Origin of the sequence: Azohydromonas caseinilytica (assembly GCF_012927045.1) — a bacterium.
GTDB lineage: Bacteria > Pseudomonadota > Gammaproteobacteria > Burkholderiales > Burkholderiaceae_C > Azohydromonas > Azohydromonas caseinilytica.
The window spans coordinates 1-57,212 of record NZ_JABBFW010000012.1 but is presented as its reverse complement, the minus strand read 5'-3'; the positions used below and the strand labels follow the sequence as shown (position 1 = coordinate 57,212).

Below are 57,212 nucleotides of genomic sequence, written 5' to 3'. Positions count from 1 at the left end.
GCCAAGGCGGCCGTGCTGCACCTGGTGTCGTCGCTGGCCGTCGAGTGGGCACCCAAGGTGCGCGTCGTGGCCGTGAGCCCGGGACTGGTACGCACCGAGCAGTCGCACCTGCACTACGGCGACGACGCCGGCATCGCCGCCGTCGCCGCAACGATTCCTGCCGGCCGCATGGCCGAGCCTGCCGACGTGGCCGAGGCCTGCCTGTGGGTGGCCTCGCACCGCGCGGGTTACCTCAGCGGGAGCAACTTGCTGCTGCATGGAGGCGGCGAGCAGCCGGCCTTCCTGGCGGCATCCAACGCAAAGGAGAAGACGGGTGGCTGATCCCGATTGGATGAAGGACGTCCGCGCCCTCGTGGGCAAGGAGTACGGCCGTGTCTACGGCTGGGACCCGGTGAACGTGCCCATGGCACGCCAGTGGGCCGAGATCGTGGGCATCACCAACCCGCGCTACGCCGCCGGCGAGGTGGTGCCCCCCGCCATGCTCCAGGTCTGGTGCATGGAAGGCCCCACGCTCAACAACTACCCGCCGGGCTCGACCACCGAGAACCCCTACGAGGCCTTGAAGCTCATCGAGGCCCAGGGCTACCCGTCGGTGGTGGCGGTGAACTCGGAGCTGGAGTTCGAGCGCTACCTCAGGCCCGGCGAGAAGGTGTTCTACACCACGCGGCTGGACGCGATCGGCGAGGAGAAGACCACCGCGCTGGGCACGGGCTTCTTCGTCACGCTGCGCATGACCTTCTACTCGCAGCAGGCCCAGGGCGACGAGCGCGTGGGCGAGCTGCTGTTCCGGGTCTTCAAGTTCCGGCCGGCTCAACCGGCAGCCAAGCCCGCCGTGCAGGACGCGGCGCCGCCCAAGATCAAGCGCCCGGCGCCGGGCATCAGCGACGACACCCGCTTCTTCTGGGACGGCGCGCGGCAGGGCCGGCTGCTGATCCAGCGCTGCAAGGGCTGCGGCACGCTGCGCCATCCGCCCGGGCCGACCTGCCCTCAGTGCCATTCCTTCGACTGGGACACCGTGCAGTCCAGCGGACGCGGCACCGTGTACTCCTTCGTCGTGATGCACTACCCCGAGGTGCCGCCCTTCGAGCACCCGAACCCCGTCGGCCTGATCGAGCTGGAGGAGGGGACGCGGTTGATCGCGCAACTCGTGGGCGTCAAGCCCGCGGACGTGCACATCGGCCAGGCGGTGCAGGTCGAGTTCAACCGCTTCGAGGTCGGCGCACCCGAGGGCAGCGACGACATCGTGCTGCCGCAGTTCCGGCCGGTGGCCGGCTGAGGGCGAGGGGCTCACCATGGATTTCTCGCTCAACGACGACCAGCGCGCCTTTGCCGAGTCGGCGCGCACCCTCTTCGAGGACCATTGCGGCGATGCGCAGCTGCGCGCGCACGACACCTCGGGCGACAGCCACCTGCGTGCCTTGTGGCCCGCCTGCATCGACCTTGGCCTGCACGGTGTGCTGGTGCCCGAGGAGCATGGCGGGCTGGGCCTGGGCATGACCGAGCTCATGGGCGTGCTGGAGGCGCAGGGCCGTGCGCTGGCGCTGGTGCCGCTGTGGCAGCACCAGCTGGCCGCGGCGGCGGTGGCGCGTTTCGGCGCGCCGGCGCTGGTGCCGCAGGTGCTGGCGCCGGCCATGGACGGCAGCGCCATGCTCACCCTGTCTCCGGGCGCACTCTCGGTCCCGCGCGGTGCGGGCCTGGCGCTGTCGCGCAGCGGCACGCACGGATGGCGGCTCGACGGCGAGGTCAACGCGGTGCCGCTGGGCGCCGACGCGCGCTTCGCGCTGCTGGGCGCCGACTGCGACGGACAGCCGCGGCTCGTGCTGCTGGACCTCTCGGCACCGGGCGTGCAGCGCCGCAGCGGCCTGAGCCAGCACCACCTGGGCGTCGCGGACCTGCGGCTCGACGGCGTGGCGCTGCCCGACGACGCGGTGCTGCAGGCCGCCGCCCATGGCTGGGTCGAGCCCCGGGCCATCGCCTGCCTGGCGGCGCTGCAGCTGGGCGTGTCGGCCGAGCAGGCGCGGCGCACCGTGCAGTACGTCAGCGAGCGGCAGCAGTTCGGCCGCGCCATCGGCACCTTCCAGCTCGTGGCCGGCCAGATGGCCGACGTCCACATCGGCATCGAGACCCTGCGCAGCACGCTGTGGCAGCTGGTGTACCGGCTCGATGCCGGCCTGGGCACGCTGCCGCAGGCGCTGGCCGTGCGCGCGCAGGCCTGCGAGCTGGCGCACTTGGCCGGCCACAAGTGCCAGCACCTGCACGGCGGCATGGGCGTGGACGTGACCTACCCGATCCACCGCTTCCTCTACTGGAGCCGCGCGCTGTCCGCCGAGATCGGCGGCCGTGACGCGCACCTGCAGCGCCTGGGCGACTGGCTCGCCGAAAACGATCGGCTGGGCTGGAAATACGACCTTCCGGAAGACACCACCACATGAACACCCGTGCCTTCGACAGCGTGAAGCTCGGCGACGAACTGCCGCCGGTTTCGATTCCCATCACCGTGGCGCTGGTGACCGGCGGCGCCATCGCCACGCGCGACTTCTTCCCCGGCCACCACGACCTGCACGCCGCGCGCGAGCTGGGCTCGCCGCACATCTTCATGAACATCCTCACCACCAACGGGCTGGTGGAGGCCTTCGTGGAGAACTGGGCCGGGCCGGACTGCCGCCTGGCCAGCCTCAAGATCAAGCTCGGGGCGCCCAACTACCCCGGCGACACGATGAAGTTCAGCGGCGCGATCACCGACCGGCGGGAAGAGGACCGCAGCGTCGAGGTCACGCTCAAGGGCACCAACGCCATGGGCCCGCACGTCACCGGCACCGTGAGGGTCCTCCTGCCATGAGCACCAGCGACATCAGCATCTCCGGCCGCGCCGCCATCGCCGGCCTGGGCGCCACCGAATTCAGCAAGAACTCCGGCCGCACCGAGCTGCGCCTGGCGATGGAGGCCACGCTCGCCGCGCTGGCCGACGCGGGCATCGACCCGAAGGAGGTGGACGGCTTCTGCTCGTACACCATGGACAAGGTGCCCGACTACGAGATCGCGCGGCTGCTCGGGGCCACCGACGTCAAGTTCTTCTCGCAGATCCCGCACGGCGGCGGCGCGGCCTGCGCGCCGGTCATGCACGCGGCCATGGCCGTGGCCAGCGGCGTGGCCCGCACCGTGGTCGTCTACCGGGCCATGAACGAGCGCAGCTGGTACCGCTTTGGCTCGGGCAGTTACGGCTTCGGCTCGGCGCCGGTGTTCGACAACGTCAACTACGGCTGGTACATGCCCAGCGGCTTCCACACGCCGGCGGCATGGGTGGCGATGTTCGCGCGGCGCTACATGCACCGCTGGGGTGCCACCAGCGAGGACTTCGGCCGCGTCGCCGTGGCCGCGCGCGACTTCGCGGCCACCAACCCGGCGGCCTTCTTCCACGGCAAGCCGATCACGCTGGAGGACCACCAGAAGAGCCGCTGGATCGCCGAGCCGCTGCACCTGCTCGACTGCTGCCAGGAGAGCGACGGCGCGGTGGCGATGGTGATCACCTCCGCCGAGCGCGCACGCGACCTCAGGCAGCCGCTGGTGCTGGTCAAGGGCGCGGCCCAGGGCATCAGCGAGGGGCAGCAGAGCATGACCTCCTTCTACCGCGACGACATCACCGGCCTGCCCGAGATGGGGCTGGTGGCGCGGCAGCTGTGGCAGCAGAGCGGGCTGCGCCCGGCCGACGTGCAGACGGCCGTGATCTACGACCACTTCACGCCCTTCGTGCTGCCGCAGCTGGAGGAGTTCGGCTTCTGCCCGCGGGGCGAAGCCAAGGACTTCGTGCGCGCGGGCCACCATGCCCGCGGCGGGCTGCTGCCGGTCAACACGCACGGGGGGCAGCTGGGCGAGGCCTACATCCACGGCATGAACGGCGTGGCCGAGGCCGTGCGCCAGGTGCGCGGAAGCGCCACCAACCAGGTCGCGGACGTGCGCAACGTGCTGGTCACGGCCGGCACCGGCGTGCCCACCAGCGGCCTGATCCTCGGGAAGGAGTGAGTGAGCATGTTCGTCGATCTCACGCCCGAGCAGCACCGGCTGCGCCTGAAGGTGCGCAGCTACTTCAACAAGCTCATGACGCCCGAGCTGCGCGCGAGGCTGCGCGGCGCCGAGGCCGGGGAGGAGTTCCGCGGCGTCATCCGCCAGATGGGACGTGATGGCTGGCTGGCCGTGGGCTGGCCCAAGGAGCACGGCGGCCAGGGCTACGCCGCCACCGAGCAGCTGATCTTCTTCGAGGAGGCCAACATCGCCGGGGCGCCGCTGCCCTTCGTCACCATCAGCACGGTGGGCCCGGCGCTGATGGAGCACGGCAGCGCGGCCCAGAAGGCCCGTTTCCTGCCGGGCATCGCCGCCGGGGAGATCGTCTTCGCCATCGCCTACTCCGAACCCGGCGCCGGCTCGGACCTGGCCGCGCTCAAGACCCAGGCGCGCCTGGAAGGCGAGCTGCCCTCGGGCCGTTTCGTGGTCAACGGCAACAAGCTCTGGACCTCGGGCGCCGAGGGCGCCGACTTCCTGTGGCTGGCCGCGCGCACCAGCACCGAGCTGCCACGCCACAAGGGCATCTCGATCCTGATCGTGGACACGCAGGCCCACGGCTTCTCGCACACGGTCATCGAGACGGTGGGCAACATGACTGCGGCCACCTACTACGACAACGTGGAGGTGCCCGCCGACAGGCTGGTGGGCGAGCTGCACGGCGGCTGGAAGCTCGTCACCGCGCAGCTCAACCACGAGCGGCTGGGGCTGGGCGCCTGGGCCGACCGGGTGTTCGGCCCGTTCCGCAAGGTGCTGCTGTGGGCCAAGGCGCGTGACGAGCAGGGCCGCCGCGCGATCGACGCGCCCTGGGTGCGGCGTGCCTTCGCCGAGTGCTACGCGCGGCTCGAAGCCATGCGCGTCACCAACTTCCGCATCGCCGCGGCCCTGGAAGCCGGCGAGATGGACGTGGCGCTGGCCTCGGCCACCAAGGTCTACGGCAGCGAGAGCGTGCTGGAGATCCTGCGCAGCCTGCAGGACATCGTCGGCTCCAGCGCGCTGGTGCGCGGCGGCAGCAGCGCCGCCTACCTCATGGGCGAGCTGGAGTACGAAATCCGCGCCGCCACCGTCAACACCTTCGGCGGCGGGACCAACGAAATCCAGCGCGAGCTGATCGCGCAATTCGGAATGGGCCTGCCGCGGCCCGTGCGCTGACCATGAGTCCATCTTCCCTGACCGATTCCGTGGTGCCGCGCGAGGTGACGCAGGCCAAGCTCGACCGCCGCAACGCGGCGGCCGCGCGGCACCGAGCCTCGCAGACCGAAGGCATTGCCGAGCGCCTGGAGGCGGCCGTGCGCGAGCACGGCCCGCGCACGGCGTTGCTCTACGGCGACGAGCGCCTGGACTACGCCGAGCTCAACCGGCGCGTCAACCGGGCCGCGCACGCGCTCCACGCGCACGGTGTGCGCCGGGGCGAGGTCGTGGCGATCTGCATCGAGAACCGGCCGGCCTTCTTCTATGCCTGGCTGGCCCTGGCCAAAATCGGGGCCGTGGCGGCCTTCCTCAACACGCATGTTGGCGGGCGGCCCCTGGCCAATGCGCTGGAAGTGACCGCCGCCACGCGCGTCATCGTGGGCGAGGAGTGCCTGGGGCTTTTCGAAGGGCTGACCGGGCTCGACCTGTGGCTGTGGGGCGACCCGGAGCGGCCGGCCCCGGCCGCGCAGAGCCGGCGCTGCACGCTGGACCTGGCCGCCTCGGTGGCGGACGCGCCCGATACCGATCCGCCGGCGCACTGGCGTGCCGGGCTCGTGGCCGAACAGCCGGCCATCTACATCTTCACGTCGGGCACCACCGGGCTGCCCAAGGCCGCGCGCATCAGCCATGCACGCTGGCTCATCACGGGCGACGTGATGGCCGTGACGATGGATGTGGAGCCGCAGGACTGCTTCTACGTCTTCCTGCCGCTCTACCACGGCGCGGCGTCGCTGTCGGCGGCCAGCACCGCCATCGCGCGGGGGGCGTCGATGCTGCTGCGGCGCAAGTTCAGCCGGCGCGAGTTCTGGAGCGACGTGCGCCGCCACGGCGTCACCACCTGCCAGTACGTGGGCGAGATCTGCCGCTTCCTGCTCAGCGAGGCGCCGCACGGTGATGACCGCGACCACTCGCTGCGCCGCATGATCGGCGCGGGCCTGGCACGCGAGATCTGGGAGCAGTGGGTGAGCCGCTTCGGGCCGATGCAGATCTACGAGGGCTGGGGCTCCACCGAGTCCAACACCAACCTCATCAACCTCGACAACCGCGTGGGCAGCTGCGGCCGGGTGCCGTTCTGGGAGAAGACCAACCTGCGCATCGTGCGCTTCGATCCGGAAACCGAGACGCACGTGCGCGGCCCGGACGGCCTCCTGCAGCTCGCCGGCGTGGACGAGCCCGGCGAGGCCATCGGCATGATCCTGGACCTGCCGGACCAGACGGCCGGCCGCTTCGAGGGTTACACCTCGGCCGAGGCCACCGAGCGCAAGATCCTGCGCGACGTCTTCCGCAAGGGCGATGCCTGGTGGGCCTCGGGCGACTTGCTGCGCTGCGACGCCGACGGCTACTGCTGGTTCGTGGACCGCATCGGTGACACCTACCGCTGGAACAGCGAGAACGTGTCCACGGCCGAGGTCACCGACCAGCTCGGCGACTTCCCGGGCATGGAGGCCCTCACGATCTACGGCGTGAAGGTGCCGGGCCACGAGGGCCGCGCCGGCATGGCGGCGGTGGTGATGCAGCCGGGCCACGAGTTCGACCCGGCCGCCTTCTGGGCCTTTGCCGCGCAGCGGCTGCCCCGCTACGCGCGGCCGCTGTTCGTGCGCCTGCCCGCCGCGGCCGACATGACGGGCAACTACAAGCTGCGCAAGGTGGACCTGCAGCGCGAGGGCTTCGATACCGTCCTGGTGAAGGACCCGCTGTACGTGCGCGACGACGCCGCGGGCCGCTACGTTCCCTTCACGCCCGACGCGCTCGCGCGCCAGCTCCATGTCTGAGGTCCAGACCCTTCCTCCTCGCCCCCGCCCCGCCGCGCCGCTGGAGTACCCGGTGGAAGCACCGGCACCGGACGGCTCGGTGGTCGAGGTGGCGCCGGGCGTCCTGTGGGCCCGCATGCCCATGCCCATGGGGCTGGACCACGTCAACGTCTACCTGCTGCGCGCGCCGCAGGGCTGGACGCTGGTGGACACCGGGCTCAACAGCGACACCACCCGCGCGCTGTGGGAGCACATCGAGCGCCACCACCTCGATGGCCTGCCGGTGCAGGCGCTGGTGTGCACGCATTGGCACTATGACCATGCGGGCCTGGCGCACTGGCTGACCGAGCGCCACGGCGTACCGCTGTACATGACGCACGGCGAGTACTACACGATGCACGCGCATGCGTCGCGGCCTCTCGAACCGCTGCCGGCGGCGCGCCAGTCGTTCTACCAGCGCTCGGGCATGCCGGCCGAACGGGTGGAACGCATGTTCGCCGGGCTGCGCCGCGATCCCTTCATGCCGCCGATGCCGGGCGCGTTCCGCCGCCTGCGCGCCGGCGGCGTCCTGGACATCGGCACGCGGCGCTGGCGCGTGGTGATCGGCGAAGGCCATTCGCCCGAGCATGCCTGCCTCTACAGCGCCGAGGACCGCATCCTGCTGGCCGGCGACCAGCTGTTGCCGCGCATCAGCTCCAACGTGCTGGTCACCGACACCGAGCCCGATGCCGATCCGCTGCAGCTGTGGTTCGAGTCGCTGGCGCGGCTGGAGCAGCTTGCTCCCGGCACGCTGGTGCTGCCCTCGCACCATGGCGTGTTCCGCGGGCTGCACGCGCGCACGCGCGAGCTGCGCGACCATCACGAGCGGCAGTTCGACCGGCTGCGCGGCCTGGTGCGCGAGCAGGGCGCCTGCACCGCGCACGAGGCGATGCTGGCGCTGTTCCCGCGCCTGCGCGGCCCGGTGGACGACATGCTCGCGCTGGGCGAGGCCACGGCCCACCTGTCGTGGCTGCGGCATGCCGGCGAGCTGGTGCGGGTGCTGGACCCCGATGGCATTTATCGTTTCGGCATGCCGGCCTGAACAAGAGCCGCAGGAGACAAGCAATGAGCGAGCTGGAAACCTTCCGTGCCCAGACACGGCAATGGCTGGAGGTCCACTGTCCGGCGTCGATGCGCACGCCCATCGTCGGCGACGAGATGGTGTGGGGCGGTTCGAGCGTCGAATTCAAGACCGAGGATCAGCGCCTGTGGTTCGAGCGCATGCGCGAGAAGCGCTGGCTCGCGCCGGACTGGCCGCGCGAGTACGGCGGCGGCGGGCTGTCGCCGCAGCAGATGCGGGTGCTGGAGTCGGAGATGCGCCGCCTGGGCTGCCGGCAGCCCCAGTACAACCTGGGCATGTGGATGCTGGCGCCCGTGCTGCTGGAGCTGGGCACGCACGAGCAGAAGAAGGAGCACCTCGTCCCGATGGCCGAGGGACGCTGCCGCTGGTGCCAGGGCTTCAGCGAGCCCAACGCCGGCTCCGACCTGGCCAGCCTGCGTACCCGCGCCGAGGTGGACGGCGACGATTTCATCGTCAACGGCGCCAAGATCTGGACCAGCTACGGTGACCGCGCCGACTGGATGTACGCGCTGGTGCGCACCGACCCCGGCGCGCGCAAGCAGCAGGGCATCAGCTTCGTGCTCATCGACATGAGGAGCCCGGGCGTCAGCGTCAAGCCCATCGAGCTCATCAGTGGAAAGTCCAGCTTCTGCGAGGTGTTCTTCGACAACGTGCGGGTTCCCCGGCGCCAGCTCGTGGGCGCGCTCAACGACGGCTGGACGGTCGCCAAGAAGCTGCTGCAGCACGAGCGCGCGGCGATGGGCAAGTTCACCGAGGGCGGGGCGCCTTCACACGACCCGCTGGCGGTGGCGCGCCCCTTCCTGTTCGACGAGCACGGCGCGCTGCGCGAGCCGGAGCTGCGCGCGCGGCTGGCCGGCGTGATGATGGACGCGCAGGCCTTCGCGCTGACGCACCGCCGCCTCACCGAGCAGGCGGTGGCTCGCCAGGACACGGGCGCGCTGGCTTCCATCATGAAGCTGGTGCAGACGGAGCAGGAAGTGGCCAAGTACGAGCTGCTGATGGCCGCCATGGGCGGCGATGCGCTCTCCTGGGACGGCGAGGGTTGCGACACCGCGGCCGTGGAGGTGACGCGCGCCTGGCTGCTGAGCAAGACCTACACCATCGCCGGCGGCAGCTCCGAAATCCAGTTGAACCTGATCGCGCGGCGTGTGCTGGGCCTGCCGGAGGGACGTTGATGAGCCTGCTGCTGAACGAAGAACAGACGATGCTGCGCGAGGCCGCGGCAAGCTTCCTGGCCGAGCGCTCGCCCGTGGCGGCGCAGCGGCGTCTGCGCGACCAGGGCCGTGCGCCGCATTTCGACGAGGCGCTGTGGCGCGAGGTGGCCGCCATGGGCTGGACGGCCGCAGCGCTGCCCGAGGAGGCCGGTGGGCTGGGTGCGGGCTGGAAAGCGCTGGGCGCGGTCTTCGAGCACAGCGGGCGCCACCTTGCCGCGCTGCCCCTGCTGTCCTCGGTGGTGCTGGGCGCCTCGCTGCTGCACGAGGCCGGCAGCGCCGCGCAGCGGGCCGCCTGGCTGCCGCGGCTGCTCGACGGCTCGGCGCGGCTGGCACTGGCCCTCGACGAGCAGCCGCGCCACGCGCCGCAGGCCATCGCCTGCCGTGCCGTGCGCGACGCCGGTGCCTGGGTCCTGGACGGCGACAAGCGCGACGTGCTCGACGGCATCGGCGCCGACGCGCTGATCGTCGTGGCCCGGCTGCCCGGCGATGAGGGCCTGGGCTTTTTCATCGTGCCGGCCGGCACGCCCGGCCTCACCGTGGCACCCCGTGCGCGCATCGACAGCCGCAACTGCGCCCAGGTGAGGCTGCGGGGAGTGCGCCTGGGTGAGGAGGCTCGCCTGTCGGCACATGCCGATGTGGCGCAGTTGCTCGACGCCGTGCTGGACCGGGCGCGTGCGTGCCTGGCGGCCGAATCGCTGGGGTTGGCCCGTGCCGCTTTCGAGATGACCGTGGAGTACCTGAAGCAGCGCGTGCAGTTCGACGTGCCCATCGGCAGCTTCCAGGCGCTGCAGCACCGCGCGGCCCGGCTGTACGTCGGGCTGGAGCTGCTGGAGAGCAGCGTGGCTGCGGCGCTGGAAGCGCTCGACGAGCGGCCGCACGGCGTTGCCCAGGCGGCCAGCCTGGCCAAGGCGAAGGCGTCGGAGCTGGGCGAGCTGGTGCTCAACGAGGCGGTGCAGATGCACGGGGGCATCGGCGTCACCGACGAGTTCGACCTCGGCCTGTATCTCAAGCGCATGCGGGTGCTGTCGCAGACCCTGGGCGACGCGGCATTCCACCGCGACCGTTGGGCCAGGCTCAACGGCTTTTGACAAGGAAGGATTCGAGATGTCCGAACTGTTGGCCCAGGTCCGCGCTTGCCAGGCGAAACTGACCGCGCCGGGTGCGCCGTTCGAGCTGCAGGAGGTGGAGTCCGGGGCAGGTCTGCTGCGTGCCTACCGCCACGCGCCGCCGCACTTGCCGGCACTGCTGGACGCCGGCCGCGCGCATGGCGCCAAGGAATTCATGGCCTACGGCGCCGACCGCTGGAGCTTCGATCGCTTCTTTGCCGCCGCCGACGCGCTGGCGGGCCGGCTGCACGCGCAGTGGAGCCTGCAGCCGGGCGAGCGCGTCGCGATCGCGATGCGCAACCGTCCCGAGTGGGCGGTGGCCTTCGTGGCGGTGGCGCTGCTGGGCGCCGTGCCGGCGCCGCTCAACAGCTTCGGCCAGCGCGAGGAACTGCTCGCCGCGCTGGACGAAATTCGCCCGCGCCTGCTGTTCGCCGACGACGAGCGGCTGCAGCGGGTCGGCGGCGGGCTGTCGGTGCTGGGATGCGAGGCCATCTCGGTCGATGCCGCACAGGACGGTGACGACGCGCATGGCTTCGCCGCGCTGGTGGAGGCCGGTGCGCCGCCGCGGCCGCAGGTGGCGCCGGCGCCCGACGACCCGGCGCTCATCCTCTTCACCTCCGGCGCCACCAGCCGGGCCAAGGGCGTGCTGTCGAGCCAGCGCGCGGTGTGCCAGGCGCTGCACAACATCGACTACATCGGCGCGCTGGCGGGCATGAGCTCGCCGCAGGCCGTGGCGGCGCTGCTGCAGCGCGGCATCGCGCCGGCCACGCTGACCGCGGTGCCGCTCTTCCACGTCAGCGGGCTGCACGCGCAGCTGCTGGCGTCGCTGCGCAACGGGCGCCGCCTCGTGTTCATGCACCGCTGGAGCCCCGAGCGGGCCATCGAGCTCATCCGCGAGGAACGCATCACGCAGTTCAACGGCGCACCGTCCATGGTGATGCAGCTGCTGGCCGACCCGCGCTTCGGCGACCCGGCCTGGACAGGCAGCCTCGGCGGCGTGGGCTTCGGCGGCGCCGGCCTGCCGCAGCGCGCGATCGACGACGTGCTGGCGCGGCTGCCGCAGTCGATGTCGGGCGTGGGCTTCGGCCTCACCGAGAGCAACGGCACCGGCGCGGCCTGCTCGGGCGCGCTGTTCGCGCAGCACCCGACGAGCGCCGGGCTGCCCACGCCGATCGTCGAAGTGCGGATCGACGACCTCGACGGCACGCCATTGCCGCCGGGCCAGCGCGGCGAGGTCTGCCTGCGTGCCGTCACGCTGATGCAGCGCTACTGGGGCGACGACGAGGCCACGGCTCGGGCGCTGCGCGACGGCTGGCTGCGTACTGGGGACGTGGGCTTTGTGGATGGCGACGGCCTGCTGCACATCGTTGACCGCCTCAAGGACCAGATCAATCGCAATGGCGAGAAGATTGCCTCCGCCGAAGTCGAGTCCTGCCTGCTGCAGCACCCGGCCGTGGCCGAGGCCGCGGTGTTCGCGTTGCCGGATGAACGCACCGGCGAAGCGGTCGCGGCCGTCGTCTCGCTGCAGCCTGGTGCGGTGCTGCAGCCGGCCGAGTTGCAGCAGCACGTCGCGTCCCGCCTGGCTGCCTACAAGGTGCCGTCGGTGCTGCACCTGCGCGACGAGCCCCTGCCACGCAACCCCGCGGGCAAACTGCTCAAGTCCACCCTCAGGCAACTCTACGGCTCGGCGTGATCGGCAGCCGGGCCGGCAGCCCTTGACGGTACGTTCGGTTTCTCAGTGATCTCCCGTAGTCCATCTGGCCGATTTGGCTGCCGGACGCGGGTGATGTGATGGCAGCACATGACAGCGGTTCGACGACGAACCGCCATGAGCTGTTGGAGGCAAACATGTCGATCACGAGGAAACTGGCCTGCATGCTCACGTTGGGCTTGTGTGCCGGATTGGCGTTGACGGGCGAAACGTGGACACGGGATGGGGAAGAGGAAGCTGCAGCTCAGGTTGCCCAATCCGGCGCCGCGCAGGCCTACGTGCCGCCCATGCAGTCCTTCTGGGTCCTGCTTGCCATGGCGAGCGCGCGATGATCGGACTTGCCCCGCTTCCAGCGGCGCAACGCCAATCAGCCCTCTCCTTGTTGCCTTTTCAGCGTGCAGGCGGCTCGCTCAGGTGCGGCGTCAGCTCCACCATGCGTTCCAGGTAGGCGAGGACCCTCTGCCGGCCAACGCAAGGGTCTGTTCCTCGATAGGTTGATCAGGCAACTCCAGCGTCAAGCCGAATCGAGCCAGCACAAGAGTCGCCATGCCCGCGTCGACGCGGGCATGGCGATTTTTGCTTGTACGGCAGGCGGTATGCGAAATGAGCGCGTAGTCCCATCGGACGATGGAAAAGTGCCTGCAGCGCCGAAGAATTTCCTCGTCGGGAGCCTTGCATGGGCATGCCGATGCGGTCTTGATTCCAGACGAGGAGACAGTGATGAAGATGAGCTTTTCCATGGCCGTGGTGGCCGCGGGGCTGCTGGCAGCGGGAAGCGCAGCTGCCAAGGTCGGTGCCGCCGAGGCCGAGCGACTGGGCAAGGACCTGACCTGCGTGGGCGCGGAGAAGGCGGGCAACAAGGACGGCACCATTCCCGAGTTCTCGGGCAAGTGGCAGGGCACGCCGCCGGGCCTGAAGTACACGCCTCATGTCGGGCAGCATCCCGTCGATCCCTATCCCGACGACAAGCCGCTCTTCTCCATCACGGCGGAAAACCTGGAGCAGTACGCCGCACAACTGTCCGAGGGACAGAAGGTCCTGTTTGCCAAGCTGCCCAAGACGTACCGCATCCCGGTCTACCCCGGCCGGCGCGATTTCCGCTATCCGGACGCGGTGTGCGAGATCGCGCGCAAGAACGCGCTGGAGGCGGAGGTCACGCACAACGGGCTGGCCGTCAAGGCCTACAAGGGGGCGCTGCCGTTCCCGATTCCCAAGAGCGGCATCGAGGCGCTCTACAACAGCCTGCTGCCCTCGCGTGCCTTCAACGAGTCGATCACGCGCGACTTCGCCAACGTGCTGCCCGGTGGTGCCATCACCTGGGGGCGCGCGACCAACAACAACCTCGACAACACCAACGACCCGGCGCAGCGCGGCAAGCCCATGGAGGGCGTGATGGCCTACAGCCGCAACGCCGTGCTGCTGCCCGAGCGCGAGAAGGGCAACGTCAACGTTTCGGCCGAGCCGCTGAACTTCGCCACCAACAAGCGCCTGGCCTGGAACTACGACCCCGGCACGCGGCGCGTGCGCCAGCTCCCGGAGTACGGCTTTGACCAGCCGCTCAACGGCACCAGCGGCAAGCTCACCATCGATGCGGACCGCCTCTTCAACGGCTCGCCCGAGCGCTACGACTGGAAGCTGGTGGGCAAGCGCGAGATGTTCATCCCGGCCAACGCCTACCGCATCCATGCCAACACGGTGAAGTACGCCGACCTCATCAAGCCCGCTCATCCCAACCCCGAGTACCTGCGCTACGAGCTGCGCCGCGTGTGGGTGGTGGAAGGCACGCTCAAGGAGGGCTTCCGCCACATGTTCGGCAAGCGCGTGCTGTTCCTCGACGAGGACACGGGGCAGGCGGTGATGTCGGACTTCTATGACGCCCGCGGCACGCTGTGGCAGCACGCGTTCATCAACTACTACTACAGCCCCGACATCAACGCATGGCACGCGGGCACGTCGTTCTACTTCGACCTGAACTCCGGCGGCTACATCGCCTACAACCTGTTCCAGGAAGCCAAGCTGGGGCCGGTGCTCAACAAGGGCAACCTCACGCCCGCGATGTTCACGCCCGAGGCCGCGCGCACCGCGGGCAACTGAACGTGCACCACGAGGGACACATTCCAATGAACAAGCACCACAAGCTCGGTGCCGTGGCCCTGGCGCTGCAGGCCCTGGCGGGTCCGGCGCTCGCAGGCGAGACCATCGACTTCGGCGACGGACTCAACCTGGACTGGCGGCTGGGCGCGACCTACACGCTGGGGCAGCGCATGAAGTCGCCCGACGCGCTGCTGGTCGGGCCGCTCAACAGCGGCGGCAACGACGGCAACAGCAACTTCGCCAAGCATGCGCTCACGGCCAACCGGCTGGCGCTGCTGCTGGACACCAAGCTGTCCAAGGGCGACAACGGCTTGGTGTTCTCGGCCAGCACCTTCTACGACGACGTCTACCACCGCAGCAACGATGCCGACCCGTCGCCGTCCAACCCCAGCCGCATCAACAAGCCCGCGCCCTTCAACGAGTTCACGCCCGCGGCGCGGCGCTACCACGGCGGCTACTCGCGCGTGCTCGACGCCTACGGCTACACCTCGTTCAACGTGGGCGAAAGCCGCGCCACGGTGCGCCTGGGCCGGCACGTGGTGTCCTGGGGCGAGGCGCTGTTCTTCCCCAGCATCTCCCTGGCGCAGGGGCCGGCCGACGGCACCAAGACCGGCATCCCGGGCACCGAGACCAAGGACCAGCTCCTGCCCGAGGACCAGATCTCCGCGACGCTGGAGATGAGCCCGCGCTGGTCGCTGCTGGGGCATGCACAGTTCAACTTCCACGAGACCATTGCTCCCGCACCGGGCTCGTTCCTCAACAGTTCCGACGGCGTGGGGCCGGGCGGTCGCTGCCTGGGTCCGTTCACCGCGATCCCCGCGGTACCGGCCGCGGGCTTTGCAGGCTTCAACGGTTGCTCCTTTGGCGTGCGCGGGGACGACATTCGCCCGGGCCGCACGGGCCAGTGGGGCATCGGCACGCGCTACCGCATCACTGACGAGACCGAGCTGGGCCTGTACTACCTGAATTACCACGACCGCACGCCGCTGCCCGAAATCAACGCCTTCACGGCCGGCACGGCCATCCCGCCCGCACTGCAGGCGGCGTTCGGCGGCATCACGCAGATCGGCAACGGCTCGTACCGCATCCGCTACTTCGACGACGTCAAGCTCATCGGCGCCACCTTCAGCACCACCTTCGGCGCCGTGGCGATGGCAGGCGAGCTCTCGCACAAGCGCGGCGCACCGGTGCTGGTCAACACGCTGGTCAACCCGGCCACGGGGGCGACCATGGCCAATCCGACGCGGGCCAACATCACGCAGCTCAACCTCAACGCCACCGCCAACCTCGGGCGCAGCGCGCTGGCGGACTCGGCACTGCTGCTGGCCGAGATCGCCGCCGTGCGGGTGGGCAGCATCGAGGCGCGCCAGGCGCCGGGCGCCGAGGCCTTTCCCGCCACTTTTGGCTTCGCCGCGCGCAACGATCCGTTCTTCCAGACCAGGAACTCGCTGGCCGCCAGCGCCACGCTGGCGCTGGGCTACCCTGGCATCTTCGAGGGCTGGGACCTGTCGGTACCCATCGCCTACTCGCACCAGCTCCGGGGCCGCAGCCTCACCGGCGGCGTGGGCGGCCAGGGCGATGCGCGCTACAGCATCGGCGCCACCTTCACGCGCCACGCCAACCTGTCGGTGGGCCTGAGCTATCTGGGCTACCTGGGCGACGCCTCGCTGGACCCGCGAACCGAGCGCAAGCTCGTCGACCGCGACCAGCTCTCGCTGGTGGTGAAGTACGCGTTCTGACGCACGCTCCAAGGTGCGACTGGAGGCCCGCCGAGTGCGGGCCTTTTTCATGCGCCCGGCGGGGCGCACTCATGTGGATCTCGCTGATACACGGACCACATGATTTTCCAGTTCCTCTTTGACTCTGAAAGAAAACCCGTTCGGGCTGAGCCTGTCGAAGGCTTCAGCCCGAACGGTGTTCTTCTGGTCTCAAAGCTTCGTCGGCTCCGCATGACGGAGCGCACCAGGGCATTGGTGTGGCACTCGATCACCGCTTGCCTGCCGCGCGCGCGGCGATGGCTTGATTCATCTCGTCGATGGACACCGCTCTTGCGGGCCGGCCGAAGGCGCCCCTGAGCGATTTCACGGAGGCGGTGGCCGCGACGATCTCGAAGCGCCCGGGCTGCACGTCCACGAACTCCACGCGGTCTCCCGCCTCCACCTGCAACGCCTGCCGCACTTGGCGGGAATGGTGACCTGGCCCCTGCTCGTGATGGGGGCAGTCGTCATGGCAAACACGGACAGTGCGGACGCCTTACTGCAAGGTAGGGCGCGGCATTGCGCTTCAAGGCCTGGAAACGACAAAGCCCGCTCCCGATGGTGCGGGAGCGGGCCCTGTGGGCGGCGTGGGGTGCGCTATGCCGCCTGCGGCTGGTGCCGGCTTGCCGTGCTGCGCCCCACCGACAGCCAGCAGGCCATGGCCGGCAGCAGGAAGATGGCTCCGAGCGCGTTCACCAGGAACATGAACGCCAGCAGGATGCCCATGTCGGCCTGGAACTTCAGCGCCGAGAAGGCCCAGGTGCCCACGCCGATGGACATCGTCACCGCGGTGAAGACCGCGGCCGTGCCGCGTTGGCGCATGGCCTCGTAGAAGGCCTCGCGCAGCGATGCGCCCCGGCCCTGGATCTCGTGCTGCATGCGCTCGAACAGGTAGATGCCGTAGTCCACGCCCACGCCCACGCCCAGGGCGATCACGGGCAGCGTGGCGACCTTGAGCCCGATGTCGAGCACCGCCATGAGCGCGTTGCACAGGATCGACACCAGCGTCAGCGGCACCAGAATGCACAGCACGGCGCGCCAGCTGCGAAAGCTCAGCCAGCACAGCAGCGCGATGGCGCCGAAAATGGCCGCCAGCATTTGCACCTCGGCCTGCTCGACGGCCTCGTTGGTGGCCGCGGCCACGCCGGCATTGCCACCGGCCAGGCGGAACCTGACATGGGGCGTGTCATTGGTCGCGATGAAGCCCTGGAGCTCGTGCACGACATGCTTGACCGTGGCGCCCTCGTGGTTCTTGAGGAACACCTGCACGTGGATGACGCCGCAACCCTCGGTGTTGAGGCCCAGATCCGGGCTGGCCGCCTTGGCGCCGGTACGCAATGCGCCCGGCGTGCGCTGCAGCGCGGCCCAGCGCGGATTGCCCTCGTTGCTGCCGGCCGCGGCCCGCTTGGCCAGCCCGGCCACGGTGCTGACCGAGCGCACGCCGTCCACGCCGCGCATGTGCAGGTCCAGCCGCTCGACGGCGTTCATCACGCTCCAGTCGAGGCAGGCCTCCTCGGAGCCGTCGGCCTCCGCATAGACGGAAAGCACGTCCATGCCGATCGCGTAGCTGTGCAGGATGCGGTCGTTGTCGAGGTTGTAGCGCGAGGTGGCGCGCAGCTCCGGGGCGCCGGCGCCGATGTCGCCGGTCTGCAGCCCTCGCGCCAGGTGCGTGCCCACGCCCAGCAGCAGCAGGGCGGCCAGCAGCGTCAGCAGCGCCGCCCGCGGCTGCGACAGCGCCGACACCGCCCACCAGAGGCCGTGCCGGGGTGCGCCGTGGTCCAACGGCTGCCCCTGGCGCAGCGCCGCGGGCTCCAGGCGCAGGTGCGACAGGATCACGGGCAGCATCACCTTGTTGGTCACGATCATCAGCAGCACCCCCAGGCAGGCCGTGACGCCGAGCTCGTGCACGATCGGGATGTCGATGAGCATGATGACCATGAAACCCAGCGCGTTGGTCAGCAGGGCCACCGTGCCGGGTATCGCGAGCTTGCGGAATGCAGCCTGCGCGGCGAACTCTGGCGGGCGCCCGGCAAGCACCTCCTGCTTCCAGGCATTGGTCATCTGCACGGCGTGCGACACGCCGATCGAGAAGATCAGGAAGGGCACCAGCACCGACATCGGATCGATGCCGTAGCCCATCAGCGGCAGCAGTCCCAGCAGCCACACCACCGGCAGCAGCGCCACCGCCAGCGCCAGCAAGGTGAGCTTGACAGAGCGGGCATAGGTCCACAGCAGCGCGGCCGTGACCGTCAGGGCGATGGCGAAGAAGGCCACCACGTTGAGCAGCCCGTCCATCACGTCGCCGACGATCTTGGCGAAGCCCACGACGCCGATCTCGATGTTGCGGCTCTCGAAGCGCGCACGGATGGCTTCAAGCTTGCGGGCCACCTCGCCGTAGTCCAGGTGCTGCCCGGTCTGGGGATCAGTCTCCAGCAGGTCCGCGCGCACCAGGGCGGATCTCAGGTCGGTGGACACCAGCGAGCCGATCTGCCCGGACTTGGCCACGTTGGAGCGCACCTGCGCCAGGCCCTTCTCGTCAGGGGTGAAGCGCGAGGGGATCACCACCTCGCCCACGAAGCCGTTCTCGGTGATCTCGATGTACTTCACGTTGGGCGTGAATAGCGAGAACACCTGCCCGCGATTGACGCCAGGGATGAAGAACACCTCGTCCGTGATGCCGCGCAGCGCGGCGAGAAACTCGGGGTTGTAGATGTCGCCCTCGCCCTTCCAGCGCACGTCGACCATCACCCGGTTGGCCCCGGAGAAGGTGGCGGCGTGCTTGAGAAAGGCCTCCATGTACGCGTGGCGCAGCGGGATGAGCTTGTTGAAGCCCGGGTCCAGGTGCACGCGCAACGCTGAGGCGCCCAGTATCAGCGTGAGGATGGCCGTGGTCAGCGCGATGGCGCGGCGCCAGGCGAGCAGCGCATGGGCGATGCGGTCGATGACGGCGTCGATGCGCCGGGAGGACGGGACTTGGCTCACCGCAGATCTCCGTTGACGGCGCGTTCGGCCGTGATGCCCAGCTTGTCGTGGGGATGCAGCCCGGCCTCGCCGGCCAGCCACAGCCGCGTACCCTGCGCCACGACGTCGGTCAGGGTGGCGGACGAGCCGATGCGCTGCAGGGCGAAACGCTGGCCCTCGTCGCTGCTGACCGCGAGCAGCCCGCCCTGGCCCACCAGCACCAGGCGGCCGTCGGCGCTGCGCGCATGGCCGAAGAAGGAAGCCGGTGCAGGCAGCTCCGCCCGGCGCCATTGCCTTGCGCCGCTGTCGCTGCGGAAGACATGGCCGCGCATGCCGTAGACCAGCCACTCCTGGCCGGGCAGCGACACGGCGTTGTAGAAGCTACCGTTGTAGAACGGGTCGAGCATCTGCCATTGCTCGCCCTGGGCGTCGCCCTGCAGCACCAGGCCGCGCTCGCCGACCACGAGCCATCGCGTGCCGTCTTCGTTGCCAACGATACCGTTGAGATGCTTGTCCTCGACGCCTGGCAGTTCCACGCGCTGCCAGCTGCGGCCCTGGTCGTCGGAGCGCAGCATGCGGCCAAAGGCGCCCACGGCCAGGATGCGGCCCGATGGCAGTTGGGCAATGCTCATCAGCGGCTCGCCCTGGGCCTCGTCGAAGTGCAGCTCGCTCCAGCTCAGGCCGCCATCGTCGCTGCGCAGAATCCAGCCTTCGTGGCCCACGGCCAGGCCATGGCGGCCATCCTTGTCGAAGCGCACCTGGGTGATGAGCGCCTGCCGTCGGGCGGACACCCGCGCCGGCAGCCAGCTGCGGCCTTCATCAACGGAGTACAGCAGCGTGCCGAGCTCGCCGCCGGCCACCATGCCGGCGCTGGAGTGCACCAGCGTGTTGAAGTGCATGCGCTGCACGGGCAGCGTCGTGGCGGCCAACGGCGGCGTGGGACGAGGAGAAAAGGCATGGCTGGCGGCCATGGCCATGACGGCGGCCATGGCAACGCCCAAGGCGGTTCGCACGGTTTGTCTCCTAAGCTTCTGGTCTCGGCGCGCAGCCGCATGCAGGGCATTCTTCGCAGCCGCCCATACGCAACATCGTCCGAAAGGAGTAGCCGCGGCGGGCCGTGCCGGGATAGTCCTGACGGACGATGGCCGCACGCGCGGTGCCACCACAATGCCGGGCAGCGGCCCCTGGGGGTCGCAGCACTTGGAGTGCACGATGGGACTCAAAGGACAGGCGGCGCTGGTGGGTGCCGCGCAATACAAGCCACAGAAATACGCCGGCGCGCCGCGCATGTTCCACCTCGAACAGGTCGCGGACCTGGGCACGCAGGCGCTGGCCGATGCGGGCCTGACGCTGCAGGACGTGGACGGCCTGGTACTGCCGGGCGCGCAGTTCCACGAGGCCGGCATGTTCGTGCCGGCGATGGCGGGCGAGTACCTGGGCGTGAAGCTCGACTATGCCGAGGTCGTCGATCTCGGCGGCGCCAGCAGCGTGGGCATGGTGTGGCGCGCCGCCGCGGCGATCGAGCTGGGAATGTGCAGCACCGTGCTGTGCGTCATCCCCGCGCGGCTGGCGCCGCAGGCGCCCGTGGACGACCATGCGGCCGAGGTCATGAAGGCCTCGCGCTTCGGCGGCCACAGCACGCGCTTTGGCGCGCCGGAGGCCGAGATGGACCTGCCCTACGGCCACATGGCGCAGAACACCGGCTACGCCATGATCGCGCAGCGCTATGCCGCGCAGTACGGCTGGGACGCGGCCGCGCTGGCCCGCGTTGCCGTGGCGCAGCGCTTCAACGCCAGCGAGAACCCGCAGGCGTTCTTCCACGGCCATCTCATCACGGTGGAGGACGTGCTGGCCTCGCGCATGGTGGCCGAGCCGCTGCGCATGCTGGAGATCGTGATGCCGATGGCCGGGGGTGCGGCCGTGGTCGTGACGCGCGAGGACATCGCGCAGCGCTGCAAGCACCGGCCGGTACGCGTCATCGGCTGCGGCGAGCACGTGCAAAGCAAGTCACCGACCTACGCGGCCGACATGCTGGCCACGCCCATCGGCCCGGCATCGCGGCGGGCGTTCGCGATGGCCGGGCTGCAGCCCTCGGACATGCACATGGCGCAGATCTACGACTGCTACACCGTCACCGTGCTGCTCACGCTGGAAGACGCGGGCTTCTGCGACAAGGGCCGAGGGATGGACTTCGTGCGCGAGCGCGATTTCACCTTCAAGGGAGACTTCCCGATGAACACCCACGGCGGGCAACTGAGCTTCGGCCAGGCCGGCAGCGCCGGGGGCATGAGCCAGGTGATCGAGGCGCTGCACCAGGTGCAGGGCCGCGCGGGGGCGCGCCAGCTCAAGCGCCACGAGCTGGCCTACGTCTCCGGCACCGGCGGCGTCATGAGCGAGCAGGGCGCGCTGATCCTGCAGGGAGCGTGAACATGGAATGGAACAAACCCTTGCCGCAGCCCACGCCGCTGTCGCAGCCTTACTGGGACGGACTGCGCCAGAGGCGGGTGCGCCTGCAACGGTGCGGAGATTGCGAGCACTGGATCTTCTTCCCGCGCGCACATTGCCCGTCCTGCGGCTCGCACAAGCTCGCGTGGCATGACGTTTCCGGGGAAGGGACGCTCTACACCTGGACGGCGGCGCGCGTGCCCACGCTGCCCGAGTTCGGCGACGAGATGCCGCAATTGCTGGCCGTGGTCGAGCTCGACGAGGGGCCGCGCATGAACACCACGCTGGTGGGCGTGCAGCCGGAAGGGCTGCAAACCGGGTTGCGCGTGCGGCCGGTGTTCGACGAGCGTCCGGGCAGCGTCACGCTGCTGCGCTACACCAGCGCCGATTCCACGCACCCGTCGGTGATCGAGGCCGGGCAGCGACCCGAGGCCGGGCCTGTCGCCAATGAGCCTGCAGCGCCCGCACGGCGCATCGATGTCAAGGACCTCGCCGGTCTGCAGGGCCTCGTGTCGGAGGCGTTCAGCGGCTGGTCCAGCGAGGTCGAGGTCACCCAGGAGCTCATCGACCGTTTCGCGGAACTCTCGGGTGACGACTACTGGATTCACACCGACCCCGTGAAGGCCCGAGCGCAGAGCCCGTTCGGCACGACCATCGCCCACGGCGCGCTGGTGCAGGTGCTCGCCAGCCGCATGCGCATACCCATGGACTGGGAGATCGTCGGCTACACGAACATGGTGAACTACGGCTCGGACCGGCTGCGCTTCCCCGCACCGGTGACCTCGGGCTCGCGCATCCATGCGCGCAGCCGCGTCAAGGCCGTGCAGCAGGTCAAGAGCGGCGTGCAGCTCACGCTGGAGATCCACACCCACATCGTCGGCCACGACCGGCCCTCGGTCATCAACGACCTGGTCGTGCTGTACATGTGAGACAAGCCTGCGCATCGGTGCAGGCCTCTGTGCCCGGTGCTCAGGTTGAGGTCGCGGCAGACTTTCGGCCCTTGCCTGGATGCCGCGCCGCCTTGGTGGCGTTGTCGGGCGCCAGTGCCGAGCGCAGGCGGTCCTGCGCCCGCGCGCTGTGGGCCAGGCTTTCGTCGAGCCGCGCGGCAAGGGTGTCGATATGGGCGCGCATCAGCGCCTCTGCCCGCACGTGGTCGCCGGTGGCCAGGGCCTCGACGATGGCGGCGTGGTCGTCGTTGCTGTCCTGCGCCTCGGTCTGAGACTGGTACAGCGCCGAAACGAGCGTGGTGCGCGCCGAAAGGTCGACCATGACGCTGGTGAGAAAGCGGTTGCCAAGGCATTCGGCCAGGCAGACGTGAAAATCCGCCAGTGCCACGCTGCGTGTGGCGGCATCACGGTGCGCGATGGCATTGCGTTCCTCGGCCACATGCTGGCGCAGGCGGCTGATGACGGCGCTCTGCAGTGGCCGGCCGGCATCACGCAGCATGCCGGGCTCGATCACGCGGCGCGCGGCATAGGTTTCGCGCGCCTCCGCGAACGACGGCTCCACGACGTACCAGCCCACGCGCGGGCGCACGGCCACGAAGCCGCGCGCCTGCAGCTGCATCAGCGCTTCGCGAACCAGCGTGCGGCTGACACCGAACAGCTGGGCCAGCTCGTGCTCCCCCAGTCGCTCGCCCGGCCGGATCTGCCGGGCCAGGATGGATTGCACGACGCGTTGGGTGATCTCGCCCTTGCCGACCATGGCAGGCACAGACATGGCGCAGACGGCGCGGAGGCTGCCGACAAGGCAAGGCCAGGCGTCAGGCCGTGGGCGCAAAGCCCGCACCCGAGCGGGCCGGACGCAACGTGGCCAGCAGCCAGTACATGCCGCCACCGATGAGCACGCCAAAGAACCAGCCATAGGTGCCCCACCAGGCCGGCAGCAGCGTCGTGAAGGTGGGCAGCAACGTGGAGAACACGGCGCCCACGCCGGTGGCGACCAGGGCGTTGATGTTCCAGCCGCCCTCGTAGCGATATCGACCGTTCTCGTCGTACAAGGCCGGCACGTCGATGTTGCCCTTGGCTACCAGGTAGTAGTCAACCAGGATCACGCCCAGCAGCGGACCCATGGTGGCACCGATGGCGTTGACGAAACGCGCCGCACCGCCCTCCCAGGGAGCAAAGGGGTAGAGCACAAGGGCAATCGCCGCAGCGATGTAGCCACCCCTCTTGAAATTGATGCGCCGGGGGAAGACGTTGCTGATGTCGAAGGCCGCGGAGACGAAGTTGGCCACCACGTTGATGCCCAGCGTGGCCACCATGAAGGTCAGCGCCGCGATGCCGGCGAGCACCCAGCTGTCGAACTTGGCCGAGATCTGCTCGGGATGCAGCAGGACTTCGCCGTAGACCTGGAAGGCCGCGATCGTCGTCACACCGGCCACCAGAGAGAAGGCGATCAGGTTGACCGGCAGACCCCAGAGGTTGCCGGTGCGCACCGCGGCCTTGTCCTTGGCATAGCGCGAGAAGTCGCAGAAGTTGAGGTACAGGGCGGCGAAGTAGGTGATCCAGGTGGCGCCCACGGCCATCAGCGCCCAGAACGAGCCCGGCTCGCCGGCGACGCCGGCATCCTTGGTCTTGTCCAGCAGCACGGCCATCGGGATGCCGTGGTCGAAACTGAAGCCGCCAGCCTTGACGACCAGCCCCACGGCCAGCACCAGCATGGCGATCCACACCGCCGGGCCGGCCCAGTCCTGGAACCTGCGCACGGTTTCCATGCCTCTTTGGATGATCAGCAGCTGCAGTGCCCAGACCAGCACGTAGCAGGCGAACTCCAGGCCGGAGTGCCCGAGGACCTGCACGTCACGGTGGAAGGCCAGCATCGAGTCGTTGCGCACCAGCAGCGCCACCAGCGCGCCAGAGGCCGCGGCCGTCTGCGCCCCGTACCAGAAACAGGCGACCACGGCGCGCACGAGAGCGGCCAGGTTGGCGCCCCAGACACCGAAGCTGGCTCGCGCCAGCACCGGATACGGCACGCCGGTCTTCTCGCCGGCGTAGCCGATGAGATTCATCAGGAAGAAGATCACCAGCGACGACAGCCCAATGGCGATCAGGAAATTGGTGAAGCTGCCGCACAGCAAGAACAGGCTTGCCGCGAGGTAGTAACCCCAAAGGCTGTGCACGTCGGAGGTCCAGACGTTGAAGATCGAGAAAGGGCCCCAGCGGCGGTCCTTGGCAGGGGCAAGGTCCTCGTTGTAGAGGTTGGGGCTGGGACTGCGGACATCCATCGGGTCCTCCTGGTTCACAACCATGCATACAAGAACGTAGGACCCAATGGCCGGGTTGCCTTAAGGAGTTACCCGGACCGCAGGACTCGGCACAAGCGCCTGCCGCAGGCAGTGAAGGCTTGAGTGTTGCCCGCCATGTCGCACGGACTACATGCTCCAGAGCTTGGGCAGTCCCGGGTCGCTGGCTGCGATGAACTGCTTGAGCAGGTTGCGCAGCGCGGCCGTGCCGATGCCGCCCAGCCGCTCGGCGATGTCCGCCTCCACGGCCTTGGCCGCCGCCAGCACGTGCAGCAGCGCATCGCGGCCTTCGGCGCTGAGGGTCCAGCACTGGCCTGGTTGATCCTGCAGCAGCCCGCGCGCAACGAGGGAGCGCAGCAGCACCGGTCCGACGTCGATGCCGGTGTAGGCGGTGTGGGCGGCGATCTCGGCCGCGTCCAGCGGCTCGCGCACGCCCAGCAGCGCCAGCACGAAGAAGTCGGCCTCGCTGAGCCCGTGGCGGTCGAGCATCGGGCGCACGCCGGCCAGGAACTGGTAGTGGGCGCGGCCGAGCAGGTAGCCCAGCAGGTCCTCGGAGTAGGGCGTGCAGTCGCTCGCAGTGCAGCCCTTGGTCGCCACGGCGCCGGCCACCCGGGTGGCCAGGGCGTAGCCGCCGGTGACGTAGAGCAGCGGCGCGCGGTCGCTGCGGTCGTAGTCGAGCACCTCGCCGACGAAGATGACGTGGTCCCCGCCCTCGTACTCGAACATGGTGCGGCACTGGAAGCGCGCGCTGCAGCCGCCCAGCAGCGGTGCCGGTGTCAGGCCGGCCTCCAGCGCGAGGCCGGCGAACTTGTCTTCACCTGCGCGCGCGAAGCGGTTGGACAGTGCTTCCTGGTCGTTGGCCAGCACGTGCACGTTCCAGTGACCCGCGCTGCGGAACGCCTCCAGGCTGCGGGCGTTGCGTGCCAGGCTCCACAGCACCAGCGGCGGCTGCAGCGACACCGAGTTGAAGCTGTTGGCCGTCACGCCCACCGGCATGCCGTCGGCCGCTTGCGCGGTGACGATGGTGACGCCGGTGGCGAACATGCCCAGCGCCTGGCGAAAGTCTTTCGGGTCGAACGGACGGCTGCGTTCCATGGCGAGCTCCTGCAGGGGAAGGCCGCCAGGGTGCAGTGGCGTGCCCGCGGGCGAATCCTCCACGCGGACTAGCCATGCAGCGGACCGGCCCGGGCCGTTAGTCCGATCGGACGATGAATGCCGGGCCGGTGCGCCGGGATCATGCACGCACCCTGCGGCAGCGGCCGCGTGTGCCCACAGCGAGCGAGGAAGGCGATGAGCGTGCTCCACGAAGACTACATGACCCCCGAAGCGGTCGAGGTGATCCAGAACGCCAGGGCGCTGGCGCCCAAGCTGGCCGAGCGTGCCCGCGACGCCGAGGCCGCCGGCATGGTGCCCACCGAATCGGTGCGCGAGATGGCCGCGGCGGGACTGTTCCGCGTGCTGCAGCCCAGGCGCTGGGGTGGCTACGAGCTTGATCCCCGCGTGTTCTACCGGGCGCAGATGGCGCTGGCCGAAGGCTGCATGTCCACGGCCTGGATCTACGGCGTCATCGGCGTGCACAACTGGCAGTTGCCGCTGTTTCCCGAGCAGGCCCAGAAGGACGTGTGGGGTTCGGACAGCAGCACGCTCATCGCCTCGACGTACATGCCCACCGGCAAGGCGGTGCCGGCCGGGGGGGGCTGGCGCTTCTCGGGCCGCTGGAGCTTCTCCAGTGGGGTGGATCACTGCCAGTGGATCTTCCTGGGCGGCCTGCTGCCCAAGGGCGACGGCTCCGGGGCCCTGGAGCACGCCACCTTCCTGCTGCCGAAGTCGGACTTCCGCATCGAGCGCAACTGGGACGTGCTGGGACTGCGTGCCACCGGCAGCCACGACATCGTGGTGGAGGACGTGTTCGTGCCCGCCCACCGCACGCAGCGCACCAACGACCACAGCGACGACGGCTGCCCCGGCCGCGCGGTGAACCCGGGTTGGCTCTACCGCATCCCGTTCACGCAGGTGTTCCAGCGCGCGGTGTCCAGCGCCTGCATCGGCGCGCTCGACGGCGCCATCGGCGCGTTCCGCCAGCGCGCCGCGGCGCACGTGGGCAAGCATGGCGCGAAGACGGCCGAGGACGTCAACGCCCAGCAGGCGGTGAGCGAGGCCATGATGGCCACCGACCAGCTCAAGCTCGTGCTGGAGCGCAACTATGGCCGCATCGTGCACTGTGCCCGCACGGGCGAGCGCATGCCGGTGGAGGAGCGGCTGCTGCAGCGCGCGCAGGCCGCCGCGGTGCCCAAGCTGTGCGCCCACCATGCCAGCGAGCTGCTGCGCGCCAGTGCCGCCTCCGGCATGTACCGGGGCAACCCGATCGAGCGCGCTTTCCGCGACATCCACCAGTCCCGCGGCCACATTGCCAACAACACCGATGCCTACGTGCGCGCGCACGGCGCGGTGATGCTGGGCCTGCCCAACGCCGATCCGTTCGTCTGACCCCTGCGCCGCGTATTCGCCCTCGCCAATGCGGCGCATGTCGCCACGTTGCACGCCTGACGGGCCAGGCGCCGCCGCGGTTGCGGCTTCAACACAACACGAGGAGACACGGTGGAACAGCAGGTGGACGTGGTGGTGGTCGGTTCCGGAGCGGGCGCGCTGCTGACGGCGGTGCGCGCGGCCGACGAGGGCCTGAAGGTGCTGGTGGTGGAGAAGGCCGCGCTGGTGGGCGGCACCTCGGCCACCTCGGGCGGCGGGATCTGGATTCCCGACAACCATGACATGCCGCGCGCCGGGCTGCGCGACAGCGTCGAGACGGCCTTCCGCTACGTGAAGGCCTGCGCGCGCGGGCTCTCCAGCGACGAGCGCATCCTGGCCTACGTGGAAAGCGCCCGCCACATGGCGCGCTACCTGGCGGACATCGGCGTGCCGTACCGCTGCGTGCCGCGCTACGCCGACTACTACCCCGGCGTGCCCGGCGCGCTGCCGGGCGGCCGCACCATGGACCCGCTGGACTTCAACGCCCGGCGCCTGGGCGCGCAGGGGCTGCAGCAGATGCGGCCGACCAACCCGGGGCAGCTCATCTTCGGCCGCATGCACATCAACGCCTTCGAGGCGCAGTCGATGCTGGCACGCGAGTTCAAGTCGCGCTTCACGCTGCTGGGGATCATGGCGCGCTACTTCCTGGACTATCCCTGGCGCTGGCAGACGCGCCGGGACCGCCGCCTCACCGGCGGCCAAGCGCTGGTGGGCGGGCTGCTGGCGGCGCTGCGCCAGCGCGACATCCCGCTGTGGCTGGAGTCGCCACTGCAGTCGCTGCTGCTGGAGGACGGCCAGGTGGCCGGCGTGACGGTGCAGCGCGAGGGCCGGCTGCAGCGCGTGCGCGCGGCCCGCGCGGTGGTGCTGGCCGCCGGAGGGTTCGAACGCAACCAGGCCATGCGCGAGCAGTACCTGCCCAAGCCCACCGACCAAGCCTGGACCGCCACCCCGCCGGGCGGCAACACCGGCGACGCCATCCGCGCCGGCGCCACCGCCGGCGCCGCGCTGCACCTGATGTCGCACACCTGGGGCGCGCCGACGCTGGAGGTGCCCAAGGAGGACAGGTTCCGCGCGGTGTTCGTCGAGCGCTCGCTGCCCGGCTGCATGGTGGTGAACCGGCTGGGACGGCGCTTCGTCAACGAGTCCTGCCCCTACCCCGAGTTCCAGCAGGCGATGTTCGCCAGCCACGAGCGCGGCGAGGGAGCGGTGCCGGCGTGGATCGTGTTCGACGCGGACTTCCGCGCCCGCTACCCGATCGGCCCGCTGATGCCCGCCTCGGCGGTGCCCGACGCCAAGCTGCGCCGCAGCTGGCTCGGCACCGTGTACTGGAAGGACGACACGCTGCAGGGCCTGGCACGGCAGATCGGCGTCGATCCCCAGGGGCTCGTGGCCAGCGCCCAGCGCATGGGCGAGTTCGCGCGCAGCGGCGTGGACCCCGACTTCGGCCGCGGCGCCAACGTCTTCGACCGCTACTACGGCGACGCCCACGTCAAGCCCAACCCCAACCTCGCGCCGATCGCCAAGGCGCCGTTCTACGCCATGAAGCTCCACCCCGGAGACATCGGCACCAAGGGCGGGCTGCTCACCGACCACGATGCGCGCGTGCTCGATGCCGGCGGGCGGCCGATCGAGGGGCTCTACTGCATCGGCAACAACGCGGCGTCGGTGATGGGTCCGTCGTATCCGGGCGCGGGCAGCACGCTGGGGCCGGCAATGACCTTCGGCTTCCGGGCCGTGGCCCGCATCGTCGGCAAGCCCGTGGCGCTGGAGCGCACCGACCTGCTGCGCCAGCCGGTGGCGGAGGCCGCATGAGCGGCCCTGCCGCAGGCGCCCTGCGAACCCGGGCGCAGGACGCAAGGCCGCGTGCCCGGCGCACCAGCACCGTCACGCCGGTGCACGAGGCGCTGGAGGTGGACGACGCCTCGCAGCTGAGCTGGGACGACGAGGCCGAAGTGGTGGTCGTGGGCTGGGGGGCGGCCGGCGCCTGCGCCGCCATCGAGGCCCGCAGTGCCGGTGCGCGGGTGCTGGTGATCGACCGCTTCGGCGGCGGCGGCGCCAGCAAGCTCTCCGGCGGCGTGGTCTACGCCGGCGGCGGCACGCCGTTCCAGCAACAGGCCGGCTTCCAGGACAGCCCGCAGGCGATGTTCGACTACCTGCGCCACGAGACGCAGGGCGTGGTTTCCGATACCACGCTGTGGCGCTTCTGCGAGAGCAGCGTCGACCACCTGCAGTGGCTGCAGGCCCAGGGCGTGCGTTTCGATGCCGCCATGCCGGACTTCAAGACCTCCTATCCGCCCGAAGGCAAGTTCCTCTACCACTCGGGCAACGAGGTGGTGGCGGCCTACGCCGGCACGCTGCCGCCGGCGCCGCGCGGGCACCGGGCGGTTTCGCGCGGGCAGTCGGGCGCCGCGCTGTACGCGGCGCTGCAGGCGGCCACGCTGCGCTGCGGCGTGCATGCGCTGACGCAGGGCGCCGTGCGGCGCCTGGTGCGCCAGCGCAGCCCGGACGGCGGCAGCGGCCGCGTGCTGGGCGTGGAGGTGTGGCAGCTGCCGCCGCAGCATCCCGGCACGCGGCGCCATGCCGAGCTCGACGCGCTGGTGGAGCGCTGGCGCACGTTCCGGCCGCAAAAGGCCGCCGCGGCGCGGCGCGAGGCCGCGGACATCGAGCAGGCCATCGCGCAGCCACGCCTGGTGCGGGCTTCGCGCGCCGTGGTGCTGTCCACGGGCGGCTTCATCTACAACCCGGAACTCGTGGCCGAGCATGCGCCGCAGTTCCGCCGTGGCTGGCCCATCGGCGGCGCGGGCTGCGACGGCAGCGGGCTGCGGCTGGGCCAGAGCGTGGGCGCCGCCGCGCAGGACCTCTCCAACGTCTCGGCTTGGCGCTTCATCACGCCGCCGTCGGTGTGGCCGCGCGGCATCGTGGTGAACGCGCAGGGCGAGCGCTTCTGCAACGAGCAGGTCTACGGCGCCACGCTCGGCCACGAGATGGTCGCGCACCAGGGCGGGCGTGCCTGGCTCGTGCTGGACGCCCGGCTGCGCCGGCAGGCGATCCGCGAATGCTTGTTCGGTCCGCTGTGGGCCTTCCAGCGGCTGCCCGCGCTGGGCGCGATGCTGCTGGCCGGGCGCAAGGGCCGCACGCCGGAGGCGCTGGCGCAGGCCATCGGCGCGGACCCCGCGCGGCTGCGCCGCAGCATCGACCGCTACAACGCCACCGCTCAAAGCCAAACCGGGGACGCCCTGGGCAAGTCGCCCGACATGTGCCAGGCGCTCGACCAGGCGCCGTACTGGGCGCTGGACATCTCTATCGGCTCCAGGCTCTTCCCGCTGGCCACGCTGAGCCTGGGCGGCCTGCGCGTCAACGAGGCGGACGGCCACGTGGTCGATGGGCAGGGCCGCGACATCCCCGGCCTCTTCGCTGCCGGGCGCACGGCCATCGGGCTGCCTTCGTGCCGCTACGTCAGCGGGCTGTCGCTGGCCGACTGCGTGTTCTCGGGACGAAGGGCCGGCCGCGCGGCGGCCGGCGAATGACATCACCAGGAGACAAGAATGGGACGTGTGCAGGACAAGGTGGCGCTGGTCACGGGCGGCGCCGGCGGCGTGGGCCGCGAGACCGCGCTGCTGCTGGCGCGCGAGGGCGCGCGCGTGGCGATCACCGACCTGGACGAGGCCGCGGGCCAGGCGCTGGTGCGCGAGATCGGCGAGCGGGCAACCTTCCTGCGCCAGGACGTGGCCGCGGAAGCCGACTGGGTGCACGTGATGGAGCAGCTGCAGCGCCGATGGGGCCGGCTCGACATCCTGGTCAACAACGCCGGCATCCTGATGCCCGGCAACGTGGAGACGGCCACGCTGGCGCAGTTCGAGCGGCTCATGCAGGTCAACGCGGCCTCGTGCTTTCTGGGCTGCCGCCACGGCGTGCAGGCCATGAAGGAGCACGGCGGCAGCATCATCAACATGGCGTCGGTTTCCTCCTGGCTGCCCGTTGAAGGCTACCTGGCCTACAGCGCCTCCAAGGCGGCCGTGGCGGCCATCACCCGGGCCACGGCGCTGCACTGCCGCAAGAGCGGCTACGCCGTGCGCGTGAACTCGGTGCACCCGGACGGCATCTGGACGCCGATGATGCAGGCCTCGGCGCCGGGCGTGGAGGCGCAGCAGCTGCTGTTCGATGCCAAGGCCAACCCGCGCGGCCGAGCCTGCCGGGCCGGCCAGGTGGCCAGCGTGCTGCTGTTCCTGGCGAGCGACGAGTCCTCGGCCCTCAGCGGCAGCGAGGTGCGCGTGGACAACGCCGTGCTGGGCATGGGGCTGTAGCCATGAAGCAACGGCTGCGCGTGCGGGAGGTGGTGCGGGAAACGCACGACACCGTCTCGCTGGTTTTTGACTTGCCGCCTTCAGAAGCGCTGTCTTTCCGGCACCGGCCGGGGCAGTTCCTCACGCTGCACCTGCCGGTGGAGCCCGGGCGCGTGCTGCGCCGCTGCTACTCGATGTCGAGCGCCCCGGGGCTGGACGACGGCTTCCTGCGCGTCACCGTCAAGCGCGTGGCGCAGGGGCGCGGCTCGAACTGGGTCTGCGACCGCATCCGCGCCGGCGACGAGGTCGAGGTGCTGGCGCCCGCGGGCGTTTTCACGCCGCGCTCGCTGGAGGGCGACTTCGTGTTGCTGGGCGGCGGCAGCGGCATCACGCCCTTGTTCTCGATCCTGCGCAGCGTGCTGGCCCAGGGCACGGGGCGGGTGCTGCTGTTCTATGCCAACCGCGACGAGCGCTCGGTGATCTTCGCGGCGGCGCTGCGTGCGCTGGCGGACGCGCACCCGCAGCGGCTGCAGATCGTTCACTGGCTCGATTCGGTGCAGGGCCCGCCCGGCGTGAGCCAGATGGCGGCCCTGCTGCGCGCCTGGCGCGGTGCGCAGGCCTTCATCTGCGGCCCGGGCCCGTTCATGGATGCCGCGTGCACCGCGCTGCGCGAGGCGGGTGCGGCCGACGAGCTCATCCACGTCGAGCGCTTCGCGTCGCTGCCGGACGAGGATGCCACGCCGCCCGACGCCGCCGCGGCGCAGCAGGAGCCGCCACCGCCTGCGGTGGCGTCGGCCGAGCTGCGCATCGAGCTCGACGGCGCCGAGCACCGCATCCGCTGCGCGGGCGAGCAGACGCTGCTGCAGGCCGCGCGCCAGGCCGGCATCGAGCTGCCGCATTCGTGCGAGGCGGGCCTGTGCGCCTCGTGCATGTGCCAGGTGGTCCAGGGCCAGGTGCACCTGCGCCACAACGAGGCGCTCGACGCGCGCGACCTTGCGCGCTCCTGGACCCTGGCTTGCCAGGCCACGCCTGCCAGCGAGCAGATCCACATCAAGTTTCCCCGGTAACCATGATCCAGATCCACCCTCCCGCGTTGCCCCCCACGCTGCCCGCCATGCTGCAGCGCGCCGCGCAACGCTGGCCCGACCGCGCTGCCATCGTCGACGGCGCGGTGCACATCGACTACGCCGAGCTGCTGGAGCGCAGCCGGCAGGCCGCGCGGGCGCTGATCGCGCTGGGCGTGGCTGCCGGCGACCGCGTGGCGGTATGGGCGCCCAACGTCCACGAGTGGATCGTGGCGGCGTGCGGCATCCACGCTGCCGGTGCGGTGCTGGTGCCGCTCAACACGCGGCTCAAGGGCCCGGAGGCGGCCGACATCCTGCAGCGCAGCGGCGCGCGGGTGCTGGTGTGCATCGGCGACTTCCTGGGGCAGTACTACCCGCGGCTGCTGGAAGGCCTGCGCCCGGCCGGGCTGGAGCACGTGGTGGTGCTGCGCGAGGGCTTCACGGCCGCGCCGGGCTGCATGGGCTGGGACGCCTTCCTGGCACGGGCCGACAGCGTCGATCCGCAGGACTTGGCACGCCGTGAGGCCGAGCTGGATGCGCACAGCATCGCCGACCTGATGTTCACCTCCGGCACCACCGGGCGGCCCAAGGGCGTGATGTCCGCGCACGGGCCCACCATTCGCGCCTTCGCGGAATGGTCGCGCGTGGTGGGGCTCGGGGAAGGCGACCGCTACCTGATCGTCAACCCCTTCTTCCACTCGTTCGGCTACAAGGCGGGCTGGGTGGCCGCATTCCTGCGGGGCGCCACCGTCTACCCCGAGCAGGTCTTCGATGCGCAGGCCGTGCTGGAGCGGGTCCAGCGCGAGCGCATCAGCTTCCTGCCTGGGCCGCCGACCCTGTTCCTGAGCATGCTGGCGCACCCGGGGCTGCAGGCCTTCAACCTGTCGTCGCTGCAGGGCGCGGTTACCGGCGCGTCCAGCGTCCCGCCGGTGCTGATCGAGCGCATGCGCCGCGAGCTGGGCATCCGCCACGTGACCACCGCCTACGGGCTCACGGAATGCGGCGGCTGCGCCACGGTGTGCGATCCCGCGGACAGCGCCGAGACGGTGGCCATGACCTGTGGGCGCGCGCTGCCCGGCACGGAGCTGCGCTGCGTCGACGCGCAGGGCCGGGAGGTGCCGCCGGGCCAGCCCGGCGAGGTGCTGCTGCGCGGCTACCACGTGATGAAGGGCTACTTCGAGGACGAGGCGGCGACGCGCGAGGCCATCGATGCCGAAGGCTGGCTGCATACCGGCGACGTGGGCGTGCTCGATGAGAGGGGCTACCTGCGCATCACCGACCGGCTCAAGGACATGTTCATCGTGGGCGGGTTCAACTGCTACCCGGCCGAGATTGAGCAGGCACTTGCCGCGCATCCGGCCATCGCGCAAGTGGCGGTGGTGGGCGTGCCCGACGAGCGCATGGGCGAGGTCGGCTGTGCCTGCGTGCTGCTGCGCCCGGGGGCCCGCCTGGCGGCCGACGAGCTCGTCGGCTGGGCCCGTGCGCGCATGGCCAACTACAAGGTGCCGCGCCACATGCTGGTGTTCGAAGGTTTCCCGCTCAACGCGTCCAACAAGGTGCTCAAGCGCGAGCTGGCGCAGCGCGCGTGCGAGCGGCTGGCGCTCGCAGCCGAGGCTGCACGGTGAGGCCGCTGGCGCGTCGGCTGCTCGGGTGGTCGGTCGCGCTGGCGGTCGCGCCGGCCTGCGGCACCGGTTCCGCCGACTCGCTGCAATGGTCGCAGCACGGGCGCGATGCCGCCGAGCAGCGCTTCAGCCCGCTGGCGCGCATCCACACGGGCAACGTGCAGCAGCTGGGCCTGGCCTGGACCCACGCGTTCCGCGAACCGCGCGGCGTGGAAGCCACGCCCGTGGTGGTGGACGGCACGATGTACGTCACCGGACCCTGGAGCGTGGTGCATGCGCTGGACGCACGCACCGGGCGCGAGCGCTGGGTGCATGACCCGCAGGTGCCCCGCTGGAAGGCCGCGCACGCCTGCTGCGACGTGGTCAACCGCGGCGTGGCGGTGCACGGCGGACGGGTGTTCGTCGCCACGCTCGACGGCCGGCTGCAGGCGCTGGAGGCGCGCAGCGGCCGGCTGCTGTGGTCGCGGCGCACCTTTCCCATCGAGGAAACGCGCACCATCACCGGCGCGCCGCGCGTGGCCGCCGGCGTGGTGGTCATCGGCCATGGCGGCGCGGAGTACGGCGTGCGCGGGTTCGTGTCGGGCTACGACGCTCGCTCGGGCCGGCGGCTGTGGCGCTTCTACACCGTGCCGGGCCACCCGGCCGCCGGCGGCGACGGCGAGGTCTCGGACCGCCCGCTGCGCGAGCTGGCGCAGCCCACCTGGCGCGGCCAGTGGTGGAAATGGGGTGGCGGCGGCACGGCGTGGGACTCGATGGCCTACGACCCGAAGCACAACCTGCTCTACGTCGGCGTGGGCAACGGCAGCCCGCACAACGCCGTCATCCGCAGCCCCGGCGGCGGTGACAACCTTTTCCTGTCGTCCATCGTCGCGCTGCGCCCGCGCACGGGCGAGTACGTGTGGCACTACCAGACCACGCCGGGCGACACCTGGGACTACACCGCCACACAGCACATCATGCTGGCCGACCTGGACATCGACGGCCGCCGTCGCCAGGTGCTGATGCAGGCGCCCAAGAACGGCTTCTTCTACGTGCTCGACCGTGCCAGCGGCCAGCTCATCTCGGCGCAGCCCTACACCAGCGTGACGTGGGCCCGCGGCGTGGACAAGGCCAGCGGGCGCCCGGTGGCCGACGCGGCCGCGCGCTACGAGCAGGCGCCCGCGCTGGTGCAGCCCTCGCAGCTGGGCGGGCACAACTGGCAGCCCATGGCCTTCAGCCCGCAGACCGGGCTGGTCTACATCCCCGCGATGGACACCACCGCCTACATGGCTGCGGACACGGATTTCGTGTTCCGTCCCGGCACCTGGAACACCGGCGTGGCCGACCCGCCGCTGCCGCCCGACGCGGGCGCCGTGGCCCAGGCCAGGCAGGCCTACCGGGGTTTCCTGCTGGCCTGGGACCCCGTGGCGCAGCGGCCCGCGTGGCGCGTGGAGCATCCGGGGCCGTGGAACGGCGGCGTGCTCGCCACCGCGGGTGGGCTGGTCTTCCAGGGGCACAACGGTGGCGAGCTCGCCGCCTACGACGCGCGCAGCGGGCAGCGGCTGTGGTCGCAGCGCCTGGGGCTGCATGCCCTGGGCGGGCCGGTGAGCTACGAGATCGACGGCGAGCAGTACGTGGCCGTGGCCGCGGGCTTCGGCTCCTCGATGCACCTGGCCGGCGGCGTGATGCTGCCGCAGGCGTTGTCGGCGGCCACTGGACGGGTGTTCGTGTTCAAGCTGGGAGCCCGCGCCACGTTGCCCGCGGTGGAGCCGCCATCCCGCGAAGAGTCCGCGCCGGTGCAGGCCGATGCGCTCCCGGCGGACGCCGTGGCGCGGGGCGCGCACCTGTACGCGCGTTTCTGCGCCCAATGCCATGGCGGCGGGGGCATCTCCGCCGGCGTGCTGCCTGACCTGCGCCGTTCGCCCTACCTGGCACGCCGCGAGCTGTTCCGCATCCCGCCGCTGGAAGGCGCCCTCGTTCAGCGCGGCATGCCCAGGCTGTCGCCCTGGCTGGACGACGAGGCCGTGGAAGCCGTGCGCCTGTACCTCGCGGCAATGGCCAGGGCAACGCTGCCGCAAGCCGGCGCCTCGTTGCCACAGCCTTGAGATAGTCCCCTCGGACGATGGCCTGCAGGCTTCGTGTGCCTACCCTGCGCTGCACGCGCCTCGCGTGAAGGTGCAAGGAGACAGGATGAAGCTCAAGGGCAAGGTGGCGCTGGTGACGGGCGCCGGGCAGGGCATGGGGCGCGCCATCGTGCGCCGCTTCGCACAGGAGGGCGCCACGGTGGTGGCGGCCGACCTCAACCTGGAGGCGGCGCAGCAGACGCTGCAAGGCTGCGACGGCGGCCTCGCGCTGGCGCTCGACGTGGCCGACAGCGCCTCGGTGAAGGCCGGCTTCGAGCAGGTGCTGCAGCGCCACGGGCGTGTCGATGTGCTGGTCAACAACGCCGGCATCGGCTCGGTCGATGCCTTCGCCGACATCTCCGACGAGACCTGGAACCGCGTCATCGGCGTGAACCTCACCGGGGCGTTCCTGTGCGCGCGCGAGGCCGTGCGCGCCATGCGCGACCGCGGCGTGAAGGGTGCCATCGTCAACATTGCCAGCACCGCGGCCGCGAGCGGCGAGGGGCCGGCGCACTACTGCGCGTCCAAGGCCGCGCTCATGGGCCTCACGCGCAGCATGGCGCGCGAGCTCGCGCCGCAGGGCATCCGCGTCAACACCTTGGTGCCCGGACCGACCAACACGCCGATGATGCAGGGCATCCCCAAGGAATGGGCCGACGCCATCATCAAGGGCGTGCCCATGGGACGCATGGCCGAACCCGAGGACATCGCCGCCGCGGCGCTGTTCCTGGCCGGCGAGGACAGCGGCTTCGTCACCGGCCAGAACCTGGCGGTCAACGGCGGCAGCGCCTTCCTCTGAGGAGCCGATGATGAGCACTCAACTTCAAGGACGCGTGGCCTTCGTCACCGGCGGCGGCACCGGGATCGGCGCGGCCACGGCACAGCGCCTGGCCGCGCAAGGTGCGACGGTCGTGATCTGCGGCCGCCGCAGCGAGCCGCTGCGCGAGGTCGTGGCGCGGATCGAAGCGGCCGGGGGCAGGGCCGAGGCGGTACAGGCCGACGTGGGGGTCGAGCAGCAGATCGTCTCCGCCATCGAGGGCGCCGCGCAGCGCCACGGCCGCCTGGACATCCTGGTCAACAACGCCATGGCCTACACCTGGGGTTCGATCGAGGAAATGGGCACGGCCGACTGGCACGCCAACTTCACGACCTCGGTGGACGGCACCTTCTGGGGCACCCGCACGGCCATGAAGCTGATGAAGGGCCGGGGCGGCGCCATCGTCAACCTGTCCTCCATCTGCGGCACGCTGGGCACGGCCTGGATGGCCGGGTACTCGGCCGCCAAGGCTGCGATCCTGAACTTCTCGCGCGCCGCCGCCGCCGAGGGGGCGGCCGCGGGCATTCGCGTCAACGTGGTGGTGCCCGCCGTCGTCGAGACGCCGGCCACGGCCGGCATGCTGTCCGACGCCGCCAGCCGCAAGGCCACCGAGAAGCTGATCCCGATGGGCCGCGTGGGCCAGCCCGAGGACCTGGCCGCGGCCATCGCCTTCCTGTGCAGCGACGACGCGTCCTACATCACGGGTGCCGTGCTGCCCGTGGACGGCGGGCGCTCGGCCGTGCTGGTCACCGCCCTATGAGCAGCCTGGAGCAGCGCATCGAGCGCCTGGAGTCCATTGAGGAGATCCGCCAGCTGGCGGCGCGCTACGCGCTGTCGCTGGACATGCGCGACATGGACGCGCACGTCAACCTCTTCGCGCCCGACATCCGGGTCGGGCGCGACAAGGTGGGCCGGGCGCACTTCAAGGCCTGGCAGGACGCCACGCTGCGCGACCAGTTCACCGGCACGTCGCACCACCTGGGCCAGCACCTCATCGAGCTCATTGACCGAGACCACGCCTGCGGCGTCGTGTACTCCAAGAACGAGCACGAGTGCGGCCCCGAGTGGGTGGTCATGCAGATGCTCTACTGGGACGACTACGAGCGCATCGAGGGCCGCTGGTACTTCCGCCGGCGCCTACCGTGCTACTGGTACGCCAGCGACCTCAACAAGCCGCCCATCGGCGACCTCAAGATGCGCTGGCCCGGCCGCGAGCCGTATCGCGGCACCTTCCATGACCTGTTTCCCAGCTGGAGCGAGTTCTGGGCGCGCCGTCCCGACAAGGACGTGCTGCCCGAAGTGGCGCCGCCGGTGCCGCTGGAGCAGTTCCTGCGCGGCATGCGCCGCGACACGCCGGCGCCCAGGATTCGGGTGCGCTGAGCATGCCGGCCAGGTGCCGGCATGCCGTTGATCTTCCACTCTGCAGCCCGCCTTGCGCGGGCTGTTTCTCGTGCGCACCTGCTGCCGCCCTGGTCCCGTCGCGTTAGTCCCATCGGACGATGAACGCGCGAGGCGCTGTCCACAGAATGAATTCCATCAGGCCCAGGGTCGGGCGAAGGACACAGGCATGGACAAGCTCATGGACGCCGCGCAAGTGGTGGCACAGATGCGTGACGGCATGACCGTCGGCATTGGCGGGTGGGGACCGCGGCGCAAGCCGATGGCGCTGGTGCGCGAGATCCTGCGCTCCCCGCTGAAGGACCTGACGGTGGTCGCCTATGGCGGCGCCGACGTGGGCATGCTGTGCGCCGCGGGCAAGGTCAGGAAGCTGGTGTTCGCCTTCGTGTCGCTGGACTTCATCCCGCTGGAGCCGTACTTCCGGCTGGCACGCCAGTCCGGCGCCATCGAGGTCAGCGAGCTCGACGAGGGCATGCTGATGCTCGGGCTCAAGGCCGCGGGCATGCGCGTGCCCTACATCCCCACGCGCGTCGGGCTGGGCACCGACGTGCTGCGCCACAACGCGCACATCAAGCTGGTGGACAGTCCCTATGACGACCGCGACTGGGTCGCCGTGCCGGCGCTGCCGCTGGACGTGGCCTTGCTGCACGTGGACCGTGCCGATGCGCGGGGCGTGTGCCAGATCAAGGGGCCGGACCACTACATGGACGACCTCTTCGCCCGGGCCTCGCAGCAGACCTTCGTGAGCTGCGACGAGCTGGTGGACAGCAGCTTCTTCGCCCAGGGCGAGGAGGCGCGCTGCGTGTACTGGGAGCGGTCGCAGACGGCCGGCGTGGTGCACCTGCCCTGCGGCGCGCATCCGAGCAGCTGCGCACCGCGCTACGGCTTCGACGTGGCGCACTTCCAGGCCTACGCGGCCAGCGCCCGAGAGCCCGACGGCTGGCAGCGCTACGCGCAGCAGTACGTGCACTGCAGCGAGCAGGAATACCTGCAGCGCGTGGGCGGTGTCGATGCCATCCGCCAGCTGCCGCTGCCGGTGTTCTGAAGGAGCCCATTCATGAGTGAAACGAACCTGGTGGACCGACTGATCTGCGCCGCGGCGCAGGCGTGGAAGGACGACGGCGAGGTGCTGGCCACCGGCATCGGCCTGGTGCCGCGCCTGGCAGCCTCGCTGTGCATGGCCGCCATCAACCGCGACCTGATGATGACCGACTCCGAAGCCTGGCTGGTGAGCGAGCCGGTGCCGGTCGGGCCCCGCACCGGGCCGCTGGCCGACTACCGTGTGCAGCGCGAGGGACACATGGGTTTCCAGCGCATCTTCGACAACGTCTGGGGCGGCCGCCGCCACGCGATGGTCGGCCCGACCCAGATCGACCGCTGGGGCCAGGCCAACATCTCCATGATCGGCACCGACCACCGGCGGCCCAAGGCGCAGATGCTGGGCGTGCGCGGCTTTCCCGGCAACTCCGCCAACCATGCCAATTCGTTCTTCGTGCCCCGGCACAGCCCCAAGGTCTTCGTCGCGGGGGAAGTGGACATGGTGGCCTCCGTCGGGTTCAACCCGGCGCGGCTGCCGCGCGGCTGGCGCCTGGAGGAGCTGGCCGATCTGCGCCTGGTCGTCACGGACCTGTGCGTGATGGATTTCGGCGGGCCCGATCACCAGATGCGGCTGCGCAGCCTGCATCCCGGCGTGAGCGTGGAGCAGGTGCGGCAGGCCACGGGCTTCGAGCTGTTCGTCGAGGGCGACGTGCCGACCACCCCGGAGCCCACGGCCGAGCAGCTCCAATGGCTGCAGCGGCTGGACCCCCATGGACTGCGCGCCGGCGCGCTGGGCTGAAGGAGGCGCCATGACCACGACCCACGCCGCCGACCGGCTGGTGCAGCGCGAGGACCGGGCCGTCTACGAGACCGGCGAGCCCGTGCTCTACGAGGTGAGCGAGGGCATCGCCACGCTGACCATGAACCGGCCCGCGTTCGGCAACGCCCAGAACTCGCAGATGACCTACGCGCTCGACGCGGCGTTCGGCCGCGCCGTGGACGACGACGCGGTGCGCGTGATCGTGCTGCGCGGCGCCGGCAAGCACTTCAGTGCCGGGCATGACATCGGCACGCCCGGGCGCGACGTGAACCGCCGCTTCGACCAGCGGTCGCAGCTGTGGTGGGACCACAGCAACAAGCCCGGCGCCGAGTTCCACTACGCCCGGGAGCAGGAGGTCTACCTGGGCATGTGCCGGCGCTGGCACGACGCGCCGAAACCCACCATCGCCATGGTGCAGGGCGCGTGCATCGCCGGCGGGCTGATGCTGGCCTGGGTGTGCGACCTGATCGTCGCCAGCGACGATGCGTTCTTCCAGGACCCGGTGCTGCGCATGGGCATTCCCGGCGTCGAGTACTTCGCCCACGCGCATGAGCTCAACACGCGGGTCGCCAAGGAGTTCCTGTTCCTGGGCGACAAGATGGACGCGCAGCGCGCCCACCAGATGGGCATGGTCAACCGCGTCGTGCCCCGCGCGCAGCTGCAGGAGCAGACCTGGGCCATCGCGCAGCGCATCGCGCAGCAGCCGCGCCTGGCGCTGGCGCTGGCCAAGCAGGTGGTCAACCGGGCGGCGGAGCTGCAGGGGCTGCGGGCCACCGTGGACATGGCCTATGGCTACCACCAGCTCGCGCACGCCCATGGCCAGCTGGTGGCCGACAACCACCTCGGCGGCCACGACGCGCGCTCCATGGCCGAGGCCAACCGGAAGGCGGCATGAGGAACGACCTGCGCCCGCCCTTCGACGACGGTTTCCTGCGCACGCCGCTGTGCGAGCTGCTGGGCTGCCGCTACCCCATCGTGCAGACCGCCATGGGTTACGTGGCCGGCTCCGGTCTCGTGGCGGCGACCTGCAATGCCGGCGGCTTCGGCTTCCTGGCGGGTGCCACCATCGCGGCCGAGCGCATCGAGGCCGAGATCGTGCGCGTGCGCGAGCTCACCGGGGACAAGCCCTTCGGGCTGAACTTCCACATGTTCCAGCCCAACGCCCAGCAGCTGCTGGACCTGGCGGTGCGGCACCGTGTGCGCGCCGTGAGCTACGGCCGCGGGCCGGACCGCAAGACCATCGCCCGGCTGCGCGATGCCGGCATCGTCTGCATGCCCACCGTGGGCGCCCTCAAGCATGCCCTCAAGGCCATCGAGCTGGGCGCCAACGTGGTGACGGTGCAGGGCGGCGAAGGCGGCGGGCACACCGGCTCGGTACCGACCACGGTGCTGCTGCCCCAGGTGCTCGATGCGGTGCGGGTGCCGGTCGTGGCCGCGGGCGGCTTCTACGACGGGCGCGGTCTGCTGGCCGCGCTGGCCTGGGGCGCGCAGGGCATCGCCATGGGCACGCGCTTCCTGATGACCAGCGACAGCGGCGTGCCCGGGGCCACGCTGCAGCGCTACGTGGGCACGCGCGATCCGGAGCGCATCCGCGTCTCCACGCTCGTGGACGGCATGCCGCAGCGCATGATCCCCAACGAGGTGCTGGAGCGGCTGGAGCAGGCGGCCCCGCTGCGGCGCACGCTCATCGCGCTGCGCACCGCGCTGCAATGGAAGGCGCAGACCGGCATGAGCCTGCGCCATGCCGCGGCGGTGCTGCTGCGCACCCTTCGCGAGGACCCCGCCAGCCTGGCGCAGACCGTCATGGCCGGCAACGCACCGTTGCTGCTGCAACGGGCCATGGTGCAGGGGCGACCCGAGCAGGGCGTGATGTCCGCGGGGCAGGTCGCCGCCCTCATCGGGCAGCTGGATTCGTGCCGGGACGTCATCGACGGCATCGTCGCGCAGGCCGCCGAGCGCCGTGCCGTGCTGCTGCAGGGACTGCCTGCCTGAACAAGAGGAGAAACCATGCAGGAACCGTTCAAGATCACGGTGCACGAGGACGGCGTGGCCGAGCTCGTGCTGGACCATCCCCCGGTCAACGCCTTGCCGAGTGCCGGCTGGCGCGCCCTGGCCGCGGCCATCGAGGTGCTGGGGCGGCGCAGCGAGGTGAGGGCGATCGTCATCCGCGCCGAGGGCCGGGGCTTCTGCGCCGGCGTGGACATCAAGGAGCTCGACGGTCGCCCGGACCTGATCGTGGAGGTCAACGCGGGCAACCACGCCACGTTCAGGGCGGTGCACCTCAATCCCGTGCCGGTGATCGCCGCGGTGCACGGCTTCGTGCTCGGCGGCGGCATCGGCATCTGCGGCGCGGCCGACATCGTCATCGCGGCGGAGGATGCCCGTTTCGGGCTGCCGGAGGTGGACCGCGGTGCCATGGGCGGCGCGGCGCACCTGCAGCGCATGTTCGGCGTGCAGAAGACGCGCTATCTCTTCTTCACGGGGGAGATGATCGGTGCGCCCGAGGCGCTGCGCCTGGGCGCCGTCGAGCGCGTGGTGCCGCGCGAGCGGCTGCGCGACGAGGCCCTGGCCGTGGCCGCGAAGATCGCCGCCAAGAGCCCCGCGATGATCCGCATCGCCAAGGAGGCGCTCACCGGCATCGAGGACGGCAACCTCGAAGCCAAGTACCGCTGGGAGCAGGGCTTCACGTTGCAGGCCTACATGAGCCCGGATTCGGCCGAGACGCGGCGGGCCTTCGTGCAGAAGCGCGAAGCCCGCTTCTGATTCCACAGAAAGCGAGAACCCATGGAGCTGCGCTACACGCCCGCCCAGAGGGCCTTTCGCGCCGAGGTGCGCGACTGGCTGTTCACCCATGTGCCGCGGGAGCGGTTCGCCAGCTACGACACCCGTGAAGGCTTCGAACAGCACCGGGCCTGGGAAGCCACGCTGGCGTCCGCCGGCTACAGCAGCGTCACCTGGCCCAGGGAACTGGGCGGCCGTGGCTGCGGCCTCATCGAGTGGCTGATCTTCGAGGAGGAATACTGGGCCGCCGACGCGCCGCTGCGCGTCAACCAGAACGGCATCCTGCTGCTGGGGCCGACGCTGATGGAGTTCGGCACCGAGGCGCAGAAGGCCCGCTTCCTGCCCCGCATGGCGCGCTGCGACGACATGTGGGCCCAAGGCTGGAGCGAGCCGGGTGCCGGCTCCGACATGGCCGCCATCAGCAGCCGTGCCGTGCGCGACGGCGACCACTACGTGCTCAACGGCCAGAAGATCTGGTCCACGCGCGCCATCTTCGCCAACTGGATGTTCGGGCTGTTCCGCAGCGACCCGGCATCGAGCCGCCACCACGGCTTGAGCTACCTGCTGGTGCCGCTGGACACGCCGGGGATCACGGTGCGTCCGATCAAGGCGCTCAACGGGCTGCCCGCGTTCGCCGAGGTGTTCTTCGACGACGTGCGCGTGCCGGTGGAGAGCCTGCTGGGCGAGGAAGGGCAGGGCTGGAACGTCGCGATGGCCACGGCCGGCTTCGAGCGCGGGCTGCTGCTGCGCTCGCCCGCGCGCTACCAGCGCAGCGTGCAGCGCCTAGTGCAGCTCTACCGGTGCCACCGCGACACCGCGGACCGCGACCCTTCCATCCGGGACGCCGTGCTGCGGGCCTGGATGGGGGCCGAGGCCTACACGTTGGCGTCGTACCACACGGTGGGGCGGCTGCAGCGCGGGGCGCGCATCGGCGCCGAGGCCAGCACCAACAAGATCTTCTGGTCCGAGCTGGACCTGGAGCTGCACGAGACGGCCATGCGCATCCTCGGAGCGCGTGCCGAGCTCATGCACGATCCCGAAGTGGCGGACTGGCTCGACGGTTTCCTGTTCGCGCAGGCCGGGCCGATCTATGCCGGCAGCAACGAGATCCAGCGCAACATCATTGCCGAGCGCATGCTCGGCCTGCCCAAGGCCTGAGGGAGCCACGCCGATGGACTTTTGCTTTACCGACGACCAGCTGGCGTTCCGCGATTCGCTGAGCCGCCTGCTGATGATCGAGGCCGCACCGGAGACGCTGCGCGAGATCTGGCAAACCGACGAGGGGCGTTCGCCGTCAATGCGGGCCAAGATCGCGGCGCAGGGCCTCACCGGGCTGTCGGTGCCCGAGGCCGAGGGCGGCATGGGGCTGGGCGACGTCGACTGGGCGCTGCTGATGCAGGAGCTGGGGTACTACGCCCTCTCCGATTCGCTGGTCGACACGGCCTGCGTGGCCGCGGCGATGCTGGCCGGGCTGCCCGAAGGACACCCGCTGCGCCGTGCCTGGTTGCCGCGCATCGTGGACGGAGATTGCCGCATCGCGGTGGGCCACCCGGTCAACCCCTGGGTGGCGGACGCCGGCCTGGCCGACCTGCTGCTGCTGCCGCACCCGACGCCCCGGGGGCTGGAGCTGCATGCGCTGCGGCGCGAGCAGGTGCACGTCGAGCCCCAGGCCAGCATCGACTCCTCGCGGCGCCTGGCGCAGGTGCGCTGGGAGCCGAACGACGCCACGCGCGTGCTCGATGGCGCCGCTGCCCAGCCGCTGTGGGACCAGGCACTGGAGCGCGGCGCGCTCGGCGTGGCCGGACAACTCGTCGGCCTGGCGCAGCGCATGCTGGACCTGGCGGTGGATTACGCCGCGCAGCGAAAGCAGTTCGGCAAGCCCATCGGCAGCTTCCAGGCGGTCAAGCACCAGCTGGCTGACGTGGTGACCAAGATCGAGTTCGCCCGCCCCGTGCTCTACCGCGCCGTTGTCGCGCTGGACCAGGGAGAGCGGCAGACCGCGCTGCGCGTCTCCCACGCCAAGCTCGCCTGTGCGGATGCGGCCTGGACCGCGGCGCGCAAGAGCATCCAGGTGCATGGCGCCATGGGCTACACCTGGGAGGTGGACCTGCAGATGTTCATGAAGCGGGCCTGGGTGCTCGACGCGGCCTGGGGCGACCGCGCGTTCCACCGCACACGCCTGGCCGACGCGCTGCTGGGCGAGGACGCACCGCTGGGCACCGCCGCCACTTTCCCCGACCAGTGACTCCAGGAGCCGACCCGATGGCACAGGAAGCTTATATCGTCGATGCACTGCGCTCGCCCACGGGCAAGCGCGGCGGCTCACTCGCCGCGGTGCACGGCGCCGACCTCGGCGCGCATGTGATCAAGGCGCTCGTCGAACGCAACGACGTGCCCGCGGCCGAGTATGACGACGTGGTGTTCGGTTGCGTGGACACCGTTGGACCGCTCGCGGGCGACATCGCGCGCACCGCGTGGCTGGCGGCCGGCATGCCGCTGAACGTGCCCGGCACGACGGTGGACCGCCAGTGCGGCAGCTCGCAGCAGGCGGTGCACTTCGCGGCGCAGGCCGTGATGAGCGGCACCATGGACGTGGTGCTGGCCGGCGGCGTGCAGACGATGAGCAGCATCCCGATCTCCTCGGCCATGCTGGCGGGCCAGGCGCTGGGATTCACCACGCCGTTTGCGGAATGCCGCGGCTGGCGCGCGCGGTTCGGCGACGCGCCGGTGAACCAGTTCTATGCGGCGCAGCGCATTGCCGACCGCTGGGAGCTCTCGCGCGAGGACATGGAGGTCTATGCCAAGCGCAGCCATGACCGCGCATTGCAGGCTATCCGCGACGGGCGCTTCGACCGGGAGGTGGTGCCGCTGCCGGGTTTGCTGGCCATGGACGAGACGGCGCGCGAGACCTCGATGGAGAAGATGGCCTCGCTGGAGCCCGTCGATCCGGCCTATCCCAAGATCACGGCCGCGGTATCGAGCTCGACCTGCGATGCCGCGGCCGCGCTGCTGGTGGTGTCGGAAACCGCGCTCAAGCGTTACGGCCTCAAGCCCCGGGCACGCATCCATCACCTGAGCGTGCGCGCCGACGACCCGATCTGGCACCTCACCGCTCCCATCCCGGCCACCGCGCATGCCCTGCGCAAGGCCGGCATGAAGCTGCACGACATCGACCTCGTGGAGATCAACGAGGCGTTCGCATCGGTCGTGATGGCCTGGCTCAGGGAGACCGACTATCCGCTGGAGCGCACCAACGTCAATGGCGGTGCCATCGCGCTGGGCCATCCCCTGGGGGCCTCGGGCGCCAAGCTGATGACGACCCTGCTGCACGAGCTGGAGCGAACCGGCGGGCGCTTCGGGCTGCAGACCATGTGCGAGGGTGGCGGGCAGGCCAACGTCACCATCATCGAGCGGCTGTGACGGGGAGATGTTCGATGGCTGAACAACCTGATGCCGGGCGGCGCGGGTTCATCAAGGTGGCGGTAGCCGGGGCGGCCTCGCTCGGTTTGCAGGCCGCGCCTGCGGGGGCGCGTCCGCTGCCCGAGTACGAACGATGGGACGCCACCGCGCTGGCGGCGAAGATCCGCAACGGCGAGGTCACGCCGCTCGAAGCGCTCGACGCGGCCATCGCCCGTACCGAGGCCCATGCCGCGCTCAACGCCATCGCGCTGCGCCACTTCGAGGCGGCCCGCGAGGCGGCCCGCGGGCTGTCCGCGCTGAGCCGCGGCGAGCGGGCGCGCCGCGCCGAGTCCGCGCCGTTGCTGGGCGTGCCTTTCGCGCTCAAGGACCTGGGCGTGGCGATGGCCGGCACGGTGACCACCAACGGCAGCGCGTTCTTCAAGGACGCCGTGGCCGACCACGACTCCACGCTGGTGCAGCGCTACCGCGCGGCGGGGCTGAACGTTTTTGCCAAGACCACCTCGCCGGAGTTTGGGCAAACCGCCACCACGGAGTCGAGGCTGTTCGGGCTCACGCGCAATCCGTGGAATACGGTCCTGAGCAGCGGTGGATCATCGGGTGGCGCGGCGGTGGCAGTGGCCAGCGGCATGGTGCCCGTGGCCCATGCCAGCGACGGTGGCGGCTCGATCCGCATCCCCGCCTCGCATTGCGGCCTGTTCGGGCTCAAGCCCAGCCGCGGCCGCGTGCCGGCAGGGCCCAAGGCGCTGGAAGGCTGGCTGGGCTTGTCGATCAACCATGCCATCAGCCGCTCGGTGCGCGACAGCGCGCTGCTGCTGCAGCTCACCCAGGGCGCGGAGCCCGGCAGCCGCAGCGCCCCGCCGGTGCAGCCCTTGCTGGCCGCCATCGAGCGGCCACCGCGCCGGCTGCGCATCGCGTTGCTGGAGGAGAACGTCTTCGGCCTGCCCGTGCACCCGGACTGCCTTGCCGCCGCGCGCGCGGCGGCGAAGCTGTGCGAGTCTTTGGGTCACAGCGTCGAGCCCGCACCGGCACGGCTGCTGAGCCGGGAGCTGATCGGGGAGATGTTCACCGGCATGGGCGTGGTCACAGCCACCGGCATGCTCAGCACCGTCCGTGCGCGCGAGAAGGCCATCGGCCGCGCCGCCCGCGAGGACGAATTCGAGCCGATCAACTGGCGCAGCCTCAACCTGGCGCGCGGCTACAGCGCCGAGCAGGTGCTGGCGGCCCGCAGCGCCTTCGACCAGGTCGGGCGCACCTTCGACCTGTTCTTCGGCACGTACGACCTCCTGCTGTCACCGGTCACGGCCGCGCCGGCGCCCAGGCTCGGCGCGATGTCGCTCGACCAGCCCTTCGACGACTACGTCAAGTCGGCAATGATGGCCTCGCCGTTCACGGCCATGTTCAACATGAGCGGCCATCCGGCCATGTCGGTGCCGCTGCATTGGAACGCCGCGGGCATGCCGATAGGCGCGCAGTTCGCGGCGCCTTTCGGGGACGAGGCCCGGCTGCTGTCGCTGGCCGCGCAGCTTGAGCAGGCCGCGCCCTGGCAACAGCGCCATCCGGCACTGTGAAGGCCGGGATGATGTTTCCATACGAAAAATCGTCTAATACCCGGAGAGTTCGGCTGGATTTGCTTGCGGGCTTTCCTCAATGCACACCTGTACGGACCCTCCCTACACTGAGACCGTGATGAGCAGTTGCATTGACGACCCGTCCACAGAGGCGGAATTGGAGACAACCCCCGGCGCACCCGTGGCCGCAGGCCCTGCGGCGGCCACGTCCATCGAGCGCTTCAGCAATCTGCTGGGTGTCATCTATGACGTGCCGCTGGACACGTCGCGCTGGGCCGATTGCCTGGACCAGCTCCGGCTGGAGCTGCGGGGCAACTACACCTCGCTGATCGTGCGCCCGGGCGGTGTCGACGACCTGGGGCTGATCGTGTCGTCTTCGGGTGACCGCCGCGTGCTTTCGCCACACAACCGCTACATCGCCATGAGCCCCTTCAAGGGGCTGACGCCGGACAAGGTGGTGACGATCCAGGACATCCTGCCCGAGGTCGACTGGCGGGCGTCGTCCTATTACCGCGACTGGTGCCAGCCTCATGACGTGTTCCATGTGCTGGCCGTGGACCTGGCCACCAGTGACGGTGGCGTGTACGGGTTCCGGGTCACGCGCCCGGAACAGGCGCCGGCGTTCTCGACGGCGGATGTCGAGTTTGCCCGCCGCCTGGTACCGCACCTCAAGCGTGCGCTGAACCTGCACCTCTCCATCCACCAGGACCGCAAGCTCAACTCGCTCTACGGCCACGCCATGGCCCAGCTGATGGTCGGCGTGGTAGTGCTGGACGAGAACGGCGAGGTCATCGAGTGCAATCCTGCAGCCGCCGGCATCCTGGAGATGGAAGACGGCCTGCGCGTTGTGGGCCAGCAGCTGGAGGCCACGTATGCCAATGACGACCGCAAGCTCCAGCGCCTGGTGCGTGAGGCCCTGACCCATCCGCAGGCGTCGGAGGCGGGGCTCACGGAAGCCATGTCCGTGAGCCGTCCGTCGGGTCAGCTCAGCTGGGGCGTGGTGGTGCAGGCGATCTCGCCTGACCAGTGGACGGAAGGCAAGCATCGGCCCAGCGTGGCGGTGTTCGTCCGCGACACCGAGGGCAAGGCGCACCCGCCGGTGAAGTTGGCGCAGCAGCTTTTCCAGCTCACGCCCGCGGAAAGTGCGCTGGCCATCGAGCTGGCCAACGGGCTGTCGTTGGAAGAGGCTGCGGAGGCGCTCAACATCCGCCGCAACACCGCGCGGGCACACCTGCGGTCGATCTTCTCCAAGACCGGCGTGCGGCGCCAGACCGAGCTGGTGCGCATCTTCCTCAACAGCGTCGCCTGGCTCGGCTCGCGCAATTGACGCGGTTGGCGCGGGGCTGCCGCCTGGCGCCCCGGCAGCTCCTCAGGGCGCCAGCCCGTGTTCGCGCACCAGCGCTTGCAGCTCGATCATGCTGGGCTTGCGCGCCAGCTCGGCGGCCCGCGGATCGGTCGCCAGCCACAGCAGGGCCGCCGCGATGGCCTCGGGCCGCATGGCGCCGAAGCGCTGTTCCAGCACCCCGCCATCGCCCAGCGTCGCGGTCACGGCCTCGGTGCTGACCAGGCCGGGATTGACGCTGAAGGCGCGTATGCCGCGTGCGCCATGTTCGCGGTTGATGCACCCGGCCAGGCGCGCCAACGCCGCCTTGGACGCACCGTAGGCAAATCCCCAGCCGCCCCGGTTGGCCGGCACGGGCGGGTCGCTCTGGCCGGCTCCGGAACAGACGTTGATGATCTGCCCGCCACGGCGTCCGAGCATGCGCGGCAGCACCCGGCGCACCAGGCGCAATGGCGCCACGACGTTGCCCTGCAGCGTGCGCATCAGCGCCGCATCATCGAGATCGAGCAGCATCGCGTTCATCTCGGGGTCCTGGTAGACGGCGTTGTTGATCAGCAGGTCGATACGGTCCCAGCGGCCGATCACCACATCCAGCGCCGCATCGAGCGAGTCCGGGTCCAGCAGGTCCATCGGGAGGGTCAGCACCTCGGCACCCGTGGCGGTCACGGCCTTGGCCGTTCGATACAGGCTGCCCGACAGCAGCGTGCCGTCGGGACGGCGCAACTGGTGCGTCAGCGGCTTTTCTTCGCTCAGCGTGCGGGCCGTGATGGCCACGCGCCAGCCCGCGCGGCCGAAGGCTTCGGCAGTGGCTGCGCCGATGCCTCGGCTGGCGCCGGTGACCAGCACCACGGGTGTGTCGTTCATCAGTAAGTTTCCTCGGAATGGTTTCAGGACAGGGCAGGGGCGGCGGCCCCCAGGCGGCGCAGTTGCTGCCGGTACGGCTCGATGGCCAGCGCCATGAACACCAGCGTCAGCGTCAGCAGGCTCACGGCGCCCAGCAGGGCATGGCGCAGCGCCTCGGCGCCGTACAGGGGGGTGAGCCAGTCGCTCAGCGCACCGGTGACCAGCGGGCCGGCACCCACGCCGAACAGGGTGATGAAGAAGTTCAGCAGCGCGGCCGCGACGCTGCGTTCAGCGGGATCGACCATGTGGCTCACGGCGCTGTAGGACAGCGGCGGCCACCAGCTGGCGAAGAAGGCAAAGCCCAGGGCGAAGGCCAGGGCATGCGGGATCTGCAGCCCGCCCACGCTCCAGTGCCCACCCGCGGGCCACAGGAAGAAGCCCAGTGCCAGGGGCAGCGACAGCGCCACGCCGGCCAAGGGCAGCCCGAGTTGCCAACGCATGTCGCGCTGCACCAGCCAGTCGCACAGCCAGCCGCAGAAGATGGCGCCGGCAATGGCGCCCAGGCCACTGGCACCGCCATACAGCAGGCCGGCCTGCGCGATGTCGAGGCCGTGGCTGCGCACCAGGAAGCTTGGCGACCACACGCCGTAGCCATAGCCGGCCACGCCGGCAATGCCGCAGGCCAGCGCCAGGTACCGGAAGGCCGGCATGGCCAGCAATCGCCACACCTGGCGCAGCATCGGCTCGGCCGAGGGCGCGGACGAGGCAGCGACGCCTTGGCGGTGCGGCTCGCGCACCAGCAGCCACACCAGCAGGCCCAGCACGACGCCGGGTGCGCCGAACCACAGGAAGGTTGCCCGCCAGCCATAGTGCTGCGCGATCCAGCCGCCCAGCGCCAGGCCCAGCAGCGCGCCGAAATGCGGGCCCATCATGAACAGGCTGATCGCCATGGAGCGCCGATGCTTGGGGTACAGGTCGGACACGATGGAGATGGAGGGCGCCATGCCGCCGGCCTCTCCCACGGCCACCGACATGCGCGCCAGCAGCAGTTGCCAGAACTGCGTCGCCATCCCGCAGGCCATCGTGGCCAGGCTCCAGAGGCTGCAGCACAGCGCCACGATGTTGCGCCGGCTGCGGCGGTCAGCCAGCCGGCCCACGGGCACGCCCAGCGCCGCGTACAGCAGCCCGAAGGCCAGCCCGCTGAGCAGGCCCATTTGCGTGTCCGAGGCGCCGAACTCGCGCTTGATCGGCTCGATCAGGATCGCCAGCACCTGCCGGTCGATGAAGGAAAACACGTAGACCAGTGTCAGCAGCACCAAGCTCAGATGGGTGCGCCAGGAGTTCTCTTGCGGCATGGGCAGCAGTGGCGGCGGTGGAGGATGCCCCATCGTCGGCGGCCTTTGCCATGGCAGGCATCGTCCCTTCGGACGAAGTGCAACCCCGTACGGCGCGGCACCCTGGAGTGGCTGAGTCCATCATTGCGGACCGCGGGGCGGTGAGCCCCGGAACAACCAACACAGGAGACGACGCCATGCCCCGGACAACCTCGGCGCGTGCACTGCTCGACGTGCAGCGCGCAGCCTTCCTCGCCTCCGGCCCTGACCCGGATGCAGTGCGCCAAGCGCGGCTGCAGCGGGTAATCGACCTGCTGGTCGAACACCATGAAGCCCTGTGCCGCGCGATGGAGGCCGACTTCGGTGGCCGCTCGCCGGTCTTCTCGCTGATGAACGACGTGCTGGGGTCTCTGGCATCGCTCAAGCATGCGCGCGACCACCTGCCCCAGTGGACGCCACGCGAGCCCCGACCGGCCATGGCACCGTTCGACGCGTTCGGCGCCGGCGCGTGGGTGCAGTACCAGCCCAAGGGCGTGGTGGGCATCATCGGCACCTGGAACGCGCCGCTCTACACGCTGCTGTCGCCCCTGGCCAGCGTGCTGGCGGCAGGCAACCGGGCGGTGCTCAAGCCTTCCGAGCTCACGCCGCGCACGGCCGAGGTGCTGGCGCAGGCGGTGGTGGCCTTCTTCGAGCCCCAGGAGCTGGCCGTGGTCACCGGCGGGGCCGACGTGGGCGCCGACTTTGCCGCGCAGCCCTGGGATCACCTGGTGTTTACCGGATCGACGGCCGTGGGTCGCCTGGTGATGCAAGCCGCCGCGGCCAACCTGGTGCCGGTCACGCTGGAGCTCGGCGGCAAGTCGCCGGTGCTCGTCGGGCGCGATGCCGACATCGCGGGCGTCGCCGAGCGCATTGCCGTGGGCAAGAGCACCAACGGCGGGCAACTGTGCGTCGCACCCGACGTGGTGTGGGTGCATGCCTCGCAGGCCGAGGCGCTGGTCAGCGCCCTGGACACGGCCTGGCGCACGCTGTTCCCCACCATCGCCGGCAATGCCGACGTGGTGCCCGTGATCAACGAGCGGCACTTCGCGCGCGTGGAGTCCTACATCGCCGACGCTGCCGCGCGCGGCGCGCAGATCCGCATGGCCGGCGGCTGGCCGGATGCGCGGGGCGCCGCCGAGCGGCGCATGCCGCTGCGCGTGGTCATCGACCCGCCCGCCGACAGCCTGATCATGCAGCACGAGATCTTCGGACCGGCGCTGGTGCTGCGCACCTACCAGGCCTTCGAGGACGCCCTGGCGGCCGTGGCTGCCGGGCCCCGGCCGCTGGCGCTCTACTGGTTCGGCAGCGACGCCGACGAGCAGGAGCAGGTGCTGCAGCGCACGCTCTCGGGCGGGGTGTCGCTGGGTGACGTGTGCATGCACCCGGCAGTTGAGGACGCACCGTTCGGCGGTGTCGGTACCTCTGGCATGGGGCGCTACCACGGCCGCGAGGGCTTCCTGGAGTTCAGCCACGCCCGCACGGTCTACCAGGCCGGGGCGCAGGACCCGCGGCGCGGCTTCGGCATGCTCCCTCCCTACAGCGACGCTTTCGCGCAGATGCTGCGCGCGGCCGTCACGCGCTGAGCACGACGACCGAGACGCCGGCACCGCGCCGGCCGCATCGTCCGTTCGCACGATGGCCGCGCCGGGGGCGCGGCCGAACATCGGTGATCCCTTCACTGCCGAGGAGGCACCGATGACCGCAGTACTGCCCCTTTTCTCCCTCGATGGCCAGGTCGCCATCGTCACCGGTGCCGGCAAGGGCATCGGCCGCGCCTGCGCGCTGGCCTTTGCCCGCGCCGGCGCCGACGTGGCGCTGGCCGCCCGCACTTCATCCGACGTCGATGCCGTGGCCGCCGAGATCGCCGCCATGGGCCGCCGCGCCATCGCGGTGGCCGGTGACGTCGCCGACGAGGCGGCACTGGACCGGCTCGTGGCGCGCACGCGCGAAGAGCTGGGCCGAATCACGCTGCTGGTCAACAACGCGGGCGGCGCAGGCCCCAACGACCCGCGCCGCATGGGCGCCGCCGAGTTCAGCCGCGTCCTGTGCTGGAACGTCCAGCCCGCCTACCTGCTGATCCAGAAGGCGGCGCCGCACATGCGCGACGCCGGCGGCGGGGCCGTGGTCAACATCTCCTCCACCGCCGCCCGCTATGCGCAGAAGCACTTCAGCGCCTACGGCGCGGCCAAGGCGGCGCTGAACCAGCTCACGCGCAACCTGGCCCAGGACTACGCGCCGCACGTCCGCATCAACGCCATCGAGCCCGGGACCATCATGACGGATGCGCTCGCACCCTTCCTGACGCCCGAACGCAAGCAGGCCCTGCTGGACGGCACGCCCATGGGCTGCCTGGGGCAGCCTGAAGACATCGCCGCCGCGGCGCTGTTCCTGGCTTCGCCCGCAGCGCGCTGGATCACGGGGAAGATCCTGGGCGTCGACGGTGGTGTGGAAGCGCCGAACTGGCGCTGACAAGCGAAGCGCCCATCGTCCGTTCGGACGGCGCGCGGCAGCAGCCTCGGCGGCACAGTGAAGGCACTCCCCTCCTGTACGCCGCATGACTTCCACCTCCTTGCTGCTCGTTGAACGCTTCGGTCCCGTGGCCCGGCTGACATTGAACCGGCCGGCGCAGGGTAACGCGATGGACGCCCCGCTCGCCAGGACCCTGCTGGCGGCTGCCATCGCCTGCGACGCCGACGCCTCCATCCGCTGCGTGCTGCTCACCGGCAGCGGCAAGCTGTTCTGCGCCGGCGGCGACATCGGTGCCTTCCAGCAGGCCGGCACCGCGCTCCCTGCGCTGGTGATGGACATCACCGCCAGCCTGCACGCGGCGGTGGCCCGGCTGGCGCGCATGGACAAGCCCCTGGTGACGGCGCTGAACGGCGCGGCCGCCGGTGCGGGGCTCGGCCTGGCACTGATGGGCGACGTGGTGCTCGCGGCCCGATCGGCCCACCTCACGGCCGCGTACACGGCGATCGGGCTCTCCCCCGACGCCGGCGCCTCCTGGTGGTTGCCCAGGCTCGCGGGCCTGCGGCAGGCCCAGGACATGATCCTCACCAACCGGCGTGTGCGCGCCGAGGAGGCGCGGGAGCTGGGGCTTGTCACCCGCGTGGTCGATGACGCCGACCTCGCGCAGGAGGCCATGGCAGTTGCCACCAGGCTGGCGAGCTACGCCACGCAGGCGCTGGGCCGCTCGCGCCGGCTGCTGCTGCAGAGCTTCGACACTGGGCTGGAAGCGCATCTGCAGGCCGAGGCACGCGAGATCGCCGCGGCGGCCACCACGCCCGACGGCCGCGAGGGCGTGCGCGCCTTCGTCGAGCGGCGCGCGGCCCTGTTCGATACGTTGTCAACGGCCTTCACGCCTGGCCAGGCGTGAGGCCCAACCTGGAGACATTCATGAAGGTACTGGTCGCCGTGAAGCGCGTCGTAGACTACAACGTCAAGGTCCGCGTCAAGTCCGACGGCAGCGGCGTGGACCTCGCCAACGTCAAGATGAGCATGAATCCCTTCGACGAGATCGCCGTCGAGGAGGCCGTGCGGCTCAAGGAAAAGGGCGTCGCCACGGAAGTCATTGCCGTGTCCTGCGGCCCCGCCGTCTGCCAGGAAACGCTGCGCACGGCGCTGGCCATCGGCGCGGACCGCGCCATCCTGGTCGAGACCGATGCCGAGTTGCAGCCGCTGACCGTGGCGAAGCTGCTCAAGGCCGTCGTGGAAAAGGAGCAGCCGAGCCTGGTGATCGTGGGCAAGCAGGCCATCGACGGCGACTGCAACCAGACCGGCCAGATGCTCGCCGCGCTGGCTGATCTTCCCCAGGCCACCTTTGCTTCCGAGCTCGCCGTGTCGGACGGCAGGGCCAGGGTCACCCGCGAAGTGGATGGCGGCCTGGAAACCGTGGACGTCACGCTGCCCGCGGTCGTCACGACCGACCTGCGCCTGAACGAGCCGCGCTACGTGACGCTGCCCAACATCATGAAGGCCAAGAAGAAGCCGCTGGCCATCCTCGATCCCGGCGCGCTTGGCGTCAACGTGGTGTCGCGCATCACGACGCTCAACGTGAGCGAGCCGCCCAAGCGCGGCGCCGGGGTGAAGGTGGCCGACGTGGCAACCCTCGTCGAGAAACTGAAGAACGAAGCCAAGGTGATCTGAGATGTCCGTCCTTGTCATTGCCGAACACGACAACGCGCAGCTCAAGAGCGCGACCCTCAACACGATCACCGCGGCCCTTCAATGTGGCGGCGAGGTCCATGTGCTGGTGGCCGGGGAGAACGCCGGCCCGGCAGCGCAGGCAGCAGCGAGCGTCCAGGGTGTGGCCAAGGTGCTTCACGCCGACTCGGCAGCGCTCGCCTCGCAGCTGGCCGAGAACCTGGCCGCGCAGGTGCTGGCCGTGGCGCCCGGCTACAGCCACATCCTGTTCCCGTCCACGGCCTGCGGTCGCAACCTCGCTCCGCGCGTGGCGGCCAGGCTGGACGTCTCGCAGCTGAGCGACGTGATCAGGGTCGTTGCGTCGGATACGTTCGAGCGTCCGATCTATGCCGGAAATGCCATCGCGACCGTGCGCAGTGCCGACCCCGTGAAGGTGCTCACCGTGCGCAGCACGAGCTTCGAGCCGGCACGGGCGAGTGGCGGTACGGCGCCGGGGGAGGCTGTCGTGCCGGTCCCCGACAGCGGCAACAGTGCCCTCGTGAGTCGCGAGTTGACCAGGAGTGACCGCCCCGAGCTCTCGGATGCCAAGATCGTCGTGTCGGGCGGCCGCGCGCTGGGCTCGGCGGAGAAGTTCACGGAAGTGCTCACGCCGCTGGCCGACAAGCTGGGCGCGGCGCTGGGTGCCTCGCGTGCCGCGGTGGACGCCGGCTACGCCCCCAACGACTGGCAGGTGGGCCAGACCGGCAAGATCGTGGCGCCCGCGCTGTACGTCGCCTGCGGCATCAGCGGCGCGATCCAGCATCTTGCTGGGATGAAGGACTCCAAGGTCATCGTGGCCATCAACAAGGACCCGGAGGCACCCATATTTTCCGTGGCCGATTACGCCCTGGAAGCCGATCTGTTCGCGGCCGTACCGCAGCTGGTCAACGTGCTCTGACGACAGCCGGTACCTCCGGTCGCCCGACACCGGCGTCAGGACGTCCAAGCACCCTCAATCTGCCAGAGGCTGGTCGATGTACATCGGCATACCCCGAGAAAGCACACCGGGCGAGACCCGGGTAGCCGTCACGCCGGAGACGGCAAGGAAGCTCATGGCCCAGGGCCACCGGCTGTGCGTGCAATCCGGCGCCGGCGTGGCGGCGGCCGCCCCTGATGCGGCCTATGCTGCGGTGGGCGCCGAGATCTTGGATGCGTCCGCCGCGCTGGGCTGCGAGCTGGTGCTCAAGGTGCGCCCGCCCTCGCCCGAGGAGCTCGGGCTCATGAAGCCCGGCGCCACGCTGGTGGGCATGCTCAATCCCTTCGACCGCGAAGGGCTGGAGCGGCTGGCCGCCGCCGGGCTGACCAGCTTCGCGCTCGAAGCCGCCCCGCGCACCACGCGCGCGCAGAGCATGGACGTGCTCTCCAGCCAGGCCAACATCGCCGGCT

At 70.5% G+C, this 57,212-nt stretch carries 50 protein-coding genes (1 of these 50 running past the window's edge); 42 read left to right on the top strand and 8 right to left on the bottom strand.

Annotated features, from left to right (window positions below; genetic code table 11):
* From HHL10_RS17150 to HHL10_RS17085, 14 genes are all read left to right on the top strand, one after another.
* Window positions 1-321 carry the 3' end of an SDR family oxidoreductase gene (locus tag HHL10_RS17150; RefSeq protein WP_169161616.1) on the top strand. The gene continues 468 nt to the left of window position 1, outside the view, so 321 of the gene's 789 nt are visible here — the last part of the coding sequence; the start codon falls outside the window, past its left edge; the stop codon is at window positions 319-321.
* On the top strand, window positions 314-1,276 hold the full coding sequence (locus HHL10_RS17145; RefSeq protein WP_310734619.1) for a bifunctional MaoC family dehydratase N-terminal/OB-fold nucleic acid binding domain-containing protein: 963 nt from the start codon (window positions 314-316) through the stop codon (window positions 1,274-1,276). The genes HHL10_RS17150 and HHL10_RS17145 overlap by 8 nt, the downstream gene beginning before the upstream one ends.
* 16 nt (window positions 1,277-1,292) lie before the next feature.
* Window positions 1,293-2,432: an acyl-CoA dehydrogenase family protein gene (locus HHL10_RS17140; protein ID WP_169161615.1), complete on the top strand. Its 1,140-nt coding sequence runs from the start codon at window positions 1,293-1,295 to the stop codon at window positions 2,430-2,432.
* Window positions 2,429-2,839 (top strand): MaoC family dehydratase, encoded by a 411-nt coding sequence (locus tag HHL10_RS17135; protein WP_169161614.1) that lies wholly within the window; start codon window positions 2,429-2,431, stop codon window positions 2,837-2,839. The genes HHL10_RS17140 and HHL10_RS17135 overlap by 4 nt, the downstream gene beginning before the upstream one ends.
* Window positions 2,836-4,020, top strand: coding sequence for a lipid-transfer protein (locus HHL10_RS17130; RefSeq protein WP_169161613.1), 1,185 nt, complete (start codon window positions 2,836-2,838; stop codon window positions 4,018-4,020). Before HHL10_RS17135 ends, HHL10_RS17130 begins: the two co-directional genes overlap by 4 nt.
* A gap of 6 nt (window positions 4,021-4,026) precedes the next feature.
* Window positions 4,027-5,208: an acyl-CoA dehydrogenase family protein gene (locus tag HHL10_RS17125; RefSeq protein ID WP_169161612.1), complete on the top strand. Its 1,182-nt coding sequence runs from the start codon at window positions 4,027-4,029 to the stop codon at window positions 5,206-5,208.
* A gap of 2 nt (window positions 5,209-5,210) precedes the next feature.
* Window positions 5,211-7,019, top strand: coding sequence for a long-chain-acyl-CoA synthetase (locus HHL10_RS17120; RefSeq protein WP_169161611.1), 1,809 nt, complete (start codon window positions 5,211-5,213; stop codon window positions 7,017-7,019).
* A gap of 52 nt (window positions 7,020-7,071) precedes the next feature.
* Window positions 7,072-8,079: an MBL fold metallo-hydrolase gene (locus HHL10_RS17115; RefSeq protein WP_310734618.1), complete on the top strand. Its 1,008-nt coding sequence runs from the start codon at window positions 7,072-7,074 to the stop codon at window positions 8,077-8,079.
* Between the two features lie 23 nt (window positions 8,080-8,102).
* Window positions 8,103-9,293, top strand: a complete 1,191-nt coding sequence (locus HHL10_RS17110) for an acyl-CoA dehydrogenase family protein (protein ID WP_169161609.1) — start codon at window positions 8,103-8,105, stop codon at window positions 9,291-9,293.
* Complete coding sequence (locus HHL10_RS17105; RefSeq protein ID WP_169161608.1) at window positions 9,293-10,420, top strand: acyl-CoA dehydrogenase family protein; 1,128 nt, start codon at window positions 9,293-9,295, stop codon at window positions 10,418-10,420. The genes HHL10_RS17110 and HHL10_RS17105 overlap by 1 nt, the downstream gene beginning before the upstream one ends.
* 16 nt (window positions 10,421-10,436) lie before the next feature.
* Window positions 10,437-12,131 carry a class I adenylate-forming enzyme family protein gene (locus HHL10_RS17100; protein WP_169161607.1) on the top strand — a complete coding sequence of 565 codons (1,695 nt, stop codon included), beginning with the start codon at window positions 10,437-10,439 and terminating at the stop codon, window positions 12,129-12,131.
* A 98-nt stretch (window positions 12,132-12,229) separates the two neighbouring features.
* Window positions 12,230-12,481, top strand: a complete 252-nt coding sequence (locus HHL10_RS17095; RefSeq protein WP_169161606.1) for a hypothetical protein — start codon at window positions 12,230-12,232, stop codon at window positions 12,479-12,481.
* A gap of 388 nt (window positions 12,482-12,869) precedes the next feature.
* The gene (locus HHL10_RS17090) at window positions 12,870-14,243 is read left to right on the top strand and encodes a DUF1329 domain-containing protein (protein WP_169161605.1); all 1,374 of its coding nucleotides are present in this window, start codon (window positions 12,870-12,872) and stop codon (window positions 14,241-14,243) included.
* A gap of 26 nt (window positions 14,244-14,269) precedes the next feature.
* The gene (locus HHL10_RS17085; RefSeq protein WP_169161604.1) at window positions 14,270-15,982 is read left to right on the top strand and encodes a DUF1302 domain-containing protein; all 1,713 of its coding nucleotides are present in this window, start codon (window positions 14,270-14,272) and stop codon (window positions 15,980-15,982) included.
* A 247-nt stretch (window positions 15,983-16,229) separates the two neighbouring features.
* On the opposite strand, the gene HHL10_RS17080 is transcribed toward HHL10_RS17085, so the two are convergent.
* From HHL10_RS17080 to HHL10_RS17070, 3 genes are all read right to left on the bottom strand, one after another.
* The gene (locus tag HHL10_RS17080; protein WP_310734617.1) at window positions 16,230-16,403 is read right to left on the bottom strand and encodes an AbrB family transcriptional regulator; all 174 of its coding nucleotides are present in this window, start codon (window positions 16,401-16,403) and stop codon (window positions 16,230-16,232) included.
* A gap of 194 nt (window positions 16,404-16,597) precedes the next feature.
* Window positions 16,598-18,982 (bottom strand): efflux RND transporter permease subunit, encoded by a 2,385-nt coding sequence (locus HHL10_RS17075; RefSeq protein ID WP_310734616.1) that lies wholly within the window; start codon window positions 18,980-18,982, stop codon window positions 16,598-16,600.
* Complete coding sequence (locus HHL10_RS17070) at window positions 18,979-19,974, bottom strand: WD40/YVTN/BNR-like repeat-containing protein (RefSeq protein ID WP_169161603.1); 996 nt, start codon at window positions 19,972-19,974, stop codon at window positions 18,979-18,981. The genes HHL10_RS17075 and HHL10_RS17070 overlap by 4 nt, the downstream gene beginning before the upstream one ends.
* 199 nt (window positions 19,975-20,173) lie before the next feature.
* Between HHL10_RS17070 and HHL10_RS17065 the strand changes: the two genes are divergently transcribed.
* Both HHL10_RS17065 and HHL10_RS17060 read left to right on the top strand, forming a co-directional pair.
* A complete protein-coding gene (locus tag HHL10_RS17065) occupies window positions 20,174-21,388 on the top strand; it encodes a thiolase family protein (protein ID WP_169161602.1) in 1,215 nt (404 codons plus the stop codon).
* A 2-nt stretch (window positions 21,389-21,390) separates the two neighbouring features.
* On the top strand, window positions 21,391-22,335 hold the full coding sequence (locus HHL10_RS17060) for a bifunctional OB-fold nucleic acid binding domain-containing protein/MaoC family dehydratase (RefSeq protein ID WP_169161601.1): 945 nt from the start codon (window positions 21,391-21,393) through the stop codon (window positions 22,333-22,335).
* Window positions 22,336-22,375: 40 nt separating this feature from the next.
* Here HHL10_RS17060 and HHL10_RS17055 read toward each other — a convergent pair whose 3' ends face one another.
* The 3 genes from HHL10_RS17055 to HHL10_RS17045 form a co-directional block, all read right to left on the bottom strand.
* Window positions 22,376-23,125 (bottom strand): GntR family transcriptional regulator, encoded by a 750-nt coding sequence (locus HHL10_RS17055; protein ID WP_169161600.1) that lies wholly within the window; start codon window positions 23,123-23,125, stop codon window positions 22,376-22,378.
* A gap of 43 nt (window positions 23,126-23,168) precedes the next feature.
* A complete protein-coding gene (locus HHL10_RS17050; protein WP_169161599.1) occupies window positions 23,169-24,632 on the bottom strand; it encodes an NCS1 family nucleobase:cation symporter-1 in 1,464 nt (487 codons plus the stop codon).
* Window positions 24,633-24,779: 147 nt separating this feature from the next.
* A complete protein-coding gene (locus HHL10_RS17045; RefSeq protein ID WP_169161598.1) occupies window positions 24,780-25,745 on the bottom strand; it encodes a flavin reductase in 966 nt (321 codons plus the stop codon).
* 195 nt (window positions 25,746-25,940) lie between these two features.
* Here HHL10_RS17045 and HHL10_RS17040 point away from each other — a divergent pair, with 195 nt between their 5' ends.
* The 20 genes from HHL10_RS17040 (at window position 25,941) to HHL10_RS16945 (ending at window position 49,416) form a co-directional block, all read left to right on the top strand.
* Window positions 25,941-27,137 (top strand): acyl-CoA dehydrogenase family protein, encoded by a 1,197-nt coding sequence (locus tag HHL10_RS17040; protein ID WP_169161597.1) that lies wholly within the window; start codon window positions 25,941-25,943, stop codon window positions 27,135-27,137.
* Between the two features lie 111 nt (window positions 27,138-27,248).
* Window positions 27,249-28,988: an FAD-dependent oxidoreductase gene (locus HHL10_RS17035; RefSeq protein WP_169161596.1), complete on the top strand. Its 1,740-nt coding sequence runs from the start codon at window positions 27,249-27,251 to the stop codon at window positions 28,986-28,988.
* Window positions 28,985-30,703, top strand: coding sequence for an FAD-binding protein (locus HHL10_RS17030; protein ID WP_169161595.1), 1,719 nt, complete (start codon window positions 28,985-28,987; stop codon window positions 30,701-30,703). Before HHL10_RS17035 ends, HHL10_RS17030 begins: the two co-directional genes overlap by 4 nt.
* Window positions 30,704-30,721: 18 nt before the next feature.
* The gene (locus HHL10_RS17025; protein ID WP_169161594.1) at window positions 30,722-31,480 is read left to right on the top strand and encodes an SDR family oxidoreductase; all 759 of its coding nucleotides are present in this window, start codon (window positions 30,722-30,724) and stop codon (window positions 31,478-31,480) included.
* Between the two features lie 2 nt (window positions 31,481-31,482).
* A complete protein-coding gene (locus HHL10_RS17020; protein WP_169161593.1) occupies window positions 31,483-32,526 on the top strand; it encodes a ferredoxin--NADP reductase in 1,044 nt (347 codons plus the stop codon).
* Between the two features lie 2 nt (window positions 32,527-32,528).
* The gene (locus HHL10_RS17015) at window positions 32,529-34,148 is read left to right on the top strand and encodes a FadD3 family acyl-CoA ligase (RefSeq protein WP_169161592.1); all 1,620 of its coding nucleotides are present in this window, start codon (window positions 32,529-32,531) and stop codon (window positions 34,146-34,148) included.
* Window positions 34,145-36,229 carry a PQQ-dependent dehydrogenase, methanol/ethanol family gene (locus HHL10_RS17010; protein ID WP_169161591.1) on the top strand — a complete coding sequence of 695 codons (2,085 nt, stop codon included), beginning with the start codon at window positions 34,145-34,147 and terminating at the stop codon, window positions 36,227-36,229. Before HHL10_RS17015 ends, HHL10_RS17010 begins: the two co-directional genes overlap by 4 nt.
* An 85-nt stretch (window positions 36,230-36,314) precedes the next feature.
* Window positions 36,315-37,046, top strand: coding sequence for an SDR family NAD(P)-dependent oxidoreductase (locus HHL10_RS17005; protein ID WP_169161590.1), 732 nt, complete (start codon window positions 36,315-36,317; stop codon window positions 37,044-37,046).
* A gap of 10 nt (window positions 37,047-37,056) precedes the next feature.
* On the top strand, window positions 37,057-37,824 hold the full coding sequence (locus HHL10_RS17000) for an SDR family NAD(P)-dependent oxidoreductase (RefSeq protein ID WP_169161589.1): 768 nt from the start codon (window positions 37,057-37,059) through the stop codon (window positions 37,822-37,824).
* Window positions 37,821-38,444, top strand: a complete 624-nt coding sequence (locus HHL10_RS16995; protein ID WP_169161588.1) for a nuclear transport factor 2 family protein — start codon at window positions 37,821-37,823, stop codon at window positions 38,442-38,444. The genes HHL10_RS17000 and HHL10_RS16995 overlap by 4 nt, the downstream gene beginning before the upstream one ends.
* Before the next feature lie 187 nt (window positions 38,445-38,631).
* A complete protein-coding gene (locus HHL10_RS16990; protein ID WP_169161587.1) occupies window positions 38,632-39,507 on the top strand; it encodes a CoA transferase subunit A in 876 nt (291 codons plus the stop codon).
* 12 nt (window positions 39,508-39,519) lie between these two features.
* Window positions 39,520-40,299 carry a CoA-transferase subunit beta gene (locus HHL10_RS16985; protein ID WP_169161586.1) on the top strand — a complete coding sequence of 260 codons (780 nt, stop codon included), beginning with the start codon at window positions 39,520-39,522 and terminating at the stop codon, window positions 40,297-40,299.
* Window positions 40,300-40,309: 10 nt separating this feature from the next.
* Window positions 40,310-41,215 (top strand): enoyl-CoA hydratase, encoded by a 906-nt coding sequence (locus HHL10_RS16980; protein ID WP_169161585.1) that lies wholly within the window; start codon window positions 40,310-40,312, stop codon window positions 41,213-41,215.
* Window positions 41,212-42,312, top strand: a complete 1,101-nt coding sequence (locus HHL10_RS16975; protein ID WP_169161584.1) for an NAD(P)H-dependent flavin oxidoreductase — start codon at window positions 41,212-41,214, stop codon at window positions 42,310-42,312. Before HHL10_RS16980 ends, HHL10_RS16975 begins: the two co-directional genes overlap by 4 nt.
* Before the next feature lie 15 nt (window positions 42,313-42,327).
* On the top strand, window positions 42,328-43,083 hold the full coding sequence (locus HHL10_RS16970; RefSeq protein ID WP_169161583.1) for an enoyl-CoA hydratase family protein: 756 nt from the start codon (window positions 42,328-42,330) through the stop codon (window positions 43,081-43,083).
* Window positions 43,084-43,104: 21 nt separating this feature from the next.
* On the top strand, window positions 43,105-44,259 hold the full coding sequence (locus tag HHL10_RS16965) for an acyl-CoA dehydrogenase family protein (RefSeq protein ID WP_169161582.1): 1,155 nt from the start codon (window positions 43,105-43,107) through the stop codon (window positions 44,257-44,259).
* A gap of 13 nt (window positions 44,260-44,272) precedes the next feature.
* Window positions 44,273-45,346, top strand: coding sequence for an acyl-CoA dehydrogenase family protein (locus HHL10_RS16960; RefSeq protein ID WP_169161581.1), 1,074 nt, complete (start codon window positions 44,273-44,275; stop codon window positions 45,344-45,346).
* Between the two features lie 17 nt (window positions 45,347-45,363).
* Complete coding sequence (locus HHL10_RS16955) at window positions 45,364-46,521, top strand: acetyl-CoA C-acetyltransferase (protein WP_169161580.1); 1,158 nt, start codon at window positions 45,364-45,366, stop codon at window positions 46,519-46,521.
* A 14-nt stretch (window positions 46,522-46,535) separates the two neighbouring features.
* Window positions 46,536-48,089, top strand: a complete 1,554-nt coding sequence (locus tag HHL10_RS16950) for an amidase (RefSeq protein ID WP_169161579.1) — start codon at window positions 46,536-46,538, stop codon at window positions 48,087-48,089.
* A 181-nt stretch (window positions 48,090-48,270) separates the two neighbouring features.
* Entirely contained in the window at window positions 48,271-49,416 is a 1,146-nt protein-coding gene (locus HHL10_RS16945) for a helix-turn-helix transcriptional regulator (RefSeq protein WP_310734615.1), read from the top strand.
* Window positions 49,417-49,458: 42 nt separating this feature from the next.
* Here the strand turns inward: HHL10_RS16945 and HHL10_RS16940 are convergent, their stop codons facing one another.
* Window positions 49,459-50,295 (bottom strand): SDR family NAD(P)-dependent oxidoreductase, encoded by an 837-nt coding sequence (locus HHL10_RS16940; RefSeq protein WP_169161577.1) that lies wholly within the window; start codon window positions 50,293-50,295, stop codon window positions 49,459-49,461.
* A 23-nt stretch (window positions 50,296-50,318) separates the two neighbouring features.
* A complete protein-coding gene (locus HHL10_RS16935) occupies window positions 50,319-51,662 on the bottom strand; it encodes a spinster family MFS transporter (protein ID WP_235971574.1) in 1,344 nt (447 codons plus the stop codon).
* 143 nt (window positions 51,663-51,805) lie between these two features.
* On the opposite strand from HHL10_RS16935, the gene HHL10_RS16930 reads away from it, so the two are divergent.
* From HHL10_RS16930 to HHL10_RS16905, 6 genes are all read left to right on the top strand, one after another.
* Window positions 51,806-53,230: a coniferyl aldehyde dehydrogenase gene (locus HHL10_RS16930; RefSeq protein ID WP_169161576.1), complete on the top strand. Its 1,425-nt coding sequence runs from the start codon at window positions 51,806-51,808 to the stop codon at window positions 53,228-53,230.
* Window positions 53,231-53,342: 112 nt separating this feature from the next.
* Window positions 53,343-54,116, top strand: a complete 774-nt coding sequence (locus tag HHL10_RS16925) for an SDR family NAD(P)-dependent oxidoreductase (protein ID WP_169161575.1) — start codon at window positions 53,343-53,345, stop codon at window positions 54,114-54,116.
* 85 nt (window positions 54,117-54,201) lie between these two features.
* Window positions 54,202-55,020 carry an enoyl-CoA hydratase/isomerase family protein gene (locus tag HHL10_RS16920; RefSeq protein ID WP_169161574.1) on the top strand — a complete coding sequence of 273 codons (819 nt, stop codon included), beginning with the start codon at window positions 54,202-54,204 and terminating at the stop codon, window positions 55,018-55,020.
* Between the two features lie 20 nt (window positions 55,021-55,040).
* A complete protein-coding gene (locus HHL10_RS16915; protein ID WP_169161573.1) occupies window positions 55,041-55,790 on the top strand; it encodes an electron transfer flavoprotein subunit beta/FixA family protein in 750 nt (249 codons plus the stop codon).
* Window position 55,791: 1 nt separating this feature from the next.
* A complete protein-coding gene (locus tag HHL10_RS16910) occupies window positions 55,792-56,724 on the top strand; it encodes an electron transfer flavoprotein subunit alpha/FixB family protein (RefSeq protein ID WP_169161572.1) in 933 nt (310 codons plus the stop codon).
* Between the two features lie 76 nt (window positions 56,725-56,800).
* The coding region (locus HHL10_RS16905; RefSeq protein ID WP_510528608.1) for a Rossmann-fold NAD(P)-binding domain-containing protein at window positions 56,801-57,212 on the top strand (412 nt) is incomplete at its 3' end.

What these genes read in the sequence shown, in the direction of transcription:
- HHL10_RS17140 (WP_169161615.1), top strand. Translation starts at nt 1,293, where the DNA reads ATGGATTTCTCGCTCAACGACGACCAGCGCGCCTTTGCCGAGTCGGCG.
- HHL10_RS17135 (WP_169161614.1), top strand. Translation starts at nt 2,429, where the DNA reads ATGAACACCCGTGCCTTCGACAGCGTGAAGCTCGGCGACGAACTGCCG.
- HHL10_RS17130 (WP_169161613.1), top strand. Translation starts at nt 2,836, where the DNA reads ATGAGCACCAGCGACATCAGCATCTCCGGCCGCGCCGCCATCGCCGGC.
- HHL10_RS17125 (WP_169161612.1), top strand. Translation starts at nt 4,027, where the DNA reads ATGTTCGTCGATCTCACGCCCGAGCAGCACCGGCTGCGCCTGAAGGTG.
- HHL10_RS17120 (WP_169161611.1), top strand. Translation starts at nt 5,211, where the DNA reads ATGAGTCCATCTTCCCTGACCGATTCCGTGGTGCCGCGCGAGGTGACG.
- HHL10_RS17110 (WP_169161609.1), top strand. Translation starts at nt 8,103, where the DNA reads ATGAGCGAGCTGGAAACCTTCCGTGCCCAGACACGGCAATGGCTGGAG.
- HHL10_RS17105 (WP_169161608.1), top strand. Translation starts at nt 9,293, where the DNA reads ATGAGCCTGCTGCTGAACGAAGAACAGACGATGCTGCGCGAGGCCGCG.
- HHL10_RS17100 (WP_169161607.1), top strand. Translation starts at nt 10,437, where the DNA reads ATGTCCGAACTGTTGGCCCAGGTCCGCGCTTGCCAGGCGAAACTGACC.
- HHL10_RS17095 (WP_169161606.1), top strand. Translation starts at nt 12,230, where the DNA reads ATGGCAGCACATGACAGCGGTTCGACGACGAACCGCCATGAGCTGTTG.
- HHL10_RS17090 (WP_169161605.1), top strand. Translation starts at nt 12,870, where the DNA reads ATGAAGATGAGCTTTTCCATGGCCGTGGTGGCCGCGGGGCTGCTGGCA.
- HHL10_RS17085 (WP_169161604.1), top strand. Translation starts at nt 14,270, where the DNA reads ATGAACAAGCACCACAAGCTCGGTGCCGTGGCCCTGGCGCTGCAGGCC.
- HHL10_RS17065 (WP_169161602.1), top strand. Translation starts at nt 20,174, where the DNA reads ATGGGACTCAAAGGACAGGCGGCGCTGGTGGGTGCCGCGCAATACAAG.
- HHL10_RS17060 (WP_169161601.1), top strand. Translation starts at nt 21,391, where the DNA reads ATGGAATGGAACAAACCCTTGCCGCAGCCCACGCCGCTGTCGCAGCCT.
- HHL10_RS17055 (WP_169161600.1), bottom strand. Translation starts at nt 23,125, where the DNA reads ATGTCTGTGCCTGCCATGGTCGGCAAGGGCGAGATCACCCAACGCGTC.
- HHL10_RS17050 (WP_169161599.1), bottom strand. Translation starts at nt 24,632, where the DNA reads ATGGATGTCCGCAGTCCCAGCCCCAACCTCTACAACGAGGACCTTGCC.
- HHL10_RS17045 (WP_169161598.1), bottom strand. Translation starts at nt 25,745, where the DNA reads ATGGAACGCAGCCGTCCGTTCGACCCGAAAGACTTTCGCCAGGCGCTG.
- HHL10_RS17040 (WP_169161597.1), top strand. Translation starts at nt 25,941, where the DNA reads ATGAGCGTGCTCCACGAAGACTACATGACCCCCGAAGCGGTCGAGGTG.
- HHL10_RS17030 (WP_169161595.1), top strand. Translation starts at nt 28,985, where the DNA reads ATGAGCGGCCCTGCCGCAGGCGCCCTGCGAACCCGGGCGCAGGACGCA.
- HHL10_RS17025 (WP_169161594.1), top strand. Translation starts at nt 30,722, where the DNA reads ATGGGACGTGTGCAGGACAAGGTGGCGCTGGTCACGGGCGGCGCCGGC.
- HHL10_RS17020 (WP_169161593.1), top strand. Translation starts at nt 31,483, where the DNA reads ATGAAGCAACGGCTGCGCGTGCGGGAGGTGGTGCGGGAAACGCACGAC.
- HHL10_RS17015 (WP_169161592.1), top strand. Translation starts at nt 32,529, where the DNA reads ATGATCCAGATCCACCCTCCCGCGTTGCCCCCCACGCTGCCCGCCATG.
- HHL10_RS17005 (WP_169161590.1), top strand. Translation starts at nt 36,315, where the DNA reads ATGAAGCTCAAGGGCAAGGTGGCGCTGGTGACGGGCGCCGGGCAGGGC.
- HHL10_RS17000 (WP_169161589.1), top strand. Translation starts at nt 37,057, where the DNA reads ATGAGCACTCAACTTCAAGGACGCGTGGCCTTCGTCACCGGCGGCGGC.
- HHL10_RS16995 (WP_169161588.1), top strand. Translation starts at nt 37,821, where the DNA reads ATGAGCAGCCTGGAGCAGCGCATCGAGCGCCTGGAGTCCATTGAGGAG.
- HHL10_RS16990 (WP_169161587.1), top strand. Translation starts at nt 38,632, where the DNA reads ATGGACAAGCTCATGGACGCCGCGCAAGTGGTGGCACAGATGCGTGAC.
- HHL10_RS16985 (WP_169161586.1), top strand. Translation starts at nt 39,520, where the DNA reads ATGAGTGAAACGAACCTGGTGGACCGACTGATCTGCGCCGCGGCGCAG.
- HHL10_RS16980 (WP_169161585.1), top strand. Translation starts at nt 40,310, where the DNA reads ATGACCACGACCCACGCCGCCGACCGGCTGGTGCAGCGCGAGGACCGG.
- HHL10_RS16975 (WP_169161584.1), top strand. Translation starts at nt 41,212, where the DNA reads ATGAGGAACGACCTGCGCCCGCCCTTCGACGACGGTTTCCTGCGCACG.
- HHL10_RS16970 (WP_169161583.1), top strand. Translation starts at nt 42,328, where the DNA reads ATGCAGGAACCGTTCAAGATCACGGTGCACGAGGACGGCGTGGCCGAG.
- HHL10_RS16965 (WP_169161582.1), top strand. Translation starts at nt 43,105, where the DNA reads ATGGAGCTGCGCTACACGCCCGCCCAGAGGGCCTTTCGCGCCGAGGTG.
- HHL10_RS16960 (WP_169161581.1), top strand. Translation starts at nt 44,273, where the DNA reads ATGGACTTTTGCTTTACCGACGACCAGCTGGCGTTCCGCGATTCGCTG.
- HHL10_RS16955 (WP_169161580.1), top strand. Translation starts at nt 45,364, where the DNA reads ATGGCACAGGAAGCTTATATCGTCGATGCACTGCGCTCGCCCACGGGC.
- HHL10_RS16950 (WP_169161579.1), top strand. Translation starts at nt 46,536, where the DNA reads ATGGCTGAACAACCTGATGCCGGGCGGCGCGGGTTCATCAAGGTGGCG.
- HHL10_RS16940 (WP_169161577.1), bottom strand. Translation starts at nt 50,295, where the DNA reads ATGAACGACACACCCGTGGTGCTGGTCACCGGCGCCAGCCGAGGCATC.
- HHL10_RS16935 (WP_235971574.1), bottom strand. Translation starts at nt 51,662, where the DNA reads ATGGGGCATCCTCCACCGCCGCCACTGCTGCCCATGCCGCAAGAGAAC.
- HHL10_RS16930 (WP_169161576.1), top strand. Translation starts at nt 51,806, where the DNA reads ATGCCCCGGACAACCTCGGCGCGTGCACTGCTCGACGTGCAGCGCGCA.
- HHL10_RS16925 (WP_169161575.1), top strand. Translation starts at nt 53,343, where the DNA reads ATGACCGCAGTACTGCCCCTTTTCTCCCTCGATGGCCAGGTCGCCATC.
- HHL10_RS16920 (WP_169161574.1), top strand. Translation starts at nt 54,202, where the DNA reads ATGACTTCCACCTCCTTGCTGCTCGTTGAACGCTTCGGTCCCGTGGCC.
- HHL10_RS16915 (WP_169161573.1), top strand. Translation starts at nt 55,041, where the DNA reads ATGAAGGTACTGGTCGCCGTGAAGCGCGTCGTAGACTACAACGTCAAG.
- HHL10_RS16910 (WP_169161572.1), top strand. Translation starts at nt 55,792, where the DNA reads ATGTCCGTCCTTGTCATTGCCGAACACGACAACGCGCAGCTCAAGAGC.